This window comes from Micromonospora sp. NPDC092111 (assembly GCF_044755745.1).
GTDB lineage: Bacteria > Actinomycetota > Actinomycetes > Mycobacteriales > Micromonosporaceae > Micromonospora.
The window spans coordinates 1-55,174 of record NZ_JBIVRQ010000020.1 but is presented as its reverse complement, the minus strand read 5'-3'; the positions used below and the strand labels follow the sequence as shown (position 1 = coordinate 55,174).

Genomic DNA, 55,174 nt, shown 5'->3' with positions numbered 1-55,174 from the left:
GTCGCGGGTTCCGCCGCCGAATGACCCGGCTGGTCGTCTGGCGGCACGGCAACACCGACTGGAACGCCGCCAGCCGGGTCCAGGGGCAGACCGACGTCTCCCTCAACGACCTCGGCCGGGAACAGGCCCGGGCCGCCGCGCCGCTGCTCGCCGCGCTGCGCCCGGACGCCGTCGTCGCCTCCGACCTCAGCCGGGCCGCCGACACCGCCGCGGCGCTCGCCCAGCTCACCGGCCTGCCGGTGCGCACCGACCCACGGCTGCGCGAACGACACTTCGGCCAGTGGCAGGGGCTCGCCCTCACCGAGGCCGCCGAGCGGTTCCCCGCCGAGTACGCCCGCTGGCGGGCCGGCGACCCGGACCCGGGCGCGGGCATCGAGCCCCTCGACGACCTCGGCAAGCGGGTCGGCGAGGCGCTCCTGGCCGCCGCCGAGCTGGCCGACGGCGGCACCGTCGTGATCGCCACCCACGGCGGCGCGGCCCGGCAGGGCGTCGGTCACCTGCTCGACTGGGACCATTCCGTGCTGCGCAGCCTCGGCTCGCTGGCCAACTGCCACTGGACGGAGCTGCGCCGCAACGACCTCCGGGGCTGGCACCTGCGCGCCCACAACGTCGGCCTGACCACCCGGCCGGTCCTGCCCGACCCGGTCTGAGCCGTCCGGCCCGGGCGTCCGGTCCCGACATCGGCTAGCGTGCCGGGCATGCCCGTCGCGGTCGTCACCGACTCCACCGCCTACCTTCCACCCGAGCTGGTGCGGGCGCACCGGCTGACCGTGGTGCCGCTGACCGTCGTGCTCAACGGCGCGGAAGGGCTGGAGGGGGTGGAGACCTTCCCCGCCGACGCCACCCGGGCACTCGCCGGGCGGCGGGTCTCGGTGAGCACGTCCCGGCCGTCCCCCGAGCAGTTCGCCGAGACGTACCGGGGGCTGCTGGCGGCCGGCGCGCCGGGCGTGGTGTCGGTGCACCTGTCGGCGGAACTCTCCGGCACGGTGGAGGCCGCCCGGCTCGCCGCCGTCGAGGTCGGCGACCGGGTCGAGGTGGTCGACAGCCGGTCCACCGGCTTGGGGCTCGGCTTCCCGGTGCTCGCCGCCGCCGAGGCCGCCGAGGCCGGTGCCGACCTGGCCGGGGTCCGCGACGCGGCGCTGGCCGCCGTCGACCGGACCACCATCTTCTTCTACGTCGACACGCTGGAGTTCCTGCGCCGGGGTGGCCGGATCAACGCGGCCGAGGCGCTGTTCGGCACCGCCCTCTCGGTGAAGCCGATCATGCACATGCCGAACGGCGCGATCGTGGTGCGGGACAAGGTGCGCACCGCCAGCCGGGGAGTGGCCCGACTGGTCGACCTGGCCGTCGAGGCGGCCGGCGACGCCGACGTGGACCTCGGGGTGCACCACCTCGCCGCCCCGCAACGGGCGGCGCGGCTGGTCGAGGCGCTGACCGACCGGCTCGGCGACCGGCTGCACGACACGTACGTCTGCGAGGCCGGCGCGGTGGTCGCCGCCCACGCCGGACCGGGCCTGGCCAGCGTGGTGGTGCACCGCCGGCCAGGAGTGGACGACCGCCGGCCGTCGGCCGGACCGGGTGAGCCGACGGCGGCCGGCCAGCAGTGAGCGATCCGGCTGCCGTCGCCGGGGTGGGCGATCCGGCGGTGGCCGGAGGACGGGGGTGACCGGGTGTCCTACGTGGTGACCGGCGGCGGCCGGGGTGTCGGCCGGGCCGTGGTGGAACTGCTGGCCGAAGCCGGCGGGACCGTGGTCGTGGTGGAACGGGACCAGGACGCGCTGGCCTGGCTGCCGGGGCATCCCGCTGCGGACCGGCTGGTCCCGCTGGTCGGCGACGCGGCGGACGAACAGGTCGCCGACCGGGCGGCCGACCTCGCCGGGGACGCCGCGCCGCTGGCCGGCTGGGTCAACAACGCGGCGGTGTTCCAGGACGCCTCGGTGCATGCCACCCCGGTCGCGCAGGTGTGGGACCTGATCGGCGGCAACCTCCGGCCGGCCCTGGTCGGCGCGGCGACGGCGGTCCGCCGGTTCCTCGCCGCCGGCACCGGCGGCGCCATCGTCAACGTCTCCTCGCACCAGGCCGCCCGGCCGGTGCCCGGCTGCCTGCCGTACGCCACCGCCAAGGCGGCCGTCGAAGGGCTCACCCGGGCGCTGGCCGTCGAGTACGGCGCTCGGGGGATCCGCACCAACGCGGTCGCCCTCGGCTCGGTGGACACCGAGCGGCACGCGGTCTTCCTCGCCGGCCAGGAACCCGCCGAGGCGGAGCGTCGGCCGAGCTGACCCGGCTGCACCCGGTCGGCCGGATCGGCACCACCGGGGAGGTGGCGGCGGTCGTGGCGTTCCTGCTGTCGCCGCAGGCGGCCTTCGTCAACGGGGTGGTCCTGCCGGTCGACGGCGGGCGGGCGGTACTCGGCCTCGACCCGGAGTCGTCCTGACCGGGCGGCGCCCGCCGTAGCAGATCCCGCCATGATCAGGCGGTTGTCCACAGCCGGCCTCGCCGTCCACAGCCCGACGTCGGCCGGGCCGAGCCGGCCGCCCCGCCGTCCTAACCTCGCCCCGTGTCGGAGGACGAGGAGACCGTGGTACGGCGACGGCTGTTCCGCCTGGTGGGTTCGGTGTCGGCGGCGGTGCGCACGGGCGGGACGCCGGCCCCGTCCCGCCCCCGAGATCCGGCGGGTGGGCCACCGGCACCCCGTGCGCGGGCAGGTGACGGTGGCGACCACCACCCGGCGTCCGTCCCGCCCCGGCCCGGCCGTGTCGCGGAACCCCACGGGCCGGGGCGGGACGTCGACGTGGACGATCCGCTCCCCGTGGCCGGTGGGCGGCTGCCGGGGCCGGGCCCCTTCGACCCCGGCCGGCGCGGCGTCCGGGCGCTGGCCGTCGTCGCGGTGGTCGTGGTGCTCGGTGCCGGCCTGTGGGCCTGGCGGTCCCGCCCGCAGGCGGAACCGGTCCGCCCGGCCCCGGCGGCGGCCGGGCCGGAGTCGTCCGGCGACGCGCCCGACTCGGCCCCGGCCGCCGCCCCGACCGGTGAGCTGGTGGTCGCGGTGGCCGGCCGGGTCCGCCGTCCCGGCCTCGTCCGGGTGCCGGCCGGGGCGCGGGTCGCCGACGCGGTCGAGGCGGCCGGCGGGGCGTTGCCCGGGGTGGACGTGGCGCTGCTCAACCCGGCCCGCAAGGTCACCGACGGGGAACTGATCCTGGTCGGTGTCACCGCCCCGCCCGGCGCGGCCGACCCGGCGGCGGCCCCGGCCGGGCCGGCCGGCGCTCCGGCCGGGGGAGTCCCGGGCGGCCGGGTCAACCTCAACACCGCGACGCTGGCGCAGCTCGACGCGCTGCCCGGGGTCGGCCCGGTGCTCGCCCAACGCATCCTCACCCACCGCGACCAGCAGGGCGGCTTCCGCTCGGTGGGCGACCTGCGGCAGGTCGAGGGCATCGGCGACGCCCGGTACGAACAGCTCAAGGATCTGGTGACGGTGTGAGCGGCAGAGCCGTGCCGGACCGGGCCCGGCGAGCCACTGCCGGTGGCCCGGTGCCCGACCCGCGCGCCGGGGGTCCCGCCCGCGTCGACGGCGGTGAGCCGGCGGCCGGCCCGGCCCACGACGACGGCGCTGAGGCCGCCGCCGACCGGACGCCCGACCTGCGCCTGGCCGGGCTGGCGGTGGCGGCCTGGCTCACCGCGTTGACCGGCCTGCACCTCACCGCCCCGACGATGGCCCTGCTCGCCGGCTCCGCCGCCGTCCTCGCCGGCCTGCTCGCCGGGCACCTGCTCGGCGCCGTCGGTCGGCCGGTCCCCCCGGTCCGCCGGTACGGCTGGATCGCCGTCGCCGCGCTGCTCGGCGTGGTCTGTGGAGCCACCGCCACGGCGGCCCAGCTACACGTCCGCGACGCCGCCGCACTGCGCGTACTGGTCGACGAGCGGGTCCGGGTCACCGCCGAGTTGGTGCTCCGCGACGACCCCCGGCCGGTGCGCGGGGCACCCGGCCGCCCGGTCACCCTGCTCGTCGCGGCGGAGCTGGTGGTGCTCACCGACCCCGAGGGTGGCCGCCTGCGCACCCCGGTGCGCCTGCTCGTGCTCGCCACCGATCCGGCCTGGCGGGGCCTGCTGCCCGGGCAACGGCTCACCGCCCAGGGTCGGCTGGCCGCGCCCCGGGGCGGCGACCTCACCGCCGCGGTGCTGACCGTGACCGGCCCGCCGATCCGGCACGGGTCGCCGCCCTGGCTCCAACGTGCCGCCGGCACCCTCCGGGCCGGTCTGCACCGGGCCTGCGCGCCGCTCCCGCCGGAGCAGGGCGGTCTGCTGCCCGGTCTGGTGGTCGGCGACACCAGCCGGCTGCCGGCCACCGTGGAGGAGGACTTCCGGGCCACCGGGATGACCCACCTCAACGCCGTGTCCGGGTCGAACGTGGCGATCGTGGTGGGTGCGGTGCTGCTGCTGGCCCGCTGGGCCCGGGCCGGTCCCCGGACGGCTGCGGTGCTCTGCGGGTTCGCCCTGGTCGGCTTCGTCGTCCTGGTCCGCCCCTCGCCGAGCGTGGTGCGCGCGGCCACCATGGGCGCGATCGGGCTGGCCGCGTTGGCCGTCGGGCGTCCCCGGGCCGCGTTGCCGGCGCTGGCCGCGGCGGTGGCCGTCCTGGTGCTGGTCGACCCGGAGCTGGCCGGGGACGCCGGCTTCGCCCTGTCCGTCCTGGCCACCGCCGGGCTGCTGCTGCTCGCCCCCGGCTGGCGGGACGCGCTGCGCCGTCGGGGCGTACCGGTCGGGCTGGCCGAGGCGCTCGCCGTCCCGGCGGCGGCGCAGCTCGCCTGCGGGCCGGTGGTGGCGGGCATCTCCGGCACGGTGAGCCTGGTGGCGGTGCCGGCCAACCTGCTCGTCGTGCCGGCGATCGCGCCGGCCACGGTGCTGGGGGTGGCGGCGGCCGTCGTGTCGCCGGTCTGGCCGGCCGGGGCCGAGTTCGCCGCCTGGCTGGCGAGCTGGCCGGCCTGGTGGCTGGTCACCGTCGCCCGGGTCGGGGCGCGGCTGCCGGCGGGCACCCTGCCCTGGCCGGGTGGGGTGCCGGGCGCGCTGCTGCTGGCGGGTCTGACCCTGGGCCTGCTGGTGGCCACCCGACGGCCGCTGGTCCGCCGGTTGGTGGCGGTCGGCGCGGCGGCGGTGGTGCTGGGCACCCTCCCGGTCCGGCTGCTCGCCAGTGGCTGGCCGCCGGACGGCTGGGTGGTGGTGGCGTGCGCGGTCGGGCAGGGGGACGCGCTGGTCCTGCCGGTGGCGTCCGGGCGGGCGGTGGTGGTCGACGCCGGCCCGGAGCCGTCGGCGGTGGACGGTTGCCTGCGCCGGCTCGGCGTCCGGGAGGTGTCACTGCTGGTGGTGAGCCATTTCCACGCCGACCACGTGGGTGGCGTCGCCGGGGTGGCCCGGGGGCGGCGGGTGACCACCGTGCTCACCCCGGCCTGGTCCGAGCCGGTCGCCGGGCGGAGCCTGGTGACGGCCGCCGCCGGTGCCGCCCGGCGGGTGGTGCCGGCGGCCGGCTGGTCGTACCGGGTGGGTGGGGTCGAGCTGGTCGCCCTCGGCCCGCCCTACCCGATGCGGGGCACCCGGTCCGACCCGAACAACAACTCCCTGGTGCTGCGGGCCACCGTGGCCGGCGTGCGCATCCTGCTGCCCGGGGACGCGGAGACGGAGGAGCAGCGGGCGCTGCTGGACCGGGTGCCGCCGGGCGTGCTGCGGGCCGAGGTGCTCAAGGTGGCCCACCACGGCAGCGCCTACCAGGATCCGGCCTTCCTCGACGCGGTCCGGCCGGCCGTCGCGTTGGTGCCGGTCGGCGTCGACAACGACTACGGGCATCCGAGCCCGGTGATCCTGGACCGGCTCGCCCGGTCCGGGACGCGGGTGCTGCGCACCGACACCGACGGCGACGTGGCGGTGGTGCTCCGCTCCGGCGTGTTGGCGGTGGTGGGGCGCGGTCTGCCACCGGGGCGCCGGTGAGCAGCGGCGCGGCCACCGGTGGCATCGTCGCCGGGCGCGGCGGCCGGAGGGCGGAAATGGGGGCGGCCGGAGGGCGGAAACCGATGCGAGATCGAAGAGTATTGCCCCAATCGGTACGGCAATAAACGTAAATGTCTATATTTGCGCTGAGTGCGGGGTGCGCCGTCGCAGCCGTCGATGAGCAGGCACGATCCCCCGCCGGGCCGTGCCAAGATGGGCGACGTGACCGGCGTCGACCTCGCTCCCATTCTGCTCGTCCTCGGCGACGAGGAGCTGCTCGCCACGCGCGCGGTGGCCGAAGCCGTGGCGAAGGCCCGGGCGGTCGACCCGGACGTCGACGTCCGGGACTACCAGGCCGGGGCGCTCGCCGTCGGCGAGATCGCCGAGATGCTCAGCCCGTCACTGTTCGGCGGGCACCGGGTGCTCGTGCTCCGGTCCGGCCAGGATGCCCGCAAGGACCTGGTCACCGCCCTGCTCGGCTACGCGAAGAACCCCGACCCGGAGGTCCAGCTCGTCGTGCTGCACCTGGGCGGGGGCAAGGGCAAGCCGTTCGCCGACGGGCTGCGCGCCGCCGGCGCCACGGTCGTCCCGGCGGCCAAACTCAAGGGGCACCGGGAGCGGGTGGCGTTCGTCCGCGACGAGTTCCGACGGGCCGGCGGCAGGTGCACCGACGACGCGGCCGAGGCGCTGATCGCCGCCGTCGGCACCGACCTGCGGGAGTTGGCCGCCGCCTGCTCCCAGTTGATCGCCGACACCGACGGGCGGATCGGCGCGGACACGGTGGCCCGCTACTACCGGGGCCGGGTCGAGGTGAGCGGCTTCACGGTCGCCGACGCCACCATGGTCGGGGACGTCCCCGCCGCCCTGGAGGCGCTGCGCTGGGCGCTGCACGTCGGGGTCGACCCGGTGCCGATCGCCGACGCGCTCGCCGACGGGGTGCGGACGGTGGCCCGGGTCGCCGCCGCCGGCCGGGGTGACCCGTACCAGTTGGCCGGTACCCTCGGCATGCCCGCCTGGAAGATCAAGAACGCCCAGCAGCGGGCCCGGGGCTGGACCCCGGAGGGGCTGGTCGAGGCGATGCGGGCGGCTGCCGAGTGCAACGCGGCGGTCAAGGGCGGCGCCGACGACCGGGCGTACGCCCTGGAGAAGGCGGTCTTCTCGGTCGCCGCCGCCCGGCGGGGCGGGGTCCGGTGACCGGCGGCCCCACTCGGACGGCGTGGGCCACCCTGCCGGCGTACGAGGAGCGGTACCGGCCGCTCTACGCCCGGCTGCTCGGCCTGCGGTTCCTCAACCCGGGTGGGGTGCTCTGCTTCCTCTTCTTCGAGGGGGCGGTGGCGCTCGCCGTGCTGCTCGCCCTGGCCGAGCTGGTGAGCTGGTGGGCGGTGCCGGTGTTGCCGCTGGCGGTGGCCGTCATGGTGAAGCTCAACGACGTGGTGGCCGAGCGGGTGGTCCGCTCGGCGGCGCTGGTGCCCGAGCAGGAACGGGACCGGTTCCGTCGGCAGATGGAGCCGGTGGTCGGGCGGGTGCGGGTGCCCCACACGCTGCCCGGTGTGGTGGTCGCCACGGCGCCGCCGCAGTGGGAGGCGGCCGAACCGCCGCTCCCGCGAGCGGCCCGCCACTGACCCGCCACCGCCACTGACCCGCCACCGCCACTGACCCGCCACCGCCGGTGATCCGACGGGCCCGTTCCCCGTACACGGACAGCCGGAAGCCCCGGGGGAGTCACCCCCGGGGCTTCCGGTCAGGTCTAGGGTTGCTCGGTCAGGCCGAGAGCGAGCCGACGCGCTTCGCGATGGCCGACTTCCGGTTGGCCGCCTGGTTGGCGTGGATGACGCCCTTGCTGGCAGCCTTGTCCAGCTTACGGGCGGCGTCACGCATCAGGACGGTGGCCTTCTCGGCGTCACCGGCCTCCGCAGCCTCGTTGAACTTCCGGATGGCGGTCTTCAGCGACGACTTGACCGACTTGTTACGCAGCCGGCGCTTCTCGTTCTGCCGGTTGCGCTTGATCTGGGACTTGATGTTCGCCACGCGACAGCCTCGTCTTGATAGCTCGGTTTGGTCTGCTTCCGCACGCGACGAGCATGCGTCATCGCTGCGCGAAGAGCCAGGTTACCAGGTCGGCCACGACGAGCCAAAACGCCCCGTCCGCGACCCCGCCGACCGGCGGTGGTCGAGCCGGTTCAGTGCCAGTTCCGGCGGTCGGCCAGCCAGCCGAGCGCCTGCTCTCCGCTGAACCGCCGGTGTGCCCACAGCAGCGGGGAGACGTCCGGCGGCCGGTCCCGCCCGCCGTCCGCCGGACGTCCTCCGGGGTGACCGAGCCGGTCCACCCGCGCGGTGGCGGTCCAGGCGGGTGGCGGTGGGCCGGCGGCGGTGAGGTAGTAGCCGGAGAGCGCGGCCAGCGTCACGTCCAGGGCGTCCGGCGGGGCGTCGGCCGTCGCCGGATGGCCGGCGAAGAGCGCGTCGACGTCCACCCCGCCGGCGTACCCGGTGACCAGCAGACCGGCCAGGTCGAACCAGGCCGGGCCGTGGCAGAGCCAGTTCCAGTCGCAGAACCAGGCCCGCCCGGCCCGGTCCAGCAGCACGTTGTCCATCCGCAGGTCGCCGTGGACCAGGCCGGGCGCGGTCGCCGCGTACCCGGGCAGCCTGGACTCCAGCGCGACGAGTTCGGGCAGCCGGTCCCGGGCCGCCGGGGGCAGCGGGGGCGACGGCTCGCGCCCGGCGGCCACCTCGCCCCACCAGAGGATGTCCGTGCGGGCCAGGTCCGCCAGGTGGGGCAGACCGAGCGCGGTCAGGTCGGCCGGCGGGTCGGCCAGCGCGGCGGACACCTCGGCGTACCCGGCGAGGACGGCGGCCAGTTCGGTCGGCTCCCAGGGCAGCCGGGGGGTCCGCCCGTCGAGGGCGTCCAGACCGACCGCGTACCACCCGGCCGCGTCGAGCGCCCAGCGTGGGCGGGGGACCGGCAGGCCGGCCGGCAGCCGGGCCAGGACTGCGGCCTCCCGGGCGTACCAGTCGGTCAGGTGGCGCTGCCGGGCCAGGTCGGCGGCCTTGACGAAGACCCGCCCGGCCGCCGTCTCCAGCACGGCGGCGAAGCCGCCGGTGAAGCCGGCGGTGGCGGTCCGGGCCGCGACCACCGGGGCGCCGAGCCGGGCGGTGATCGCGTCCCGCAGGCCGTCGGGCAGGTCACGCCAGTCGGGCCGCACGGCGGTGGCGTGGTACGGCGGCGGGATCGCGGGCACGCCACCCATGGTGCCCGGTCGGCGTGGCGACCCGCCGGCTCGCCGGCCGATCTGTCGTACCGCGCTGGCAGCATTCCTGCCGTGCAGATGGACGAGTTCTGGGCGCTGGTCGAGGCGTCGGCGACCGCGACCGACACCCCCGACGAGCGGCTGGCCTGGCTCACCGACCGGCTCGCCGGGCGCCCCGCCGCCGACGCGGTGGACTTCGCCGTTCTGCTGGACGGGCTCCGGCGGCAGGTGGACACCTGGCGGCACTGGGCCGCCGCGCTGGTCGTCTGCGGCGGCCTCTGCTCCGACGACGGCTTCCACTACTTCCAGGCCTGGCTGGTCGGGCTCGGCCGGGACGCCTTCGCGCGGGTGGCCGCCGACCCCGACGCGCTCGCCGAGGTGCCGCAGGTGCGTCGGCTGGCCGGGCGTTCCCCGCGCGACTGGGCGGAGGACGAGTGGCCGGACTGGGAGGGCCTGGACTACGTCGCGGACGAGGCGTACGAGCGGATCACCGGTGTCGTCGACGGTCTCGACGAGGTCGTCGAGGCCGGCGGGATCGAGTTGAGCGCGTCCCCCGACCCGGTGGACGAGGAGTGGGACGTCCACGACCGGGCCGAGCTGGCCCGCCGCTACCCGCGACTCGCCGGGATGTTCCCGCTGCCCGCCAGGGGGCGGGAGTGGGTCTGGGAGACTGCCAGGCCATGAGGACCGACGACTTCTGGCAGTTGATCGACCAGGCCCGGGCCGGTGGCGGGGGAGAGTCCGACGCGGTGGCCGCCCGGGCGGTCGCCCTGCTCGCCGAGCGGTCCCCGGAGGACATCGTCGGGTACGCCCGGCACCAGCAGCGGGTGCTCGCCGCCTCCTACCGGGTCGACCTGTGGGGCGCGGCCTACCTGATCAACGGCGGTGCCTCGGACGACGGCTTCGAGTACTTCCGGGGCTGGCTGATGACCCAGGGGCGGTCGGTCTTCGCCGGTGCGGTCACCGATCCGGACTCGCTGGCCGCGCTGCCCCGGGTCCGTTCGGCCGCGCTCAGCGGCGAGGAGTTCGAGTGCGAGGACATGCTGGCGGTGCCGTGGGAGGCGTACCGGAAGGCGACCGCGACCGATCTGCCGGCGGAGCGCGACCCGGTGCCGGTGCCCGACCTCAACGACTTCTGGGACTTCGACGACGAGGAGGAGGCCCGGCGTCGGCTGCCGAAGCTCGCCGCCCTCTTCGTCGAGCCGCCCGAGGAGTGAGCCACGCCGACGCCGAGCGGGGCACGTCCGGTGCGCCGGCCGGGGGCGGCGGGCGGTCCGAGCGGCGCGGCCAGCGGGGGAGCGCACCGTCGCCGGAGTGCCCCGGCCCGGCGGTCGAGGGCCGGGCCCAGGAGTGATCGGACCGCGCCCGGAGCGACGTGGGATCATAGAGCGGGCCGGCGGCGCGCCGGCCCGCTCACGTCAGCCGATCAGAACGGACCGCTGTGCCACCGACGCTCGATCCCGGCGCGAACGCTCCTGGTGCCACCGACCCGGCGCGCATCCGGAACTTCTGCATCATCGCCCACATCGACCACGGGAAGTCGACCCTGGCCGACCGGATGTTGCAGCTCACCGGCGTGGTCGACCCCCGGCAGATGCGCGCGCAGTACCTCGACCGGATGGACATCGAGCGCGAGCGCGGCATCACCATCAAGAGCCAGGCCGTCCGGATGCCATGGACCATCCGCGAGGGTGACCGGGCCGGCGAGCAGGCCGTGCTCAACATGATCGACACCCCGGGCCACGTCGACTTCACCTACGAGGTGTCCCGCTCGCTGGCTGCCTGCGAGGGGGCGCTGCTGCTGGTCGACGCCGCCCAGGGCATCGAGGCGCAGACGCTGGCCAACCTCTACCTGGCGCTCGAGAACGACCTGCGGATCATCCCGGTGCTCAACAAGATCGACCTGCCGGCCGCCCAGCCGGAGAAGTACGCCGAGGAGCTGGCCCACCTGATCGGCGGCGATCCGGCCGACTGCATCCGGGTCTCCGGCAAGACCGGCGACGGGGTGCCGTACCTGCTCGACGAGATCGTCCGGCAGTTCGTCCCGCCGGTCGGCGACGCCGACGCGCCCGCCCGTGCGATGATCTTCGACTCGGTGTACGACGTCTACCGGGGCGTGGTCACCTACGTCCGGGTGATCGACGGCCGGATCAGCGCCCGGGACCGGATCAAGATGATGTCCACCGCCGCGGTGCACGAGCTGCTGGAGATCGGCGTCATCTCGCCGGAGATGGTCAAGGCCGACGCGCTCGGGGTCGGCGAGGTGGGCTACCTGATCACCGGCGTGAAGGACGTCCGGCAGTCCCGGGTCGGTGACACGATCACCATCAACACCCGGCCGGCGACCGAGGCCCTGGGTGGCTACAAGGACCCGAAGCCGATGGTCTACTCCGGCCTCTACCCGATCGACGGCTCGGACTACCCGAACCTGCGTGAGGCGCTGGACAAGCTCAAGCTCAACGACGCCGCCCTCGACTACGAGCCGGAGACCTCCGGGGCGCTCGGCTTCGGCTTCCGCTGCGGCTTCCTCGGCCTGCTCCACCTGGAGATCATCCGGGAGCGGCTGGAGCGGGAGTACAACCTCGACCTGATCTCCACCGCGCCGAACGTCGTCTACCGGGCCATCACCGAGGACGGCCTGGAGATCGTGGTGACCAACCCGAGCGAGTACCCCACCGGCAAGATCGCCGAGGTGTACGAGCCGGTCGTGCGGGCCAGCGTGCTCACCCCGAACGACTACGTCGGGGCGGTGATGGAGTTGTGCCAGGGCCGGCGCGGCAGCCTGCTCGGCATGGAGTACCTCTCCGCCGACCGGGTGGAGCTGCGCTACACCCTCCCGCTCGCCGAGATCATCTACGACTTCTTCGACCAGTTGAAGAGCCGTACCAAGGGCTACGCCTCGTTGGACTACGAGCCCTCCGACGAGCAGGCGTCCGACCTGGTCAAGGTCGACATCCTGCTGCACGGTGAGCCGGTGGACGCGTTCAGCGCGATCGTGCACAAGGACAAGGCGTACCACTACGGCACGTCGATCGCGGCGAAGCTGCGTACCCTGATCCCGCGGCAGCAGTTCGAGGTGCCGATCCAGGCCGCGATCGGGAGCCGGGTGATCGCCCGGGAGACCATCCGCGCCATCCGCAAGGACGTGCTCGCCAAGTGCTACGGCGGTGACATCAGCCGTAAGCGCAAGCTGCTGGAGAAGCAGAAGGAAGGCAAGAAGCGGATGAAGATGGTGGGCCGGGTGGAGGTCCCCCAGGAGGCCTTCATCGCCGCGCTCTCCTCCGACTCCGGCGACGCCAAGGCGGCCGGTAAGAAGTAGCCCCCGCGTATCCGGTCCACGGCGGCCGGCACCCCGCTCCGGCCGGGTGCCGGCCGCCGCCGTGTGCCCGCCCGCGATGTCGTACGGATGAGATTTCCGGTCTCCACCGGCACCACCGGACGGCCGGTTGCGACCACTGTGAGCTGCTCTGACATCGATCGGACGGCAACCGACGCACCGTCGTCGGATCGACGGGTGGCGACCGGTGTGGCGGTGGGTCGGTTTGGCTTTCCGGCGGGTCGGGCATCTAGCTGTCGCGACAGGAACCACACACACCGTGTGACACATCTTGAGGAGGAGGGCGACCGTGGAGCTCACCGTTTGGGGCATCGTCACCGCGCTCGTTGTTGGTCTCATCGTCGGCGCGCTGGGTCGCCTGGTCGTGCCGGGCCGTCAGAACATGCCGATCTGGCTGCACATGCTGATCGGTGTCGGTGCGGCCCTGCTGGGTACCGTGCTGGCGCGGGCGATGGGTATCGCGACGCAGACCGCCGGTATCGACTGGGCCGAGTTGCTGGTGCAGGTCGTGCTCGCCGCCATCGCCGTGGCCCTGGTGGCGGGGGTGGGTCGCCGGCGCAGCATCACCCACCGGTAGTCGGCGACACCGCAACGCTCAGCGGGCGCCCGTACCCCTTCCGGGGGCGGGCGCCCGCTCGCGTCGTGCCCCCTGGCCCCGGACCGTGGCCCCGGGCGATGCCGGGAGAACCGCCGGTGACGGGCGGTCTCGACCGGATCGTTACCGAAGACGGTTTGGAGAATCCCCGCTTCGGGAACTTATCGATCACGACAGGAACCACACAATCGTGTGACATACCTACAGAAGGAGGACGGTCGTGGAACTCACCGTCTGGGGCATCATCACCGCGCTCGTTGTCGGTCTCATCGTCGGCGCGCTGGGTCGCCTGGTCGTGCCGGGCCGTCAGAACATGCCGATCTGGCTGCACATGCTGATCGGTGTCGGTGCGGCCCTGCTGGGTACCGTGCTGGCGCGGGCGATGGGTATCGCGACGCAGACCGCCGGTATCGACTGGGCCGAGTTGCTGGTGCAGGTCGTGCTCGCCGCCATCGCCGTGGCCCTGGTGGCGGGGGTGGGTCGTCGCCGCAGCATCACCCACCGGTAATCCGCCCGCCGGTCACCGACCGGTCGGCCACGACACTCAGCGGACGCCCGCCCCGAGCCGTGGGGCGGGCGTCCGCTCGTGCGCGTACCGCCGCCGGTGGCGCGGCAGGCCGGCCGACGCCCCGACGATGTGGCGCGGCAGGCCGGGCCGGCGACCCGCCGACGGCCGCCGGCCGGGCGGGTCGCGGGGCTGCCTGGCGGGTCGTCGCCTGCGATACGGTCGCCTCGCCGCACGCCCCCCTGTCGTAAAGGAATTTTTCCTACTAGGGTGCGGCAGGGAAGGTTAGTGCCAGACGGCGTGAGGGAGAAGTGGCGTGAACAGGTGGAAGCGGCTGGCTCCGGTCACCGCCGTCGTGGCCTCGGCCGCGATGGTGCTCGCCGGCTGCGGTGGCTCCGGTGACGACGAGGCCGCCGACAACAGCAAGTTGACGGTGTGGATGATGGGCGAGGGGAGCGACGCCCAGACCAAGTTCCTCGACGGCGTCGAGACCGAGTTCCGGCAGCAGCACCCCGACACCGACGTGGTGGTCCAGTACATCCCCTGGCTGGAGGCGCCGAAGAAGTTCCAGGCGGCGCTCGCCGGCGGTGCGGGCCCGGACGTCACCGAGCTGGGCAACACCGAGACCCAGGGCTGGGCGGCACAGGAGGCGCTCGCCGACGTCACCGGCAGGTTCGGCGGCTGGGCCGACGGCAAGGACGTGCTGCCGGACCTGGTGCGGAACGCCCAGCTCGACGGCAAGCAGTACGGCGTCCCGTGGTACGCCGGCGTGCGCGCCATCTACTACCGCACCGACTGGTTCGCCGAGGCCGGCGTGCAGCCGCCGAAGACCTGGGAGGAGCTGGTCTCGGTCGCCAAGGCGGTGCAGGCCAAGAAGCCCGGCACCTACGGCATCGCCCTGCCGGGCAACTCCGAGCTGCCGTTCTACTCCTTCCTCTGGGGTGCCGGCGGTGAGATCGCCACTGACCAGGGCGGCACCTGGAAGTCCGGCTACACCAGCCCGGAGGCGCAGCGGGCGGTCACCTTCTGGACCGATCTGGTGACCGTGCACAAGGTCGCCCCGCCGGCCGCCGCCGGCTGGAACGAGATCGACGCCCGTACCCAGTTCGCCACCGGCAAGGCGGCGATGGCCTTCGCCGGTAGCTGGCAGGCCAACGCGATCAAGAAGGACAACCCCGACATCGAGCGGGTCTGGGGCACGTTCCCGATCCCCGGCCCGGACGGCAAGCCGGCCCCGGCCTTCGCCGGCGGCTCGGACATCGCCCTCTGGCAGGACAGCAAGAAGCAGGACCTGGCCTGGGACTACCTGACCGTCCTGCTGAACAAGAAGAACGCCCAGACCTTCGCCAGCAGCCTCGGCTTCTTCCCGGTCTACTCCGACCTGGTGCGGGGCGGCGACTACGCCAACGACAAGCTGATGGCGGCGTTCGCCACCACCATGCAGAGCACGCGGGTGACCCCGCTGACCCCGAAGTGGGTGGAGGTCAGCCGGACCAAGACGGTGACCCAGGCGATGAACAGCTCGGTCATCAAGGGGCAGAAGACGGTCGAGAAGGCCACCGCCGACGCGGCCGCCGAGATGGAAAGCATCCTCAACGCCAGGTGAGCACGCTGACCAAGCCCACCCGGCCGGCCGCCGCGCGGAAGACCTCCGCGCGGCGGCGGCCCCGGGTGGACCGCCTGCCGTACCTGCTCCTGCTGCCCTGTCTGGCGGTCATCGGGGTACTGCTGCTCTGGCCGCTGGGCCAGGTGGTGGCGATGTCCTTCTTCAAGCTGGACAGCGTCCGGCAGTTGCGCGGCGACCGCGAGTGGCCGTTCGTGGGGTTGGCCAACTACACCCAGATCCTCGGCGACCCGTTCTTCCGTACGGTGCTGCGCAACACGGTGCTCTTCGCCGCGACGAACGTGCTGCTGACGATGGTGCTGGGCACCCTGGTCGGGCTGCTGCTCAACCGGCTCGGCCGGAAGATGACCACCTTCGTGGCGAGCTGCGTGATGCTGGCCTGGGCCACCCCGGCGCTGACCGGCACCATCGTCTGGAAGTGGATCTTCGATGACACCTCCGGCCTGGTCACCTGGGCGTTCAATGCCCTGCCGGACGGGCTGTCGCAGGCCCTCTTCGGGCGTACCGACTGGTCCGGCTACGGCTGGTTCAACTCGCCGCTGCTCTTCTTCGCCATCCTGACCCTGGTGGTGGTCTGGCACTCGTTCCCGTTCATCGCGGTGAGCGTGCTCGCCGGGCTGAAAAGCGTACCGAGCGAGCTGCACGAGGCGGCCCGGGTCGACGGGGCCGGCCCGTGGAAGGTCTTCTGGAAGATCACCTTCCCGCTGCTGCGACCGGTCTTCGGGATCCTGGTGGTGCTCTCCACCATCTGGGACTTCAAGGTCTTCACCCAGCAGTTCGTGCTGGCCGGCGGCACCCAGGACCGGCCGACGTTCATGCTCTCCATCTACTCGTACGCCGAGGCGTTCTCGCCGCCGCCCAAGTACGGCGTGGGCTCGGCCATCGCGGTCATCCTCACGCTGATCCTGCTGGTGGTCACCGGCCTGTACGTCCGGATGGTGCTCAAGCAGGAGGACGAGTAGTGAAGAAGGTCGCCCTCAACGGCGCGGGCCTGCTGGTGGCGCTCTTCGCCGCGTTCCCGGTCTACTGGATGATCGCCACGTCGCTCAAGCCGAACCGGGAGATCTTCTCGACCACACCCCGGCCGGTGCCGGCCCACCCGACGCTGGAGCACTACCGGGAGATCCTGACCGGGAACCTGATCCCCGGGGTCACCTTCGTCGACTTCTTCCTCAACAGCGTGCTGGTGGCGGTGAGCACGGTCCTGCTCAGCGGCCTGGTCGCCCTGCTGGCCGCGACGGCGGTGGCCCGCTTCCGGTTCACGCTGCGGACCAGCTTCCTGATCCTGCTGCTGGTGGTGCAGATGATCCCGCTGGAGGCGCTGGTCATCCCGCTGTTCCTGATGATCCAGCGGTTGGGTCTCTACAACACGTTGCCCAGCCTGATCCTCACGTACCTGGGCTTCTCGCTGCCGTTCGCGGTCTGGATGCTGCGCGGCTTCGTGGCGGCGGTGCCGAAGGAGTTGGAGGAGGCCGCGGCGATAGACGGGGCGAGCCGGGCGCAGACCTTCCGCCGGATCCTCTTTCCGCTGGTCGCGCCGGGCCTGGTGGCGACCAGCATCTTCTCCTTCATCACCGCCTGGAACGAACTGATCTTCGCGTTGACCTTCGTCAACGACCAGGACAGGTACACCCTGCCGGTGGCGATGACCTTCTTCTTCGGCCGGGACGACACCGCCTGGGGTTCGGTGATGGCCGCCTCCACGCTCTTCACCCTGCCCGTGATCATCTTCTTCCTGCTGGTGCAGCGGCGGATGGTCTCCGGCCTGGTGGCCGGCGCGGTCAAGGGCTGAGCCCGGCGCGGTCAAGGGCTGAGCCCGGCGCGGACCCGACGGGGCCGATCGTGACCACCCCGGCCGCTAGGCTGGCCGCCATGACGGGCAGGGTGGCGGCGGTGAACCTCGGCGTGGTGACCGAGGCGGCGTGGGCGGGCGGCGCGAGCGGTCGCAGCGGCATCGACAAGCGGCCGGTCGACGGGCCGGTGCTGCTGCGGGCCGACGGCGTGGCCGGCGACTTCATCGGCGAACGGGCCCACCACGGCGGCCCCGACCAGGCGGTCTACGCCTACGCCGAGGAGGACGCCGGCTGGTGGTCGGCCGAGCTGGGTCGCGCCATCGGCCCCGGCGGGTTCGGCGAGAACCTCACCACCTGGGCGGTGGACGTGACCGGCGCGGTGATCGGCGAGCGCTGGGCGGTCGGCTCCGCGCTGCTCCAGGTCACCAAGCCGCGCACCCCGTGCACCACCTTCGCCGGCTTCTGGGGGGTGCCCGACCTGATCAAGCGGTTCACCGCCCGGGCCGCGCCCGGGGCGTACCTGCGGGTGCTGCGCGACGGCGAGGTGGGCACGGGCGACCCGGTCGAGGTGGTGGACCGGCCGGCGCACGGGGTCACGATCGGCGAGGTCTTCCGGGCCACCAGCCTGGAGCCGGAGCTGCTGCCCCGGCTGCTCACCGCCCCGGAGCTGCCGGAACCGCTGCTGGAGAAGGTACGCCGCCGGCTGGCCGGCAGCCGCTGACCCGGCTCAGCGTTCGGCGCGATCGGCGAAGACCTCGGCCAGCACCCGTGGCTCGGCCGGCCGGCCGTCGGAGACCTTCGCCCACCGGCCGTTGTCCGCGCTCCACTCCAGGCCGCCGTAGCGGACCCGCTTCACCCCGTGGTCGGGGGCGTGCGAGACCAGCCAGTGCGCGTACCGCCAGCCGTCGCGGGAGTCCGTCGCGGACACCGTCACGCCGGTCAGCTCGGCCACCGCGCCCGCGTCGGGCAACCCCCAGTCCAGGGTCAGGCCACGGGTCAGCTCCGCCACCGCGGCCTCACCCCGCATCACCGGGGTACGCCCCACCGTGCAGGCCACCGCACCGGTCGCGTCGCCGAGCAGGGCCCGGGTCAACACCTGCGACTCGTCCGCCCACTTCTGGTACGCCGTGGGGTACGCCGAGCGCTGCACCGCCTGGGCCGCCTCGGTGACCTCCATCTCCTCCCAGCCGCGTACCTTCTTCAACGCCGCGTAGAACCGGGTGGCCGCGTAGCGCTCGTCGCGGATCTGCTTCGCGGTGCCCCAGCCCTGGCTGGGGCGCTGCTGGAAGAGGCCGAGCGAGTCCCGGTCGCCGTGCGCCAGGTTGCGCAGGCCCGACTCCTGGTACGCGGTGGCCAGGGCGACCACCACGGCCCGTTCGGGCATCCGCCGCTGGATGCCGATCGCGGCGATGGTGGCCGCGTTGGCCATCTGGTCGGCGTCGAGCAGCACGGTGCCGTCGGCCTGGACCGTGCAGGTGCGGCTGGCGGTGGGCAGCCGGAGTTGCCCCCCGAGCTGACGGACTCCCCAGACTCCGAGCATGGCGAGCACCGCCACCACGACACCGGCTGCCACGAATGTCCGAGTTCGCACCCGCACCTCCTGTTTCAGGGTCCGCCAAGCGTACGTCTCCGAAAACCCGAACCAGGTCGGCCGACCGGTTCACCTTCCCGGAAGGTTGTGAAGAAAACCGTCCCAAGCACCACAGAGCCGGCCACCCCTCCCAGCCCGCCTCTCAGCCCGCCCTACCGCCCCGCCTCTCAGCCCGCCCGCTCTCCCTGACCGCCCTCGGCACCAACCACCCATCGAGCCAATCTCTTCTCCCGGAACGCCAGCACACCCTCCCGGCCCTCCTCGGACAGGAAGTAGCCGGTGGACAGGGCAGCGAGGTCGGCGACCTCGGCGCGCAGGTCGGTCGCCGCCGGCCGGCGCAGCAGTTCCTTCGTCCCGGCGAGCGCCTGCGGGGCACCCCGGACCAGCGACGCGCAGAACCGCGCCACCGCCGCGTCCAGCCCGTCCGCCGGCACGGCGGCGGTCACCAGGCCGACCTCGGCGGCCCGCCGGCCGTCGAAGGTGTCCCCGGTCAGGTACAGCTCGGCGGCGGCCCGGGGGTGCAGCCGGGGCAGCACTGTCGCCGAGATGACCGCCGGGACCACCCCGATCCGCACCTCGGTGAAGGCGAACGTCGCCTCCTCGGCGCAGACCGCCAGGTCGGCCGCCGCGATCAGGCCCAGCCCACCGGCCCGGGCCGGCCCGGCCACCTTCGCCAGCACCGGCTTCGGGCACTCCCGGACCGCCACCAGCACGTCCCCGAGCATCCCGGCCGGCACCGATCCGCTGGCGTACGCGGCGGCGGTCTCCTTCAGGTCCGCCCCGGAGCAGAAGACCGGACCGGTGTGGTCCAGCACGATCACCCGGACCGCGTCGTCGGCCACCGCCGTGGCGATCCCGGCCAGCAGCTCGGTCATCAGCGCGGTGGACAGCGCGTTGCGGTTGTGCGGGCTGTCCAGGGTGAGCGTGGTCACCCCACGGGCCGTGGCGACCCGTACGAGGCGGTCGGGAGAGGTCATGCCGGGCACACTAGTGGCCATGCCCGGCGTCCTTCCAGATGGCGAGACCGTCCCCGTCGACGGGTCGCTGCCCGCCACCGCCCTGCGCACGGTCGGCGCGCGCGGCTTCGGCGTGTACGTCCACGTGCCGTTCTGCGCCAGCCGCTGCGGCTACTGCGACTTCAACACGTACACCGCCGCCGAGTTGGGCGGTGGCGCCGACCGCGAGTCGTACGCCGACACCGTGCTGGCCGAGCTGGCGCTCGCCGCCCGGGCGCTCGGTGACAACCCGCCGCCCCGGGTCGACACCGTCTTCGTCGGCGGCGGCACCCCGACCCTGCTGCCCGCCGACGACCTGGCCCGGATCCTGGCGGGCATCGACCGCACCTGGGGGCTGGCCGCCGACGCCGAGGTGACCACCGAGGCCAACCCCGAATCGGTCACCCCGGAGTCGCTGAAGACGCTGCGGGCCGCCGGTTACACCCGGATCTCGCTGGGCATGCAGTCTGCCGCCCCCGGCGTGCTGGCGATCCTCGACCGCAAGCACCGACCCGGCCGGGCCGCCGACGCCGCGCGGGAGGCCCGCGACGCCGGGTTCGACCACGTCAACCTGGACCTGATCTACGGCACCCCGGGGGAGCGCGCCGAGGACTTCGCCGCCTCGCTGGACCAGGTGGTCGCCGCCGGGGTGGACCACGTCAGCGCGTACGCCCTGATCGTGGAGGACGGCACCCGGCTGGCCGCCCGGATGCGGCGCGGCGAGCTGCCGTACCCCTCCGACGACGTGGCGGCGGACCGTTACCTGGCCGCCGAGGCCGCCCTCGACGCGGCCGGCTTCTCCTGGTACGAGGTCTCCAACTGGGCCCGCGCCGAGGCGGCCCGGTGCCGGCACAACCTGCTCTACTGGACCGGCGCCGACTGGTGGGGCCTCGGCCCCGGCGCGCACAGCCACGTCGGCGGGGTGCGCTGGTGGAACGTCAAGCACCCCGCGACGTACGCGCAGCGGCTCGCCGCCGGGGAGTCGCCCGGGTTGGCCCGGGAGGTGCTCACCCCCGGCGAGGCGCACATGGAGGACGTCATGCTCCGGCTGCGGCTGGCCGCCGGGCTGCCGCTGGCCGCGCTGGACCCGGCGGGGCGGGCCGGCGCGGCCCGGGCGCTCGCCGACGGGCTGCTGGACCCGGCGGCGTACGCGGACGGGCAGGCCGTGCTCACCCTGCGCGGCCGGCTGCTGGCCGACGCGGTGGTCCGCGACCTGCTGCCCTGAGTGGTGCCCGGCCGGCCGGGGGAGCGGCCGGCCGGCGCTCACTTGATGAAGCTGGTGGACATCGGGTAGCGGTAGGGCTGCCCCTCGTTCGCCTTCATGCCGGCGATGATGCCGAACAGGATCTGGATCACGACGACCGCGATGCTGGGCAGGAAGAGCAGGCACCAGCTCACGAAGAGCAGGACGAACGCGATGATCGACCAGAGGATCTGGAAGTTCAGGGCGGCCAGCGCCTGCGCCCGGACGGCCGGCGACTGCTGACCGCGCACCAGGTACGCGATCAGCGGGGCGACGAAGCCGAGCGGGCCGAAGCTGATCAGCGCGCCGGCGGCCCCGCCGAAGTGCGCGACCAGCGTCCAGGTCTTGTCCTCGTTGTTGGCGTAGCCGCCGGTCGGGGCGCCGTACGCGCCGCCGGTCGGATAGCCGCCAGGCGGGGGGTAGCCGCCCGGCGGCGGGTAGCCGCCCGACGGGGGCTGGTCACCGGTGGGCGGGGGATAGCCGCCGGGCGGGGGATAGCCGCCCGCCCCGGGTGCCCCGGACAGTGGTGCGGTGGGAGGCTCGTATGGCGAGCCCGAGGGGGCGGTCGGGTCCGGCTGGGCGCCGGGGTCCCCCGCGCCGGGAGGGCGAGGTGGTTCAGTCATGCACGTCACGGTAGGGGCTGCCGGCAAGGGTGCACCAGAGCGACACTGGTGAGGTTGCCGTCGACGTTCGGTCAACGACCCGCCGGCGGGGACGTACCGGGGGTCCGACGTTGATCATCGCGGCGGCGGTGGTGCGGACGTAGACTGGCACTCGCTACAGTCGAGTGCCAGAGCGCTCGTCCGGGCGCGACAGGTGTCCCGGGCCGACGTGCGTCAGGAGGTGGGAGATGGGTCTCGACGACCGCAAGCTGGCCGTGCTGCGGGCGATCGTCGAGGACTACGTCGCCACGCAGGAGCCCGTCGGCAGCAAGGCGCTGGTCGAGCGGCACCAGCTCGGGGTGTCCCCGGCGACAGTCCGCAACGACATGGCCGTGCTGGAGGAGGAGGGCTACATCCGCCAGCCGCACACCAGCGCCGGCCGGGTGCCCACCGACCGTGGCTACCGCCTCTTCGTCGACCGGCTGTCCCGGGTCAAGCCGCTCAGCCCGGCCGAGCGCCGGGCCATCGAACGCTTCCTGGTCGGCGCCGTCGACCTGGACGACGTGGTGCACCGCACGGTCCGGCTGCTGGCGCAGCTCACCCGGCAGGTCGCCGTGGTGCAGTACCCCAGCCTGGCCCGCTCCTCGGTGCGCCACCTGGAGCTGGTGCCGATCTCCACCACCCGGCTGATGCTGGTGATGATCGCCGACACCGGCCGGGTCGAGCAGCGGCTGGTCGAACTGGCCGCGCCGGTGCCCGTCGAGGACGTCACCGACCTGCGCCGGCTGGTCAACGAGAAGCTGGTCGGCAGCCGGCTGTCGGAGACCCCGCCGCTGGTCCAGGCGCTGGTCGAGGAGTGCGCCCCGCACCTGCGCGGCGCGATGACCACCCTCTCCACCGTGCTGCTGGAGACCCTGGTCGAGCGGCACGAGGAGCGGATCGCGCTGGCCGGCACCGCCAACCTCACCCGGGGTGGCCTGCTCGACTTCCAGGGCTCGCTGCGCCCCATCCTGGAGGCGCTGGAGGAGGAGGTCGTCCTGCTCAAGCTGATCGGTGAGGCCGAGCCGAGCACCACCCGGGTGCTGATCGGCGACGAGAACGAGGTCGACAACCTCCGGGCCGCCTCGGTGGTCAGCACCGGGTACGGCCCGGGGGCGACCATCCTCGGCGGGATGGGCGTGCTCGGCCCCACCCGGATGGACTACCCCGGCACCATCGCCACGGTGCGGGCCGTGGCACGCTACGTGGGCGAGCTGCTGGCCCAGAACTGACCAGTCAGGGCCGACGGCCGGCTCCGGCCGCCGACCGGCGCAACGCGAGACGAACATGAGGACACGGAACGCAGTGGCCAGGGACTACTACGGCATTCTCGGCGTGAGCCGGGAGGCCTCCGACGACGAGATCAAGCGTGCCTACCGCAAGCTGGCGCGGCAGTTCCACCCGGACGTCAATCCGGACCCGGAGGCACAGGAGAAGTTCAAGGACATCAACGCCGCGTACGAGGTCCTGTCGGACGACCGGAAGCGGCAGATCGTCGACCTGGGCGGCGACCCGCTCGCCCCGGGCGGCGGGGGCGCGGGCGGCCCGGGTGGCCCCGGCGGCGCGGGTCCGTTCGTCGGCTTCCAGGACATCATGGACGCCTTCTTCGGCGGGGCGGCCGGCGGCGCGCGAGGTCCCCGACCCCGGACCAGGCCGGGCGCCGACGCCATCCTGCGGCTGGAACTCGACCTGCACGAGACCGCCTTCGGCGTCGAGGCCCCGATCACGGTCGACACCGCCGTACTCTGCACCACCTGCACCGGTGCGGGCACCGCCGCCGGCACCCACCTGGCCACCTGCGAGGCGTGCGGCGGCCGGGGCGAGGTGCAGTCGGTGCAGCGGACCTTCCTCGGCCAGGTGGTCTCCGCCCGGCCGTGCACCGTCTGCCAGGGTTACGGCACCACCATCCCGCACCCCTGCCCGACCTGCGCCGGCGACGGCCGGGTACGGACCCGCCGCTCGCTGACCGTCAAGATCCCGGCCGGGGTCGAGGACGGCATGCGGATCCGGCTGGCCCAGCAGGGCGAGGTGGGCCCGGGTGGCGGCACCGCCGGTGACCTCTACGTCGAGATCCACGAGCGCCCGCACGACGTCTACTCCCGCAAGGGCGACGACCTGCACTGCCGGGTCACCGTGCCGATGACCGCCGCCGCGCTGGGCACCCGGCTGACCATCAAGACCCTCGACAGCGAGGAGACGGTCGACGTCAAGGCGGGCACCCAGCCGGGCAGCACGCTGCGGCTGCGCGCCCGGGGCGTGCCGCACCTGCGCGGCACCGGCCGGGGTGACCTCTACGTCCACCTGGACGTGCGGACCCCGACCAAGCTCGACGCCGACCAGGAGAAGATGCTGCGGGACTTCGCCAAGACCCGGGGCGAGGAGGTCGCCGAGCTGTCCAAGCAGGGCGGCTTCTTCTCCCGGATGCGCGACGCCTTCAACGGGCACGCCTGATCCGGCCTGGCCGCCCCGGCGTCCGTCGGGGCGGCTAGCCTGATCGTCGTGTCCGCACCGCTGTTCCTGGTCGAGTCGCTGCCCACCGCCGACCAGCTCACCCTGGACGGCCCCGAGGGGCACCACGCCGCCACCGTGCAGCGGCTGCGGGTCGGCGAGGAACTGCTGCTCGCCGACGGCCGGGGCGGCACGGCCGGTGCCGTGGTCACCGCCGTCGGCCGGGGCACCCTCGATCTCACCGTCACCTCCCGTGGGTACGTCGACGCGGACGTCCCCCGCCTGGTGGTGGTGCAGGGCATCGCCAAGGGCGACCGGGGTGAGTTGGCCGTGCAGGCGATGACCGAGGTCGGGGTGGACGAGATCGTGCCCTGGGCGGCCTCCCGCTCGGTGACCCAGTGGCGCGGCGACCGGGGCGTACGGGCCCGGGACAAGTGGGTGGCGACCGCCCGGGAGGCGGCCAAGCAGGCCCGCCGGGCCTGGCTGCCGGTGGTGGCCGGGGCCCCGGACGAGTCCACCGCCACGGTGGCCCGCCGGATCGCCGGGGCGGGTGCGGCGTTCGTGCTGCACGAGGAGGCCGACGAGCGGCTGACCACCGCCGGGTTGCCCGCCACCGGCGAGATCGTCCTGGTGGTCGGCCCGGAGGGGGGCATCGCCCCGGCCGAGTTGACCGCCTTCACCGAGGCCGGCGCCCGTCCCGTCCGCCTCGGCCCGTCGGTCCTCCGCACCTCCACGGCCGGCGTCGCCGCCCTCACCGTCCTGGCCACCCGGCTGTCCCGCTGGTGACCCGCCCGCACCGTCCCGGGGTGGGGTGTCAGGTGCGGAGGTGGGAGGCGCCGTTGAGGTCGAGGACGGTGCCGGAGGTCCACTCCGCCTCCGGGCTCGCCAGCCAGTGGATGGCGGCGGCGATCTCCTCGGGGCGGGCGACCCGGTTGAAGGGGCTCTGCGCGCGGATCGCCGCGCCCTGCTCGCCGGTCAGGTACTCCGTGGTCATGTCGGTCTCGACGAAGCCGGGGGCGACCGTGGCGACGGTGATGCCGTACGGGGCGAGGGCGACCGCGAGGGACTGGCCGAGCGCGTTCAGCCCGGCCTTGCTGGCGCCGTACGCGGGCTGGTCCGGCTCGCCCCGGAACGCACCCCGGGAGGAGACGTTGACGATCCGGCCACCGCGTCCGCGCATGTGCTGGGCGGCGCACCAGGTGACGTTCCCGGCGCCGGTCAGGTTGGTCTCCAGGACCAGCCGCCACTGCTGCTGCCACTGGGCGTAGGAGGCGCCGAAGACCGGGTGCGGGGCGTCCCGTTCGCCGTACACGCCGGCGTTGTTGACCAGCACGTCCAGGCCACCGAGCCGGTCGGCCGCCTCGTCCACCATGGCCCGTACGGCCTCCGGGTCGGTGAGGTCGGCGCGGACCACCAGGTGGCCGTCGCCGGGCAGTTCGTCGCGGAGCGCCCGGGCCGCTGCCCCGGAGTCCCGGTGGTGGATCGCCACCCGGTCCCCGCCTGCCGCGAACATCCGCGCCACCGCCCGGCCGATGCCGCGCGAGGCCCCTGTCACCAGTACCGCCCGATCCGCCATGGCGGCCATCCTGCCGCAACGGTGTGCGGGGAGGTGAGCAAGGGTCGCTGCCGCCACCGGGCGCGGGCAGGTGAGCGAGGTCGTTCCGCTACCGGCGGCGGTTGCCGGGTGCGTTTCCTTACACTGCCCCGATGGGATCCGACTGCCTGTTCTGCCGCATCGTCGCCGGGGAGATCCCGGCCACCATCGTCCGGGAGACCGCCACCACCCTCGCCTTCCGCGACATCCAACCGAAGGCGCCGGTGCACGTGCTGGTGGTGCCGAAGGAGCACTACGCCGACGTGGCGACGCTCGCGCAGGGTGATCCGGCGCTGTCCGCCGAGGTGCTGGCCACGGCCGCCGCGGTGGCCGAGGACGAGGGGCTGACCGGCGACGGTTTCCGGTTGCTGTTCAACACCGGCGCGTACGGCGGGCAGGAGGTCTTCCACGTCCACGCGCACCTGCTCGGTGGCGCGCCGCTCGGCCCGATGCTGGCCCGGGACCTGGCGTGACGGTGGCGTCCGACCGGTTGGCGCGGATGGTCCGGCAGGTCCAGGAACGGGCCCGGGTACCGGCCCTGGCGGTGGCCCTGCACCGGGCCGACCGTCCGCTGTGGACCCTGGAGGTGGGCGGCACCGGCAACGACACCGTCCTCGGCCCCGGCACCCGGTTCCGGATCGGCTCGGTCACCAAGACCTTCACCTCCGTACTGGTGCTGCAGTGCCGCGACGACGGGCTGCTCGACCTGGACGACCCGCTGAGCCGGCACCTGGACCTGCCGGCGCACGGCGAGCTGACCGTGCGCCGGCTGCTCTCGCACACCGCCGGCCTGCAACGCGAGCCGTACGGGGACGTCTGGGACACGCTGCGCGCGCCGCAGGTGGACGAGCTGGTCGCCGACCTGGCCCGGGTGGAGCGGGTGCTGCCCGCCGGCCGCCGCTACCACTACTCCAACCTGGGCATGGCGTTGCTCGGCCGGCTGGTTGGCGCGCTGCGCGGCGGCACCTGGGCGGAGGTGCTCACCGAGCGGGTGCTCGACCCGCTGGGGCTGGCCGCCACCTCGGTCACCCCGGGACCGGCGGCGGCGACCGGGTTCCTGGTCGACGCGTACTCCGACGAGGCCCACCCCGAGCCGCCGACCGACTTCGGCGCGGTGGGCCCGGCCGCCCAGCTCTGGAGCACCGCCACGGACATGGCCCGCTGGGCGGCGTTCCTGGCCGACCCGGCGGCGCTGGACCCGGCCGGGGCGGTGCTGGCCCCGACCACGCTGGACGAGATGCGCTGGCCGGTGACCACCACCGACGAGACCGCCTGGACGGCCGGTTTCGGGCTCGGCCTGATCCTGGTGCCGTACCCGGACCGGGTGGTGCACGTGGGGCACGACGGCGCGATGCCCGGCTTCCTGGCCGGGGTCTACGGCCGCCGTGGCGGCGACGGCACGGCCGGCGCGATGGGCTGCGCGGTGCTCGCCTCGTCGGGGACGGCGGGGGAGGCGCTGGAGCTGCCGCACCGGCTGCTCGCCGCCGCCGCCGAGCACGACCCGGCGGACGTCGTGCCGTGGCGTCCCGGCCCGGGTGCGCCCGGCCCGCTGCGTGGCCTGCTGGGCCGCTGGTGGGGCGAGGGCTTCGAGTACGTCTTCTGCTGGCAGGAGGGGGCGCTGCGGGCCCGTGGCGCGGACGACCCGGCGGGGAAGCCACCGGCGGTCTTCGCGCCCGTGCCCGACTCCCCGGACGTGTTCCGCACCGTCTCCGGGCGGGAGGCCGGCGAACTGCTCCGGCTCACCCGGGACGCCGCCGGGACGGTGGTCGGGATGCACTGGGCGACCTACCGGTTCACCCGCCACCAGGAGACCTTCGACCGGTACGACTTCCGCGCCTGACCCGGTCCGGTCGGGCGGTGAGCGCGTCGGAGGTCATCCGTCCGTGCCGCCGCCCGCCCCCGGTCCGCCCGGACGGGCGACCCCCGGCACGGCCGCGCCGTTTCGGCGAGGTGGTGGTGTCGGCGTGCCCCGGACGCCACCGTGTCCCGCACCCGGCGGCGGGGCCGCAGGCGGCGGAAATGGGCGCGGTGCCGCCGCTGTTGAACCGATACGATGGGCGTATCGTCCGCACGCCGCGCCAGCAGGGCCGGCGCCGAGATGGAAGCAGGTGGCACAGGGCCCGACGGCCCGACCTATGACCGGCACCCCACCTCCCGGCCCGCCCCGGGTGCAGACCAGGATCACGGTTCCCGACTCCAAGATCATGGTCAACCTGCTCGGCGCGGGCGACGAGATCCTCCGGCTCGTCGAACGCTCGGTCAGCAGTGACGTGCACGTGCGCGGCAACGAGATCACCATCACCGGCGCGCCCGCGGACAACGCTCTCGCCGAGCGCCTCTTCAGCGAGCTGCTCGAACTGATCGAGAAAGGCGAGACCCTGACCACTGACGCTGTCCGGCGTACCGTCGGCATGCTCGAGCAGGGCGGTGCCGAGCGGCCCGCCGAGGTCCTCACCCTCAACATCCTCTCCCGGCGCGGGCGCACCATCCGCCCCAAGACGCTCGGCCAGAAGAAGTACGTCGACTCGATCGACGCGAACACCATCGTCTTCGGGATCGGCCCCGCCGGCACCGGCAAGACCTACCTGGCGATGGCGAAGGCCGTCCAGGCGCTCCAGGCCAAGCAGGTCAGCCGGATCATCCTCACCCGGCCGGCGGTCGAGGCGGGGGAACGGCTGGGCTTCCTGCCCGGCACCCTGAACGAGAAGATCGACCCCTACCTGCGCCCGCTCTACGACGCGCTGCACGACATGCTCGATCCGGAGACCATCCCGAAGCTGATGGCCGCCGGCACGATCGAGGTGGCGCCGCTGGCGTACATGCGGGGCCGCGCGCAGCCGTACGACGCAAAGGTGCTGACTCCGGAAGGTTTCCGGCCGTTCGGGTCGTTGCGGGTCGGTGACCTGGTCATCGGCTCGAACGGGACGCCCACGCCGGTGATCGGCATCTACCCGCAGGGCCCCAAGCAGGTCTACCGGGTCACCACCCAGGACGGCGCCTCCACCCTCTGCTGCGGTGAACACCTCTGGACCGTCGCCACCCCGGAGGACAAGCGGCGCGGCGGTCGGCGCACCGTCGAGACGCGCGAGATGATCGGAAAGGAGCGGCGGGGCCACCTCCGCCGGTACGAGCTTCCGGTCGTGGCGCCCGTGCGGCTTGAGTCGCAGGACGTTCCGCTCGACCCGTACGCCCTCGGTCTGCTGCTCGGCGGCGGCGCCATCTCGTCGCGGGCCACCCCGGCCTTCTGCACCGCCGACCCGGAGCTCGCCGACGCGCTTGAGGGAGCGCTCGCCGACATCCAGCTCGTGCGCAAGAGCGACGACGACCACGTGCTCCGGCACGTCAACGGTCACCGGGGCGGGGTGATCGTCGCCAACCCGGTGACGCTCGCCATCCGCGAACTGGGTCTCGCCGGTGCGAAGTCGGGGACCAGGTTCGTGCCCGACGTCTACAAGCAGAACAGCCTCGACGTCCGGCTGGCCGTCCTGCAGGGGCTGCTGGACGCCGACGGGGGGCCGGTCGTCCAGGCGGGGCGTACCTGTCGGGTGCAGTACTCGACGACGTCGGCCCGGTTGCGGGACGACGTCGTCCACCTGGTCCAGTCGCTCGGTGGGGTGGCGACCTGGCGGGTGCGGGAGGCTGAGGGACGCACGCCCGGTCTGGCCAACGGGCATCCGGTCCCGGATCGCGCCGACGCCTACGTCGTGGAGATCCGGCTACCGGCCGGTGTCCCGCCGTTCCGACTGGCCCGCAAGCGCCAGCGGTACGACGAGCACGGCGGCGGACGGCCGATGCGGTTCATCGACTCGATCATCCCGGCCGGGGTGCAGGAGACGATGTGCATCCAGGTCGCGGCCCAGGACTCGTTGTACGTGACCGACGACTTCCTGGTCACCCACAACACCCTCAACGACGCGTTCATCATCCTGGACGAGGCGCAGAACACCACGCCCGAGCAGATGAAGATGTTCCTCACCCGGCTCGGCTTCGGTTCCAAGATCGTGGTGACCGGTGACGTCACCCAGGTGGACCTCCCCGGCGGGACGACCAGCGGCCTGCGGGTCGTCCGGGAGATCCTGGAGAACGTCGAGGACGTGCACTTCGCCCAGCTCTCCAGCTCGGACGTGGTCCGGCACAAGCTGGTCGGGGAGATCGTCGACGCGTACGCCCGCTGGGACGAGCGGGAGAACCAGCAGGCGCAGGGCGTGCACGCTGTCCCGGGGCGGCCCGCCCAGGGCGGCCGGGCCGGCCGGCGCCGCTAACACCCAGAGGAAGACAACTTGTCCATCGAGATCGCCAACGAGTCCGGTGTCGAGGTCGACACCGACGCAGTGCTCGCCGTGGCCCGGCACGCCCTCGACGAGATGGGGGTCAACCCCCTCGCCGAGCTCTCCGTGCTGCTGGTCGACATCGGCTACATGACCGAGCTGAACCACCGCTGGATGGGCGGCGACGGCCCGACCGACGTGCTCGCCTTCCCCATGGACGAGGGCAGCGTCGACCACGGCCCGGGGGAGAGCGCGCCGGCCGGCGGTGAGCCGGCCCTGCTCGGCGACATCGTGCTCTGCCCGGAGGTGGCGGCCAAGCAGGCGGCCACCGCCGGGCACTCCGCCGCCGACGAGCTGCACCTGCTCACCGTGCACGGCGTGCTGCACCTGCTCGGCTACGACCACGCCGAGCCGGAGGAGGAGCGGGAGATGTTCGCGCTCCAGGCTCGGCTGCTGGCTAGCTGGCGGTCGACCCGGTCCCGGTGATGGACACCCTCGCGGCCGGTCCGACAGCCGGCCTTCCCGACCTTGAGCTGATCTTCTTCGCGGCCGGGCTGGTGGTGCTCGCCGGCCTGATCGCGATGACCGAGGCCGCGCTGGCCGCGGTCTCCCCGGCCCGGGCCGCCGAGCTGGCCCGGGACGGGGCGCGCGGCGCGCGTACCCTCCAGGCCGTCGCCGGTGACGTGGTACGCCACCTCAACCTGCTGCTCCTGCTCCGGCTGCTCGCCGAGCTGACCGCCACCACCCTGGTGGCCCTGGTCGCGGTGGACAGCTTCGGGGCCGGCTGGCGGGCGGCGCTGATCACCGCCGGGGCGATGACCGTGGTCAGCTTCGTGGTGGTCGGCGTGGCCCCGCGCACCCTGGGCCGGCAGCACGCGTACGCGGTGGGTCGGGCGGTGGCGCCGTTGGTCCGCTGGCTGGGCCGGGCGCTCAACCCGCTCGCCTCGCTGCTGATCCTGATCGGCAACGCGGTCACCCCGGGGCGCGGCTTCCGGGAGGGGCCGTTCGCCACCCAGGTGGAGCTGCGTGAGCTGGTCGACCTGGCCGAGCAGCGTGGCGTGGTGGAGCACGGCGAACGCCAGATGATCCACTCGGTCTTCGCCCTCGGCGACACCATCGCCCGCGAGGTGATGGTGCCGCGTACCGAGATGGTGTGGATCGAGGAGGGCAAGTTCCTCGGCCAGGCGCTGACGCTCTTCCTGCGCTCCGGATTCTCCCGGATCCCGGTGATCGGGGAGAGCGTCGACGACGTGCTCGGCGTGCTCTACCTCAAGGACCTCATCCGGCGTACCCGGGGCGGCGACCCGCGCTCGCACCAGACCCCGGTCGCCGAGCTGATGCGTCCGGCCACCTTCGTGCCGGAGTCCAAGCCGGTCGACGACCTGCTGTCGGAGATGCAGGCCGCCCGCAACCACCTGGTCATCGTCGTCGACGAGTACGGCGGCACCGGCGGCCTGGTCACCATCGAGGACATCCTGGAGGAGATCGTCGGCGAGATCACCGACGAGTACGATGTCGAACGCCCGCCGGTCGAGCACCTGGAGGACGGCGCGGTGCGGGTCACCGCCCGGCTCCCGGTGGAGAACCTGGGCGAGCTGTTCGACACCGACCTGCCCACCGACGAGGTGGAGACGGTCGGTGGGCTGCTGGCCCAGGCCCTGGGCCGGGTGCCGATCCCCGGTGCCCACGCCGAGGTGGCCGGGCTGAAGCTGCTCGCCGAGGGCACCACGGGCCGGCGCAACCGGATAGACACCGTGCTGGTCAGCCGGGTGCCGTCGAACGGCGAGCCGGAGTCCCGCGACAACCAGAACAAATCCGAGGAGAGGCAACCCGCCGATGCCTGAGACACCCGCCGTGCCGGCCGCCCGGCCCACCCCGTCCGACCCGGCCGAGTTGAGCGCCGAGGACGGCAAGCTGGTCGTGCTGGCCCGGGGAGCCCGGGGTCGGGTGGGTGCGGTCGAGGGCGCGGCCGTCCGTGACCAGGACGGCCGGACGTACGCGGCGGCGAGTGTGGTGCTGCCGTCGCTGACCCTCACCGCGCTCCAGTTGGCCGTCGCCTCCGCGGTGGCGGCCGGGGCGAGCCGGCTGGAGGCGGCCGTGGTGGTGACCGAGGCGTCGACGCTGGACGGCGCCGGGCACGCCGCGGTGCGTGACCTGGCCGTCGACGCGCCGATCCACGTCGCCGCGCCGGACGGGACCGTCCTCGGCACGGTGGTCGAGTGACCGGCGTCGAGCAGCGGCCGTACCGGGCGGGTTTCGCCTGTTTCGTCGGACGGCCGAACGCCGGCAAGTCGACGTTGACCAACGCGATCGTCGGCACCAAGATCGCGATCACCTCGAACAAGCCGCAGACCACCCGGCACATCATCCGGGCCGTGCTGCACCGGCCGGACTCGCAGCTCGTCCTGGTCGACACCCCCGGCCTGCACCGGCCCCGGACGCTGCTCGGCGAGCGCCTCAACGACCTGGTCCGCACCACCTGGAGCGAGGTCGACGTGATCGGCCTCTGCATCCCGGCGGACGAGCCGGTCGGCCGGGGCGACCGGTTCATCAGCGGCGAGCTGGCCGAGCTGAAGGCCACCGTGCTCGCCGTGGTCACCAAGACCGACCTGGTCGCCAAGAAGCGGCTGGCCGAGCAGTTGCTGGCGGTCAGTGAGCTGGGTGAGTTCGCCGCCGTGGTGCCGGTCAGCGCGGTCTCCGGGCACCAGGTGGACACCCTGGTCGACGTGATGACCGGCTACCTGCCGCCGTCGCCGCAGCTCTACCCGGACGACATGCTCACCGACGACCCGGAGCAGGTGCTGGTCGCCGAGCTGATCCGGGAGGCGGCCCTGGAGGGCGTCCGCGACGAGCTGCCGCACTCCATCGCCGTGGTGGTGGAGGAGATGATCCCCGAGGGCAAGCTCATGAAGATCTACGCCGACCTCTACGTCGAGCGGTCCAGCCAGAAGGCGATCGTGATCGGCCACCGGGCCAGCCGGCTCAAGGAGGTCGGCACCACCGCCCGGCGGCAGATCGAGGAGCTGCTCGGCACCCGGGTCTACCTGGACCTGCACGTCCGGGTGGCGAAGGACTGGCAGCGCGACCCGAAGCAGTTGCGCAAGCTGGGGTTCTGAATCCGGCTGGCCGGCCGGCGATCAACCCACTGATTCGGCCGGTCCGGCCGCCGAATCCGGTCGAGCTCGTGGGAAGTTTCACATTCTGCCCGGTTTGCCAGCGGTTTCACAGGCTGGGGTCGGAGGGTAGGGGGCGTTTGTCCCCCCGCCCCCGACATAGATGCAGCCTCATGCGTAACCGATACCTTGACCTGCTCCGCTTCCTGGCCATCGTCCGGGTCGTGGTCTACCACGTCACCGGGTTGGCCACGCTGACCCTGATCTTCCCGGCAATGTCGATCATGTTCGCGCTCGCCGGGTCGTTGATGGCGGCGTCGCTGGACCGGTCCGGCGTGCCCGCCGTGGGGCGCCGGCTGCGCCGCCTGCTGCCCTCGCTCTGGGTGGTGGCGGCGGTCTTCGTACCGGCCATGCTGCTGACCGGGCTGGCGTTCACCCCGAGGGTGGTGCTCTGGCTCTTCCCGATCGCCGACCCACCGGCCAACTACTGGGGCGCGCTCGCGCTGAGCCCGATCTGGTACCTGCGGGACTATCTCTGGTTCGTCCTCGCCTCGCCGGTGGCGCTCTGGCTGTTCCGGCGGGCCCCGCTGCCCACCCTGGCCGCGCCGTACGCCCTGCTGGCGGCGATCGAGGTGGGCATCCTGCCGACGACCTCGCCGGTGCTGCGCGACTTCGGTCTCTACTTCGGCGCCTGGCTGCTCGGCTTCGCCCACCACGACGGCCTGCTGCGCCGCCTCGCCAACCGGGTGCTGGTGCCGGTGGCGCTGCTGCTCGCCGGGGCCGGCGCGGCGTGGATCCTCAGCCACCCCGGCCCGCGCGGGTACGACCTGAACGACATCCCGCTGGGCAACGCCCTGTGGTCCGCGGCGTTCATCCTGGTGGTCATCGGCCGTGCCCCGACCGCCGCCTGGGTGGACCGCAACCGGACCTTCGGCCGGCTGGTGACGATGGTGAACCGGCGGGCCCTGACCGTCTACCTCTGGCACATGTCCTTCGTGGTGGCGCTCACCCCGCTGGTCGGTCTGGTCGGCTGGTCCCCCCGGGACCCGTGGGGGCTGGCGATCCGGGTGGTGCTGGTCTTCGTCCTGGTCGGCGTGGTCACCCTGCTGGTCGGCTGGGTGGAGGACGTGGCGGCCCGGCGCCGCCCCGAGCTGGTCCCCGGCCGTCGCCCGGCCGCGCCCCGGCCCACCGGCGTGCCGACCAGCCCGGCACCGGCCGGCGTGCCGACCAGCCCGGCACCGGCGGGTACCGCGCCCTGGCCGGGCGCCGGCCCGGCGGAGGACCGGCCGGGAGCCGCCCTGCCGGTCGGGGCCACCGGCCGGGCGCGCGCCCCGGCACCGCGCACGCCGGAAGCCGGCACCGCCGAGGTCAAGGCCCGCTGAGGTACGCCGGGCGGCGGTCACCGCTGGGCGACGGTCACGTTCCCGCTGCCGGTGCTCAGGTCGAGCAGCAGCGGCGCGGCCGGGTCGTCGGTGACGCCGATCCGCGCGTCCCCCGAGCCGGTGTTCGACTTCACCCGGTACCGGCCGGCGGGCACTACCAGCTCGACGTCGCCGCTGGCGGCGTGCGCCCGGACCGAGACCGCCGTGTCCAGGGCGAGCGTGACGTTGCCGGAGCTGGTCTCGGCCGAGACCTGGTCGCCGAGCCTGGTCCCGGTGACGTCGCCCGAGGACGCGCGCAGGTCGACCGGGCCGGTGACGCCCAGCACCTCGATGTTGCCCGAGCCGGTCTCCGCCCGTACCGGGCCGCTGGCGTCGGCGACCCGGATGTTGCCCGAGCCGAGCGTGAAGTCGACCGGACCGACCTTGGTCAGCTCCACGTCGCCGGACCCGGTCTCGCCCTGCACCCGGACGCCGGCCGGGGCGGTCACGTCGTACGACACCGAGCAGCGGGGGCCGCAGTCGGCGTCCAGCACCAGCTCGTCACCGGTGATCCGGTAGGTGATGTCGGGCTGGCCGCCCTGGTAGCGGACCACCCGCCTGATCTGCACCCCGGTGGCCGGACCGGTGGCCCGGATCACGATGTCTCCCGCGCCGGGCCGTACCGTGATCCGGGCGATCCTCGCCGCCTCGGTGGTGTCGAAGTCCAGCCGCCGGAACGACAGGGTGTCGCACCCGGCGGTGAGGATGAGGGCGGTGGTCGCGGCCAGGACGACCGCGGTACGGGGGAGAGCCATGCCCAGCAACCTACGGCCGGTGCCGGGCCCGGCACATCGGGGTCGGCCCGCCGGTCCACCCCGAGCCGACCCTGATTTCCCACCCCGAGGGAGAATGGCCCGATGGCCGGGTACCGCCGACAGCTCTACCGCGACGACGCGGTGGTGCTGCGCGTGCAGAAGCTGGGCGAGTCCGACCGGATCATCACACTGCTGACCCGCCGGCACGGCCGGCTGCGCGCGGTGGCCCGGGGGGTGCGCCGCACCACCAGCAAGTTCGGCGCCCGGCTGGAGCCGTTCGGGCACGTCGACGTCCAGCTCGCCGGCGACCCCAAGGGCAACCAGGGCAGCTCGCTGCACACCGTCAGCCAGGTCGAGGGGATCGACCTGTACGGCAAGCGCTTCCTCGGCGACTACCCCCGCTACACGGCGGCCAGCGCGATCGCGGAGACCGCCGAACGGCTCACCCCGGTCGAGCGGGAGCCGTCGCTGCGGCTGTTCCAGCTCACCCTCGGCGCGCTGAAGGCGCTGTCCCGGGGCGAGCACGCCACCACGCTGGTGCTCGACGCGTACCTGCTGCGGGGGATGGCCCTGGCGGGCTGGGCCCCGGCGCTGACCGCCTGCGCGGTGTGCGGCACCCCGGGGCGGCACCGGGCGTTCTCCGTACCGGCCGGCGGCGCGGTCTGCCCGGACTGCCGGCCGCCCGGCGCGGCCCACCCCGCCCCGGCGACCATCGACCTGATGTCCGCGCTGACCAGCGGCGACTGGGTGGTCGCCGACGCCACCGAGACCGGGGTACGCCGGGAGTGCAGCGGCCTGGTCGCGGCGCACCTGCAGTGGCACCTGGAGCGCGCGCTACGCTCGCTGCCGTTGGTCGACCGGGGGACCCCGGGGGCCGGTGCGGCCGGGCCGCCGGGGGGCGGCGGGCCCGGTCCGGTGCCGCCACCACGGGCCGGCGGGCAGGGTGTGGACAGGGAGATGACCGAGTGATCCGATCGATGAGGGCCGGCCGACGTGAGCCGATGCCGCCGACACCGCACCCGTCGGGCGCCCGGCCGCCGGCGTTGCCCACCGAGGCGCTGCCGAAACACGTCGCCGTGGTGATGGACGGCAACGGCCGCTGGGCCAAGGAGCGCGGCCTGCCCCGCACCAAGGGCCACGAGCAGGGCGAGTTCAGCCTCTTCGACACCATCGAGGGCGCGATCGAGCTGGGCGTGCCCTACCTGTCGGCGTACGCCTTCTCCACCGAGAACTGGCGGCGCTCGCCGGACGAGGTCCGGTTCCTGATGGGGTTCAACCGGGACGTCATCCGCCGTCGCCGTGACCAGCTCGTCGACCTGGGCGTCCGGGTGGTCTGGTCGGGGCGGGCCGGGCGGCTGTGGAAGAGCGTCATCGCCGAGTTGCAGACCGCCGAGGAGATGTCCCGGGGCAACTCGACGCTGACCCTCCAGTTCTGCGTCAACTACGGCGGCCAGGCGGAGATCGCCGACGCCGCCGCCGCGATCGCCCGGGACGTGGCGGCCGGCCGGCTCGACCCGGCCAAGGTCACCGAGAAGACCGTGGCGAAGTACCTCTACCACCCGGAGATCCCCGAGGTGGACCTCTTCCTCCGCCCGTCCGGCGAGGAGCGGATCTCCAACTTCCTGCTCTGGCAGACGGCGTACGCGGAGTTGGTGTTCCTGGACACCCTCTGGCCGGACTTCGACCGCCGGCACCTCTGGTACGCCTGCGAGCTGTACGCGCAGCGCGACCGCCGGTTCGGCGGGGCGCTGCCCAACCCGGTCGCCCCGCCGGCACCGGGCCGGCCGGGGAACTGACCCGGCCGACCCGGTGGGGCCGTCAGCGCGGTCCGGCCGTCACGCCTCCACTTCGGCGCGGTCGCCCGCCCAGCGGGTGTGGAACGCGCCCTCCCGGTCGACCCGGTGGTAGGTGTGCGCACCGAAGTTGTCCCGTAGACCCTGGATCAGCGCCGCCGGCAGCCGCTCGGCCCGCAGCGCGTCGAAGTACGCCAGCGACGAGGAGAACGCCGGGGTGGGCACGCCGGCCCGGGCCGCGTCGGCCACCACCCGCCGCCAGCTCGGCACCCCGTCCCCGACCGTGTCGGCGAACCAGGGCGCCACCAGCAGCGTCGGCAGCTCCGGCTGGGCGTCGTACGCCTCGCGGATGCGGTCCAGGAAGCGGGCCCGGATGATGCAGCCGCCCCGCCAGATGGTGGCGGTGCCGCCGAGGTCGATGTTCCAGTCGTACTCGCCGCTGCCGGCCCGGATCTGGTCGAAGCCCTGCGCGTACGCGACGATCTTGCTGGCCAGCAGCGCGCGCCGGACGTCCTCGACGAAGGTGTCCCGGTCGTCGACCTGCCACTTCCCGCCCGCGTCGGGGAAGGCCCGACGGGCGGCCTCCCGCTGGCCGGCGTGGCCGGACAGCGACCGGGCGAAGGTCGCCTCGGCGATGCCGGTGATCGGGATGCCCAGGTCGAGCGCGATCTGCACGGTCCAGCGGCCGGTGCCCTTCTGCTCGGCCTGGTCGAGCACCACGTCGACGAAGGGCTTGCCGGTCGCCGCGTCGGCGTGGGCCAGCACGTCGGCGGTGATCTCGATGAGGAACGACTCCAGCTCGCCGCTGTTCCACTCCCGGAAGATCTCCGCGATCTCCGCCGGGCTCGCCCCCAGCCCGGCCCGCAGCAGGTCGTACGCCTCGGCGATGAGCTGCATGTCGGCGTACTCGATGCCGTTGTGCACCATCTTGACGAAGTGCCCGGCGCCGTCGGGGCCGATGTGCCGGCAGCACGGCACGCCGTCCACCTGCGCGGCGATCTTCTCGAACATCGGCCCGAGCTTCTGGTAGGACTCCGCCGAGCCGCCCGGCATGATGCTCGGGCCGCGCAGCGCGCCCTCCTCGCCGCCGGAGACACCGGTGCCGACGAAGTGCAGCCCGTGCCCGCGCAGCGTCTCCTCCCGACGGCGGGTGTCGGCGAAGTGCGCGTTGCCGGCGTCGACGACGATGTCGCCCTCCTCCAGCAGCGGCACCAGCTCGTCGATCACCGCGTCGGTGGGGCCGCCGGCCTTGACCATCACGATCACCGCGCGGGGCCGCTCCAGCGAGCCGACGAAGTCCGCCAGGGACTCCGACGGCACGAAGGTGCCCTCGTCGCCGTGCTCGGCGACCAGGCTGCGGGTGCGTTCCGGGGAACGGTTGTGCACCGCCACGGTGAACCCGTTCCGGGCCAGGTTCCGGGCCAGGTTCCGGCCCATCACCGCCAGCCCCGTCACCCCGATCTGCGCCGTCGCCTGTTGCGTCATTCGTACCCGCCACCTTTCGCGTCGCCTGTGTGCTGCGACGGTATCGCGCGTGACGGGCGGCCGGGAGTCGACGTCGACGCCGTGTCACAGGGTGGTCGCGTCCGCCCCGCGCCGCTGGTCGGAACGGGTGCCGGCGGGGGCTCGGGTGTGTCCTCGGTGGTGGCTGGAAATCGGATGCGCCGGCCCCGGCGGTCGGTTAGCCTGTTGGCATGCGCATCTGACGCCCTTCATCGAGAGCCGACCCGCCGCCGTCGCCGCGGGTCCGCGTGCTCGGGCGTCCCGCGTTCCCATCCTCCTTCGAGGTGTCTCCGCGTGGCCGGTCGCCCGGGTCGTGCCCTGTCCGACCGGCCGCCCGCCCCGTCTGGCGCGCGGTCCTTCCGTTCCACCGAAGGAGGCAGCGTATGCCCGCCAAGCGCAGTCCGAAGAAGTCCCGCCGTCCGGAACCGTCCCCGGTGGAGGTGGACCCCACGGCGCTCGCGGCGCTCACCGTGACGCCCGCGCACCCGGTCACCCTCGCCGCCGACACGGCGCAACCGGACGTCGCCGCCCGGTCGACCCCGACCCCGCCGTCGTCGCGGTCGGGCGGGTCGGTGCGCGGCGGCTCCACCGCCGCCCGGGGGCAGAGCCGCCGGTACGCCTTCCGGCGTAGCTGACCGGCCCGGCGGCCCGCCCGGGTGGCGGGTCGGGCCGGCGGCCCGGCTCCCGGTGGTGATCCCGCCGGGGGCCGGGCCGGTCAGCCGATCAGCGGGCGGAAGGTGCCCAGCGCGACGCTGACCGCCAGCGCCCCGGCGGCGAGCACCGCCGCACCGCCGACGAGCAGCCAGTCCGCCGGTCGGAACACCTGCCGCCGGGCCACCGTACGCGGGGTGCCGGCGTCGAAGCCCCGGGCGTCCATCGCCACCGCGAGCCGGGTGCCGTGCCGGATCGCCCCCACCAGCAGCGCGAACGCCGTCGAGGCGAAGAGTCGCAGTTTCGCCAGCGGGTCGCGGCCGGCGTCCACGCCCCGGGCCCGGCGGGCCATGGTGAGTAGCTGCCACTCCTGCCCGAGCAGCGGCACCAGCCGGAACGCGGCCAGCGCGCCGACGGCGAACCGGGCCGGTGCCTTCGCGTTCTGGATCAGCGCGTCGGCCAGGTCGGTCGGGTCGGTGGTGGCGAAGACGATCACCCCGGGCAGGGCGACCGCGAACATCCGCAGCACCAGCCCGAGCGCGGTGACCAGCACCCCCGGGGTGACCAGCAGCGGCCCGGCGTCCAGCAGCACCTCGCCGGTCCGGTCGGCGGCGAAGAACACCAGCGTGACCACGATGCCGGCGGCACCGGCCAGCAGCGGCAGGGCCCGCCGGGCGAGCACCCGGTAGCGGACGCCGAACAGCGGCAGCAGCGCCAGCTCGGTGGCGATCGCGACCGCCGGAGCGACCGGGTCCAGGGTGGCCACCAGGACGAACGAGAAGACCAGCGCCGCCGCCAGCTTCGCCACCGGGTTGCGCCGGGCCAGCGGCGCGCCCGGCACGGCGACGGGTTCCAGGTCGATCACGGCCGCGCCTCGGCCCGGTGCAGGGTGACCGTCCGGTCGGCCAGCGCGGTGACGAAGTCCGCGTCGTGGGTGACGGTGACGATGCCGTGCCCGTCGTCGCGGAGGTCGGCGAGGAGGTCGACCAGTTCCCGCCAGGTCCGCCGGTCCTGGCCGAAGGTGGGCTCGTCGCAGATCAGCAGGCGGGGCGCGGTGGCCAGGGCGGTCGCCACGCTGAGCCGCCGGGCCTCCCCACCGGAGAGGGTGTACGGGTTGGCCCTGGCCAGCGTGGCCAGCCGCAGCCGGTCCAGCAGCGTGTCCACGGTGGCCCGGACGGCCGGCTCGGGCTGGCCGGTGCGGCGCGGCCCGAGGGCCAGCTCGTCGAAGACGGTGCCGGTGACGAACTGGTGCTCCGGGTGCTGGAAGACCGAGCCGATCCGGCGGGCCAGCGCCGGGGCCCGCCAGCGGTGCGGGGGAGTGCGGGCGTCCCGGCCGGCCAGCGCGGCGGTGGCCGCCACCCGGCCGGCGCCGGGGCGCAGCAGCCCGCCGAGCAGCAGGGCGAGGGTCGACTTGCCGGTGCCGTTGGGGCCGAGTACGGCGAGCGCCTCGCCGGCGCGTACCGCCAGGTCGGTGGGGGCCAGCCGGGGTGGCAGGCCGAGCCGGTCGGCGGCGAGCAGCGGCACGCCGGCCGGGGCGGCGGCGGGCCGGGCCGGCGTGCGGTGGCCGGGCACCCAGACACCCTCGGTGGCGAGGGCGTCGCCGTGTGCGGCGAAGACCGCCGCCGGCGGGCCGTCGGCGCGGACGCCGCCGCCGGGCTCCAGCACCACCACCCGGTCGACCAGCGGCAGCGCCTCGGCGACCCGGTGTTCGACCAGGACCAGGGTGGTGTCGTCGGCCAGCGCGCCGGCCACCGCCCGGCGGACCAGTTCGGCACCGGCCGGGTCGAGGTTGGCGGTGGGCTCGTCGAGCAGGAGCAGCCCGGGTCGCAGCGCCAGGGCGCCGGCCAGGGCGAGCCGTTGCTGTTCGCCGCCGGACAGCGCCGCGGTGGGCCGGTCCCGGTGGTACGGGAAACCGACCCGCCGCAGCGCCTCGTCGACCCGGGGCCAGATCTCCTCGGTGGGCACCCCCCGGTTCTCCAGCCCGAACGCGACGTCGTCGCCGCTGCGGGCCATCACGAGCTGCGACTGCGGGTCCTGGAAGACCACGCCGACCCGCTCGCGTCCCTCGCGCGGGTCCAGCCCGTCGACCTCGACGGTGCCCTCCTGCTCGCCGGAGTCGTCCGGCAGCAGCCCGGCCAGCGCCGCCAGCAGCGTGCTCTTGCCGGCGCCCGAGGCACCCAGCAGCAGCACCCGCTCCCCGGCGCCGATCCGCAGGTCCACCCCGCGTACCGCCCAGGCTTTCCGGCCGGCGTGCCGCCACCCGAACCCCCGCAGGGTCACACCCCCCACGCGCACCTCCTCGGCCGCCGCCCCGCCCCGGTGACGACGGGGTCGGCGGCGGTGTCCGAGATCCGGATCGCCGGCAACGCCATCATCGGCACGAGGGTGGGGTGGTCAGACGGCGGCGCGGTCGCGGCCGGCGGGGAAGCGGTCCAGCACGCCGGTGCCGGCCAGGGCGCGGGTCAGGTACCACGCGCCGAGGCCGGCGATGACGGCCGCGCTGAGCACGGTCAGCGCGGCGTACGGGAGCCGGTAGCTGGTCAGCGCGTAGTCGACGTTCCAGACGAAGAAGTCGAACAGGGCGGCGCTCAGCCCGGTGAGCGCGCCGGCGAGCACCGCCACCGGCAGCCGGAACGAGCGGTAGCGGAACGCCGCGAAGGCCAGCTCCGCGCCGAGCCCCTGGATCAGCCCCTGGACGATGGTGATCCCGCCCCACTCGGAACCCAGCAGCGCGGAGACGGTCGCGGCGACGGCCTCGCAGAACAGGGCCGCGCCGGGCTTGCGGATCACCAGGCCGCCGAGCACCGCCGGGACCAGCCAGACGCCGTACATCACCGCCTGGGCGGCCGGGGCGGCGGCGAACGCCGGGTCGGCGGCCTTCCAGACCAGGCCCCAGGCCCAGAAGATGACGCCGAAGGCCACGGCGATCACGGCGGCGACCACGATGTCGATCGTGCGCCACCGGTTGTTGTCGATGCGGTTCATGCGATGCTCCCAGTCCAGCGATCGAACCAGGAGAAGACGCACGCCGCGCCCGGTTGCTGCCGGACGGCGGCGCGGCTGAAGGTCGACCGAACTCCCTGCGCTGGCATTACCCAGATCAGGTTCGAGGGTCTGCGGGCGGTGCCCGCACTCTCAGCGCTGTGCGCTCCCCTGTCGGATGTGAAGTTGTCTCGGCAGACGCTAGCACCGACCTGCGCGAAGGACCCAGCGGGCCACGGTCGGCGACCGTCCGGGGGCCCGGTGCGCCGCCCCGGGCTGGGTAGGCTGCCGCTCATGCGGGTCGAGGCGCGAGGGTTGACGTTCGACGTACGGGCCGGCGGCCCGGAGGGCGGCGACGCCGTCCTGCTCCTGCACGGCTTCCCCCAGCACGGCGGGGAGTGGGACGACGTGGTGCCCGCCCTGCACGCCGCCGGGCTGCGCACGTACGCCCCGGACCAGCGGGGCTACTCGCCCGGTGCCCGGCCCGCCGAGCCGGTGGCGTACCGGCTGCCGGAGCTGGTCGCCGACGCGGTGGGGGTGCTGGACGCGCTGGGTGTCGACGCCGGGCACGTGGTGGGGCACGACTGGGGTGCGGTGGTCGGCTGGGCGTTGGCCGCCCGGCACCCCGAGCGGGTCCGCACCCTGACCGCGGTCTCCGTGCCGCACCCGGCCGCCTTCGGGTACGCGCTGGCCAACGACCGGCGGCAGCAAGCGCGCTCGTCGTACATGATGCTGTTCCGCAAGCCGGGCAAGGCGGAGAAGGTACTGCTGGCCTGGCGGGCGGCGGCCCTGCGCCGGCTGCTCTCCGGCGTCGGCGACGCCGGCCGGGTGGCCCGGTACGCCGAGCCGATGCGGCAGCCGGGCGCGTTGACCGGCGCGCTCAACTGGTACCGGGCGATGTCGGGCCGCGACCTGAAGGCGGTCGGCCCGGTACGGGTGCCGACCACCTACGTGTGGAGCGAGAACGACGTCGCCATCGGCCGGACCGCCGCCGAGGCGTGCGCCGGCCATGTCGACGGCGACTACCGCTTCGTGGCGCTGCCCGGCGTCACCCACTGGATCCCCGACGAGGCGCCGGCGCCGCTGGCCGAGGCGATCCTGGCCCGGGTGCGCGGCGTGGCCTGACCGTCGTCCGGGGCCGTACCAGCCGACCAGCGGGACCGACGAGCGGACGGAGTAAGCATGACGGTGAGCGCCGAGGGCTACCTGGCGGTGGTGACCGAGACGATCGGCCGGGTGGCCGCGAGCCAGCGGGAGGCGGTGGGTCGGGCGGCCGACCTGATCGCCGGGGCGCTGCGCGCCGACGGGGTGGTGCACGCCTTCGGCACCGGCCACTCCGAGGCGCTCGCCATGGAGATCGCCGGTCGGGCCGGTGGGCTGGTGCCGACCAACCGGATCGCGCTGCGCGACCTGGTGCTGCTCGGCGGTGAGCCGGCGAGCATCCTCGGGCCGCACCTGGAGCGCGACCCGGCGGTGGCGCACCGGCTCTACGAGCTGGCCCCGGTCCGCCCGCCGGACGTCTTCGTGCTCGCCTCCAACTCCGGGGTCAACGGCGCGATGGTGGAGTTCGCCTCGGTGGTACGGCAGCGGGGGCACCGGCTGGTCGTGATCACCTCGATCGCGCACTCCGGCCGGATGACCTCGCGGCACCCGTCCGGGCGCAAGCTCGCCGACTTCGCCGACGTGGTGCTCGACAACGGCGCCCCGTACGGCGACGCCACGCTGCCGCTGCCCGACGGCGGCGCGGTCGGCGCGGTCTCCTCGATCACGGCGGCGCTGCTGGCCCAGCAGATCGTGGCCGAGACGGTGGCCCGGCTGGTGGCGGCGGGGGAGCGTCCGCCGGTCTACCTGTCGGCGAACATCCCCGGCGGGGACGCGCACAACGCCGCCCTGGAGGCCCGGTACGCCGGCCGGATCCGCCGGGGTTCGTGAGACGGTTTCACGCGGCCCCGGGGTGGGCACAGTCGTCGCTGCCGGTGGGGTGGACCCCGCCGGCAGTACCGTCTGAGCCGGAGGTAGCGCGTGTCGAAGGAATCCGAGAAGCAGCGCTGGCAGCGCAACTTCGCCGATCTGCTCCAGGAGCTGCGGGTCGCCCAGACGGGCGTGCAGATCCTCTTCGCCTTCCTGCTGACCCTGCCGTTCAGCAACGGCTTCACCCGGACCAGCGACTTCCAGAAGGACATCTACATCCTCGCGCTGCTGTCCGCCGCCGCCGCCACCGCGATGATCATTTCGCCGGTCGCCTTCCACCGGGCGCTGTTCCGCCAGGGCCGCAAGCCGGAGCTGGTCCGCTTCGCGCACCGGATGGCCACCGGCGGCCTGGCCTTCATGCTGATCGCGATGGTGAGCGCGGTCCTGCTGATCACCGACTTCGTGCTCGACACCGGCATCGCCGTCGTGCTCAGCGTGATCACCGGCCTGTGGTTCCTGACCTTCTGGGTGGCCCTGCCGTTCGCCCGGCGCAACTGGGGTGACGACGACATCGACGACGACGATGACGAGCCGGTGACGCTGGCCGCCGACTGACCCTCGTCCACCGGCCGGAAAATCGGACGTTGCGCCGACGCTACCCCTGGGTAACAACCGGGGGTAGCGTGCTTCCTGTCGAGCACGTGGACGCAGCCGGACCGAGGTTCGAGGGGGCAGCCGTGACCGCGACGCACCACCACCCAGGAGACCAGGACGCCGTCGGGCCGCTGCCCGCCGAGGCCGGTCAGGTGTCCGAGAAGGAGGCCCGGCAGGTCGCCGAGGCGGCCCGGGAGGCCGCCTGGGACCGGCCCAGCTTCGGCAGGGAACTCTTCCTCGGCCGGTTCCGGCTGGACCTGATCGACCCGTGGCCCCGTACCGACCCGGACGACGCCGAGCGGGCCGAGGCGTTCCTCGCCGACCTCGACGCCTACCTGCGCGCCGAGGTGGACGGCGCCGCCATCGAGCGGGACGCCCGGATCCCCGACGAGGTCTTCCACGGCCTGGCCCGGCTCGGCGCGTTCGGCATGAAGATCGACCGGAGGTACGGCGGGCTGGGCCTGAGCAACCTGCACTACTGCCGGGCCCTGATGCTGGTCGGCTCGGTCAGCCCGGCGATCGGCGCGTTGCTCTCCGCCCACCAGTCGATCGGGGTGCCGCAGCCGCTGAAGATGTTCGGCACCGACGCGCAGAAGGAGCGCTTCCTGCCCCGGCTGGCCGCCGGTGAGGTCTCCGCGTTCCTGCTCACCGAGCCGGACGTCGGCTCCGACCCGGCCCGGCTGGCCACCACCGCCGAGCCCACCGCCGACGGCACCGGCTACCGGCTCAACGGGGTCAAGCTCTGGGCCACCAACGGCACGGTCGCCACCCTGCTGGTGGTGATGGCGCGGGTGCCGGCCGCCGAGGGCCGGCGCGGCGGGATCACCGCGTTCGTGGTGGACGGCGACAGCGCGGGCCTCACCGTCGAGCGACGCAACTCGTTCATCGGGCTGCGCGGCCTGGAGAACAGCGTCACCCGCTTCCACGACGTCTTCGTGCCGAACGAGAACGTCGTCGGCGGCGAGGGCAAGGGCCTCAAGATCGCGCTGAGCACCCTGAACACCGGCCGGCTCTCGCTGCCCGCGATGTGCGTCGGCGCGGGCAAGTGGGCGCTGAACGTGGCCCGGGAGTGGGCCGCCGACCGGGTCCAGTGGGGTCGGCCGGTCGGCGGGCACGAGGCGGTCGCGCAAAAGCTGGCCTTCGTCGCCGCCACCACCTACGGCATGGAGACCATGCTCGACCTGTGCTGCCTGCTCGCCGACGACGACCGCAACGACATCCGGATCGAGGCGGCGCTGGTCAAGCTCTACGCCAGCGAGATGGCCTGGAAGATCGGCGACGAGCTGGTCCAGATCCGGGGCGGACGCGGCTACGAGACGGCCGACTCCCTCGCGGCCCGGGGCGAACGTCCGGCCGCGGTCGAGCAGTTGCTGCGGGACCTGCGGATCAACCGGATCTTCGAGGGGTCCACCGAGATCATGCACCTGCTGATCGCCCGGGAGGCGGTCGACGCCCACCTCTCGGTGGCCGGCGACATCATCGACCCGGACGCCGGGCTCGGCCGCAAGGCGAAGGCCGGGGCGCGGGCCGGCGCGTTCTACGCGAAGTGGCTGCCCACCCTCGCCGTCGGTCGGGGCCAGCAGCCCAACGGGTACGGGGAGTACGGCCCGCTCGCCGGCCACCTGCGTCAGGTCGAGCGGTACAGCCGCAAGCTGGCCCGGTCCACCTTCTACGCGATGTCCCGCTGGCAGGGCAAGCTGGAACGCCGGCAGGCGTTCCTCGGTCGGGTGGTGGACATCGGCGCGGAGCTGTTCGCGATGGCGGCGGTCTGCGTCCGGGCGTACGCGGAGAAGGACACCCGCCCGGAGAACGTCGAGCTGGCCGACCTGTTCTGCCGGCAGGCGCGGATCCGGGTCGAGCAGCTCTTCACCGCGCTCTGGGAGAACACCGACTCGGTCGACGTGGCCGCCGCGAAGCGGATCCTCGCCGGCCGGTACGCCGGGCTGGAGGAGGGCGTGGTCACCCCGCCGGCCGACGTCCCCTGGGTGGCGCACTGGTCGCCCGGCCCGTCGACCGCCGAGGACGTCCGTCGCCGTATCCCGCCCGTCGAGTGATGCCGGCCGGGGTGCGGCGGGCGGGTCAGCGGGCGACCGCCCAGGCCAGCACCCCGGCCAGGATCAGCCCGTTGAGGGCCGCGAGCACCAGGTACGCGGCCGGTGGGATCTTGCGCCCCTTGCGGACGAAGCTCACCAGGACGGCGGCGTACCCGAGCAGCAGCACCGCGATGACGATCAGGAACCAGAGCACCGGTACAGCCTAACGGCCGCCCCGCAGGCCGAGCCGGCGCAGCTCCAGCGCGGCGAGCGCGTCGACGGTGGCGTCGTCGCCCCGTCGCCACGCCTCGGCCACGTCCGGATCGATCTTCGTCAGCTTGCGCAGTGGCTGGCCGGTCAGCGCGCGCAGGGCCAGCAGGTCCCGACCGGCCGGCCCGGCGGCGAGGGCCTTGGCCGAGGCGGCCCGGCGCATCCAGCGCAGCCGCAGCGGCAGCCAGCCGAGGAGCACCAGGCCGAGCGGGAAGACCAGCACGGCGATGCTCAGCGCCAGGGCGAGCTGGCCGACCAGCTCCTGCTGGTCGCGGCCGGCTTCGGCCAGCGCCCGGGCGGCGTCGGCGGCCTTGGTGAACGGGCCGGTCAGCTCGTCGCCGACCAGCGGCACCCGGCCGACCTTGCCGCCGGCCTCGGCCAGGTTGTCGGCGAGGCCACCGCCGGCCCCCTCCAGCTTCTGCCCGGGTACGGCGAGCTTCTGCACCAGGTCGTACAGCCATCGGGCGAAGCGGACCGCCGCGTAGACCCAGGCGACGACGAACAGGTCGGTGAGGAGCTGCCGGAGGGCGACCGGAAAACGGTCAGCGTAGATCTTCACGCCGGACAGCGTGCCACGGCGGCGGCCGTCCGGGCACCCCCGCGCGAGCTGCCATCGACTCGGCCTGCCCGCTGCCGGGCGATCGTCAGCGGGCGCACTCCGGGCAGGTGCCGAAGATCTCCAGGGTGTGGCTGACGTCGGCGTAGCCGTGCTGGGCGGCCACCCGTTCGGCCCAGGTCTCCACCGCCGGCCCGGCCACCTCGACGGTGCGCCCGCAGGCCCGGCAGACCAGGTGATGGTGGTGCCCCTCGCTGCACCGGCGGTAGAGGTGTTCCCCGCCGGGCGGGCGCATCACGTCGATGTCACCGGCGTCGGCCAGGCCCTGCAGGGTGCGGTAGACGGTGGTCAGGCCGACCCGTTCGCCCCGGGCGCGCAGCATGGCGTGCAGGTCCTGCGCGCTGTGGAAGCCCTCCAGCTCGGCGAGCAGGGCGCTCACGGCGGAGCGCTGGCGGGTGTTCCGCACCGTTCCGTCGGTCATGACGGCCCCTCCCCGGCGTGGCTGACCGCGTCCGCCACGATGTGTGCGACGTGCTCGTCGACCAGCGCGTACGCGATCTCGCGGCCCCGCCGGGAACCCCGCACCACCCCGGCGCCGCGCAGCACCCGCAGGTGCTGGGAGACCAGCGGCTGCGGGGCGCCGAGCTGCTCCACCAACTCGTGCACGCACCGCTCACCCTGCGCCAGCTCGCTCACGATCGCCAGCCGGATCGGCGCGGAGAGGGCGCGGAGCAGGTCGCCCGCGCCCTCGAAGGCGTCGTAGCCGTGGGTGCCGGTCACCCCGTAACGGTAACCAATACCGGTGACCGCCCACCGATCGGCGTCACCGGAGCACCACCTCGTGCGGCTCCTGGGCGGTCGCGGCGGCCGTGGCGACCGGGGTGGCCCGGCGCCGCAGCAGCCGCCAGCCGGCGGCGGCGAGCGACACCACCAGGAAGGAGGCGATGGCCAGCAGCACCACCGAGGCACCCGGGGCGGTGTCGGCGGTGGCGGCCACCCAGACCCCGGCCCCGGCGGCGAACAGGCCGAGCGCCATGGCCGCCGTCATCGTGCTGCGGAACCCCCGGGTGACCTGCTGCGCGGTGGCCACCGGCACCACCATCAGGGCGCTGATCAGCAGCACGCCGACGGCCCGCATGGCGATGGTGACGGTGACCGCGGTGGCGACGGCCAGCAGCATGTTCAGCGCCCGGACGGGCAGCCCGGCGACCCGGGCGTACTCCTCGTCGTGGCAGACCGCGAAGAGCGCCGGGCGCAGCGCCAGCATGAGCACCCCGATCGCCGCGCCGAGCACCGCGATGGTGGTCAGGTCGGCCGGGGAGGTGGTGGTGAGCGATCCGAAGAGGTACGCGTTGAGGTTGGCGCTGCTGGCGTCGGAGAGGCCGACCAGCATCACGCCCCCGGCGATGCCGCCGTAGAAGAGCAGCGCCAGCGCCAGGTCGCCGGAGGTGCGGCCCCGGGCCCGGACCAGCTCGATGGTGATCGCGCCGAGGGTGGCCGCGATCACCGCCACCAGCACCGGGGAACGGTTGAGCAGCAGGCCGGCGCCGACGCCGGTGAGCGCCACGTGGCCGATCCCGTCGCCGATCAGGGCCAGCCGCCGCTGTACCAGGTAGATGCCGAGCGCCGGGGCGGCCAGCCCGATCACCAGGGCGCCGACCAGCGCCCGCTGCATGAAGTCGTACTGGAAGAGGTCCATTGCTAGCTGCTCCACAGCCCGGCGGGCTCCTCGGGACCGTGCGGGTGCACGTGGTCGTGGTCGGGCTCGGCGTGGTGGCCGGCCGGTTCCGGCACCGCGCCGTCGTGGCAGACGCCGCCCTGGTGCACGACGACGGCCCGGCTGATCAGCGGGCGCAGCGGCCCCAGTTCGTGGGCGACCAGCAGCACGGTGCCGCCGGTGCCGACGAACTCGCCCAGCGCCCCGGCGAACGCCTCCTGGCTGGCCGCGTCGACCCCGGCGGTCGGCTCGTCGAGCACCAGCAGCTCAGGCTGGCCGGCCAGGGCCCGGGCGATCAGGGTGCGTTGCTGCTGGCCGCCGGAGAGGGTGGCCACCGGGTCACCGGCCCGGTCGGCGAGCCCGACCGCACGCAGCGCCGCGTCGACCGCCACCCGGTCGGCGCGGCCCGGCGGGCGCAGCACGCCCCGGCGGGCCAGCCGGCCGGAGGCCACCACCTCGCGTACGGTGGCCGGCACGCCGCTGCCCGCGCCCAGCCGCTGCGGGACGTACCCGACGCGGTGCCACTGCCGGAAGCGGCGCTGCGGGACGCCGAACAGCTCGACCGACCCGGCGCCGAGCGGGACCAGCCCGAGCACCGCCCGGATCAGGGTGGACTTGCCGGAGCCGTTGGCCCCGAGGACGGCCACCACCTCGCCGGCGGTCACGGTCAGTGAGACGTCCCGCAGCACCGGCCGGCCGTCGTAGCCGGCGGCGGCGTGCGTGACCTGGATCACGGGGGTGGTCACGAGCAGCCCAGGGCGGTACGCAGGGTGGTCAGGTTGGCGCGCATCACCGAAAGGTAGTCGCCGCCCCCGTCGGCCGAGAGCCCTTCGATCGGGTCGAGCACGGCGGTCTTCGCACCGACCTCGGCGGCGATGGTCTCGGCGACCTTCGGGCTGACCAGCGTCTCGAAGAAGATCGTGGTGGCGCCGTGCTCGCGGGCCTCCCGGGCCACCTCGGCCAGCCGCTTCGGGGAGGGCTCGGTGTCCGGGGTGAGGCCGGTGATGCCGACCTGCTCCAGCCGGTAGCGCGCGGCGAGGTAGCCGAAGGCGGTGTGGCTGACCACGATCTCCCGGCGCTGGCAGGTGGTCAGCCCGGTGGTGTACTCGGCGTCCAGCTTCTCCAGGTCGGCGCGGAGCGTCCTGGCCCGGGCGGCGTAGTCGGCGGCCCGGTCCGGGTCGACCGTGCCGAGCCGGTCGGCGAGCCGGTCGGCGACGGTGGCCAGCCGGGTCGGGTCGAGCCAGAGGTGCGGGTCCCGGCCGCCGTTCCCCTCCTCGGCGTGACCGGCCGCACCCTGGTGCTGGTGCCCGCCGGCCGCCGCGTCGAGCAGCGGCGCGACGGTGGTCACGTCGAAGGCCCGGGGCGCGGCGTTCTGGTCGACGGCCTCGTCCACCGCCGGCTGGAAGCCCTTGAGGTAGAAGACCAGTTCGGCGTCGCTGAGCTGGCCGACCTGGCGGGGGTTGAGTTCCAGGTCGTGCGGCTCGGCGCCCGGCTTGGCGAGGTTGGTGACCGTGACCGCGTCCCCGCCGACCCGCTCGGCGACGAACTGGAGCGGGTAGAAGGCGGCGACCACGTCCACCCGGTCCGGGTCGGCGCCGGCGCCGGCCGACGAGCAGGCGGTGGCGGCGGCCAGGGTGAGCAGGGCGGCGGTCAGTACGCGGGGCAGGGCGCGGGCGGTCATGCCCCCAACTGTCCGTGGCAACGACAATGATTGTCAAAAACGCATGATTGCATGTCAGAGCAGCTTGACCAGGGCCACCGTGACCAGCAGCGTCAGCATCACCAGCCGGATCAGCCGGGTCTGCGGGGCCTGCACCGACCAGGTCGTGGCCAGCAGGAAGACCAGCCCGGCGGCCAGCGCCAGCAGCAGCACCCCGCCGACCGGCGCGGGCGCGAAGAACGCCACCAGCACCAGGACCAGCGTGGCGAGGAACACCGACGTGGGGTTCGCCCGGGCCAACCGGGCCAGCAGGGGGCGCTGCGTAGGCTGCATCCCACAGACTCTACGAGGAGGAACCCGGTGCTGGTCACCAACCGGTTCGTGGTCGACGTCGAGGTCGCCGACGACTTCACCGCGCGGGCGCACGCCGCGCTGGCCGCGCTCGCCGCCCGCCCCGGCTACCTGCGCGGCGAACTCCTCCGCGCGCTCGACGACCCCCGGCACTGGTGCCTGCTCACCGAGTGGGAGTCGGTCGGCACCTACCGGCGGGCGCTGGGCGGGTTCGACGTCAAGATCACCGCCGTGCCGCTGCTCGCCGAGTCGCTCGACGAGCCCTCCGCGTACGAGGCGCTGGCCAGCGCCGCGCCGGACGGCGAAGTGGTGCCGGCCGACAGTGATCGGGCCGCGCGACCGCACCGTTGAGCCGGCGGGCACTACCCTGCTCCTATGACCGCTCCCGGCCCGGCAGCCCCACCGCCGTACCCCGCGACACCCGGCCCGGACGGCAGCCCACCGCCGGCCGCGCCGGGTGAGCCGGGCGTGCCCGCCCCGCCGCCGGGGCCCGGGGTGGCCCCGCCCTTCGCCGCGCCGCCCACCGAGGGCGGCCGGAAGCGGCTCTGGCTGGGGCTCGGTGTCGGCGCGCTCGCCCTGCTGATCTGCTGCGGGGGTGGCGGCGCGGCGGCGGTCGGCCTGGTCGTCAGCAACGTCCAGGCGATCGAGGAGCAGGGGCACGCGGTCACCGACGACTACTACCGCGCGCTGGTGGAGAAGGACTACGGCAAGGCGTACGACACCCTGTGCGACGACGCGCGGCGGCGCGAGTCGCGGGGGGAGTTCGCCCGCCGGGTCGCCGAGGAGCCCGCCGTCGCCGCCTACCGGGTGGGCGCGGTCGACCCGCAGACGCTGACCGTGCCGGTCGACGTGACCTTCAGCGGCGGCTCCCGGGGCACCCAGCAGGTCACCCTCGCCGCCGACCAGCAGACCGGCGGCATGGAGGTCTGCGGGGTCGGCTGAGGCGTCCCCGGTAATCTGATGGGCCCGGGACCCCGCTGGTCGTACCGTTGTCCCGAACTGTTCCGTCCCATCCACATCACGTCCCCGCCGACCGCCAGCCGGCGTAGGAGGAAACATGCCAGCCGACCGTATCGACGCCGTCGTCAGCCTCGCCAAGCGCCGAGGCTTCGTCTTCCCCTCCAGCGAGATCTACGGAGGCACCCGGTCGGCGTGGGACTACGGCCCGCTCGGCGTGGAGCTCAAGGAGAACGTCCGCCGGCAGTGGTGGAAGACCATGGTCCAGCAGCGCGACGACGTCGTCGGCCTGGACTCCGCGGTCATCCTGGCCCGCAAGGTCTGGGAGGCCAGCGGCCACATCGCCGAGTTCGTCGACCCGCTGACCGAGTGCCAGTCCTGCCACAAGCGGTTCCGCGCCGACCACCTGGAGGAGGCGTACGCCGAGAAGCACGGCAAGCCGCTGACCTCGCTGTCGGAGCTGAACTGCCCGAACTGCGGCAACAAGGGCACCTTCACCGAGCCGAAGATGTTCAACGGCCTGATGAAGACCTACCTCGGCCCGGTGGAGAGCGACGAGGGCCTGCACTACCTGCGTCCGGAGACCGCCCAGGGCATCTTCGTCAACTACAACAACGTGGCGACCGCCGCGCGCAAGAAGCCGCCGTTCGGCATCGCGCAGACCGGCAAGTCGTTCCGCAACGAGATCACCCCGGGCAACTTCATCTTCCGTACCCGCGAGTTCGAGCAGATGGAGATGGAGTTCTTCGTCGAGCCCGGCTCCGACGAGCAGTGGCACGAGTACTGGTTGCAGGAGCGCTGGAACTGGTACCTCGACCTGGGGCTCTCCGAGGAGAACCTGCGCTTCTACGAGCACCCCAAGGAGAAGCTCTCCCACTACTCGAAGCGCACCGTCGACATCGAGTACCGGTTCCAGTTCGGCGGCAGCGAGTTCGCCGAGTTGGAGGGCATCGCCAACCGCACCGACTTCGACCTCGCCACGCACGGCAAGCACTCCGGCGTCGACCTGTCGTACTTCGACCAGACGAAGAACGAGCGCTGGATCCCGTACGTCATCGAGCCGGCCGCCGGCCTCACCCGCGCGGTGCTGGCGTTCCTGCTGGAGGCGTACGACGAGGACGAGGCCCCGAACACCAAGGGCGGCGTCGACAAGCGCACCGTGATGCGCTTCGACCCCCGGCTGGCCCCGGTCAAGGTGGCGGTGCTGCCGCTGTCCCGCAACGAGGCGCTCTCGCCGAAGGCCAAGGGGCTCGCCGCCCAGCTCCGCAAGCGCTGGGTGGTGGAGTTCGACGACTCGCAGGCGATCGGCCGCCGCTACCGCCGGCAGGACGAGATCGGCACCCCGTTCTGCGTCACCGTCGACTTCGACACCCTCGACGACGACGCGGTGACCGTCCGGAACCGGGACACCATGGCCCAGGAGCGGGTCGCCCTGGACCAGGTCGAGCGCTACCTGATCGAGCGGCTGCCCGGCTGCTGACCGACCGCCGTCCGACGGCCCCGCCCCGCTGTCCGGGGGCGGGGCCGTCGCGCGTCCCGGCACCGGCGGACGGCGGGTCGGGGCCGGCGTGGGATTCTTGGGTACGTGACCAGTCCCGTTCCCTCCGTCGTGCCCGGCCCGCTCACCCTCGGGCGGCACCAGGTGTGGCCGCCGGTGGTGCTCGCCCCGATGGCCGGCATCACCAACGTCGGCTTCCGGCAGCTCTGCCGGGAGCAGGGTGGCGGCATCTACGTCTGCGAGATGATCACCACGGTCGCGCTGGTCGAGCGGAACCCGAAGACCCTCCGCATGATCGCGTTCGGCGCCGAGGAGCAGCCGCGCAGCCTCCAGCTCTACGGCACCGACCCGGAGGTGACGGCCGCGGCGGTGCGGATCGTGGTGGAGCGGAACCTGGCCGACCACATCGACCTCAACTTCGGCTGCCCGGTGCCGAAGGTGACCCGCCGGGGTGGCGGCTCGGCCCTGCCCTGGCGGCGTCGGCTCTTCGCCCGGCTGGTGCGGGCCGCGGTGGCCGCCGCGTCACCCGCCGGGGTGCCGGTCACCGTGAAGATGCGCAAGGGCATCGACGACGACCACCTGACGTACGTCGAGGCGGGGCTCGCCGCCCAGGACGCCGGCGTCGCGGCGGTCGCCCTGCACGGGCGGACGGCCGCACAGCGCTACTCGGGCACGGCCGACTGGGACGCCATCGCCACCCTCAAGCAGAACCTGGACGTGCCGGTGCTCGGCAACGGCGACATCTGGGAGGCCGCCGACGCGCTGCGGATGGTGGCCCACACCGGGGTGGACGGGGTGGTGATCGGGCGCGGCTGCCTGGGCCGGCCGTGGCTCTTCGCCGACCTGGAGGCCGCGTTCAACGGCCGCCCGGAGCGCCGGCTGCCCACCCTCGGTGAGGTCGCCGCGACCATGCGGCGGCACGCCGAACTGCTGGTCGACCAGTTCACCGCCGGCTCGCGCACCCCGTCCCGGGGCGAGCGGGACGGCTGCACCGACTTCCGCAAGCACGTCGCCTGGTACCTGAAGGGCTTCCCGGTCGGCAGCGAGCTGCGTCGCGAACTAGCCATGATCGAGAGCCTGGCCCAGTTGGACGACCTGCTCGGCAAGCTCGACCCGACCGAACCGTTCCCGGTGGCCACCCTCGGCCAGCCGCGCGGCCGGACGAACTCCCCGGGCAAGGTCTTCCTGCCCGAGGGCTGGCTGGCCAGCCGGGACGACGACACCGTCCCCGAGGGCGCCGAACTCGACGACTCCGGCGGGTGAGGTCGTCCCCAGTCCCGGTGTACGTCGACAGGGCCGGCCCCGGTGGGGGTCGGCCCTGTCGTGGTGTGGTGGTCAGGAGGTGTAGCCGCGGGTGGCGATCCAGTCGGCGAGGTTGTCCACGCTGATGCGGTAGGAGGCCTGGTCCGGGTTGGCGGAGTCGGCGATGGTGACGATCTTTCCGTCGTTGTGGTAGCCGACGACGCTGATGTAGTGGCCGCCTTCGAAGGAGTGGGTGGTGCC

General features: G+C 74.0%; 59 protein-coding genes, 4 pseudogenes and 1 riboswitch (1 of these 64 cut by a window edge). Of the genes and pseudogenes, 43 read left to right on the top strand and 20 right to left on the bottom strand.

All coding sequences use genetic code 11. From position 1 onward, the window contains the following. From rsfS to ACIQG9_RS26875, 9 genes are all read left to right on the top strand, one after another. Window positions 1-24: the 3' end of a ribosome silencing factor gene (gene rsfS, locus ACIQG9_RS26915; protein WP_400407651.1), read on the top strand. It extends 381 nt beyond the left edge of the window; only the last 24 of its 405 coding nucleotides appear in the window; the start codon falls outside the window, past its left edge; the stop codon is at window positions 22-24. Continuing rightward, window positions 21-650, top strand: coding sequence for a histidine phosphatase family protein (locus ACIQG9_RS26910; protein WP_400407649.1), 630 nt, complete (start codon window positions 21-23; stop codon window positions 648-650). Before rsfS ends, ACIQG9_RS26910 begins: the two co-directional genes overlap by 4 nt. Window positions 651-698: 48 nt before the next feature. After that, complete coding sequence (locus ACIQG9_RS26905) at window positions 699-1,607, top strand: DegV family protein (RefSeq protein WP_400407647.1); 909 nt, start codon at window positions 699-701, stop codon at window positions 1,605-1,607. 63 nt (window positions 1,608-1,670) lie between these two features. Beyond that, window positions 1,671-2,279: an SDR family NAD(P)-dependent oxidoreductase gene (locus tag ACIQG9_RS26900; RefSeq protein WP_400407644.1), complete on the top strand. Its 609-nt coding sequence runs from the start codon at window positions 1,671-1,673 to the stop codon at window positions 2,277-2,279. 41 nt (window positions 2,280-2,320) lie between these two features. Beyond that, on the top strand, window positions 2,321-2,434 hold the full coding sequence (locus tag ACIQG9_RS26895) for a hypothetical protein (RefSeq protein WP_400407642.1): 114 nt from the start codon (window positions 2,321-2,323) through the stop codon (window positions 2,432-2,434). 123 nt (window positions 2,435-2,557) lie between these two features. Continuing rightward, window positions 2,558-3,475, top strand: a complete 918-nt coding sequence (locus ACIQG9_RS26890) for a helix-hairpin-helix domain-containing protein (protein ID WP_400407640.1) — start codon at window positions 2,558-2,560, stop codon at window positions 3,473-3,475. A gap of 50 nt (window positions 3,476-3,525) precedes the next feature. Then, complete coding sequence (locus ACIQG9_RS26885) at window positions 3,526-5,967, top strand: ComEC/Rec2 family competence protein (RefSeq protein ID WP_400407711.1); 2,442 nt, start codon at window positions 3,526-3,528, stop codon at window positions 5,965-5,967. A gap of 213 nt (window positions 5,968-6,180) precedes the next feature. Further along, complete coding sequence (holA, locus tag ACIQG9_RS26880) at window positions 6,181-7,161, top strand: DNA polymerase III subunit delta (RefSeq protein WP_400407709.1); 981 nt, start codon at window positions 6,181-6,183, stop codon at window positions 7,159-7,161. After that, complete coding sequence (locus ACIQG9_RS26875) at window positions 7,158-7,589, top strand: hypothetical protein (protein ID WP_400407638.1); 432 nt, start codon at window positions 7,158-7,160, stop codon at window positions 7,587-7,589. The genes holA and ACIQG9_RS26875 overlap by 4 nt, the downstream gene beginning before the upstream one ends. A 139-nt stretch (window positions 7,590-7,728) precedes the next feature. On the opposite strand, the gene rpsT is transcribed toward ACIQG9_RS26875, so the two are convergent. Together rpsT and ACIQG9_RS26865 are read right to left on the bottom strand one after the other, a co-directional pair. After that, the gene (gene rpsT, locus ACIQG9_RS26870; protein ID WP_357608900.1) at window positions 7,729-7,995 is read right to left on the bottom strand and encodes a 30S ribosomal protein S20; all 267 of its coding nucleotides are present in this window, start codon (window positions 7,993-7,995) and stop codon (window positions 7,729-7,731) included. A 152-nt stretch (window positions 7,996-8,147) separates the two neighbouring features. Further along, on the bottom strand, window positions 8,148-9,212 hold the full coding sequence (locus ACIQG9_RS26865; RefSeq protein ID WP_400407636.1) for a phosphotransferase family protein: 1,065 nt from the start codon (window positions 9,210-9,212) through the stop codon (window positions 8,148-8,150). A 78-nt stretch (window positions 9,213-9,290) separates the two neighbouring features. Here ACIQG9_RS26865 and ACIQG9_RS26860 point away from each other — a divergent pair, with 78 nt between their 5' ends. The 9 genes from ACIQG9_RS26860 to ACIQG9_RS26820 all read left to right on the top strand — a co-directional run bounded on the left by ACIQG9_RS26860 (window position 9,291) and on the right by ACIQG9_RS26820 (window position 17,787). Further along, window positions 9,291-9,896, top strand: coding sequence for a DUF4240 domain-containing protein (locus ACIQG9_RS26860; protein WP_400407707.1), 606 nt, complete (start codon window positions 9,291-9,293; stop codon window positions 9,894-9,896). After that, window positions 9,893-10,429 (top strand): DUF4240 domain-containing protein, encoded by a 537-nt coding sequence (locus tag ACIQG9_RS26855; protein ID WP_400407634.1) that lies wholly within the window; start codon window positions 9,893-9,895, stop codon window positions 10,427-10,429. Before ACIQG9_RS26860 ends, ACIQG9_RS26855 begins: the two co-directional genes overlap by 4 nt. Before the next feature lie 224 nt (window positions 10,430-10,653). Then, complete coding sequence (lepA, locus tag ACIQG9_RS26850; RefSeq protein ID WP_400407632.1) at window positions 10,654-12,531, top strand: translation elongation factor 4; 1,878 nt, start codon at window positions 10,654-10,656, stop codon at window positions 12,529-12,531. A 307-nt stretch (window positions 12,532-12,838) separates the two neighbouring features. Further along, window positions 12,839-13,126 carry a GlsB/YeaQ/YmgE family stress response membrane protein gene (locus tag ACIQG9_RS26845; RefSeq protein ID WP_400407630.1) on the top strand — a complete coding sequence of 96 codons (288 nt, stop codon included), beginning with the start codon at window positions 12,839-12,841 and terminating at the stop codon, window positions 13,124-13,126. 238 nt (window positions 13,127-13,364) lie between these two features. After that, complete coding sequence (locus ACIQG9_RS26840) at window positions 13,365-13,652, top strand: GlsB/YeaQ/YmgE family stress response membrane protein (RefSeq protein WP_400407628.1); 288 nt, start codon at window positions 13,365-13,367, stop codon at window positions 13,650-13,652. A 313-nt stretch (window positions 13,653-13,965) separates the two neighbouring features. Beyond that, window positions 13,966-15,255 (top strand): sugar ABC transporter substrate-binding protein, encoded by a 1,290-nt coding sequence (locus ACIQG9_RS26835; RefSeq protein WP_400407626.1) that lies wholly within the window; start codon window positions 13,966-13,968, stop codon window positions 15,253-15,255. Next, complete coding sequence (locus ACIQG9_RS26830) at window positions 15,252-16,235, top strand: carbohydrate ABC transporter permease (protein WP_400407624.1); 984 nt, start codon at window positions 15,252-15,254, stop codon at window positions 16,233-16,235. The genes ACIQG9_RS26835 and ACIQG9_RS26830 overlap by 4 nt, the downstream gene beginning before the upstream one ends. Next, window positions 16,235-17,065: a carbohydrate ABC transporter permease gene (locus ACIQG9_RS26825; protein ID WP_400407622.1), complete on the top strand. Its 831-nt coding sequence runs from the start codon at window positions 16,235-16,237 to the stop codon at window positions 17,063-17,065. Before ACIQG9_RS26830 ends, ACIQG9_RS26825 begins: the two co-directional genes overlap by 1 nt. A gap of 80 nt (window positions 17,066-17,145) precedes the next feature. Further along, complete coding sequence (locus ACIQG9_RS26820) at window positions 17,146-17,787, top strand: MOSC domain-containing protein (protein ID WP_400407620.1); 642 nt, start codon at window positions 17,146-17,148, stop codon at window positions 17,785-17,787. A gap of 6 nt (window positions 17,788-17,793) precedes the next feature. Here ACIQG9_RS26820 and ACIQG9_RS26815 read toward each other — a convergent pair whose 3' ends face one another. Both ACIQG9_RS26815 and ACIQG9_RS26810 read right to left on the bottom strand, forming a co-directional pair. Continuing rightward, window positions 17,794-18,663, bottom strand: a complete 870-nt coding sequence (locus tag ACIQG9_RS26815; protein WP_400407618.1) for a hypothetical protein — start codon at window positions 18,661-18,663, stop codon at window positions 17,794-17,796. Between the two features lie 161 nt (window positions 18,664-18,824). Further along, complete coding sequence (locus ACIQG9_RS26810; protein WP_400407616.1) at window positions 18,825-19,634, bottom strand: enoyl-CoA hydratase-related protein; 810 nt, start codon at window positions 19,632-19,634, stop codon at window positions 18,825-18,827. A gap of 19 nt (window positions 19,635-19,653) precedes the next feature. On the opposite strand from ACIQG9_RS26810, the gene hemW reads away from it, so the two are divergent. Continuing rightward, window positions 19,654-20,877: a radical SAM family heme chaperone HemW gene (gene hemW / locus ACIQG9_RS26805; RefSeq protein WP_400407615.1), complete on the top strand. Its 1,224-nt coding sequence runs from the start codon at window positions 19,654-19,656 to the stop codon at window positions 20,875-20,877. 38 nt (window positions 20,878-20,915) lie between these two features. Here the strand turns inward: hemW and ACIQG9_RS26800 are convergent, their stop codons facing one another. After that, a complete protein-coding gene (locus ACIQG9_RS26800; RefSeq protein WP_400407613.1) occupies window positions 20,916-21,518 on the bottom strand; it encodes a DUF4870 domain-containing protein in 603 nt (200 codons plus the stop codon). 227 nt (window positions 21,519-21,745) lie between these two features. Here ACIQG9_RS26800 and hrcA point away from each other — a divergent pair, with 227 nt between their 5' ends. The 3 genes from hrcA to ACIQG9_RS26785 all read left to right on the top strand — a co-directional run bounded on the left by hrcA (window position 21,746) and on the right by ACIQG9_RS26785 (window position 24,770). Continuing rightward, complete coding sequence (gene hrcA / locus ACIQG9_RS26795; RefSeq protein ID WP_400407611.1) at window positions 21,746-22,768, top strand: heat-inducible transcriptional repressor HrcA; 1,023 nt, start codon at window positions 21,746-21,748, stop codon at window positions 22,766-22,768. Between the two features lie 73 nt (window positions 22,769-22,841). Continuing rightward, complete coding sequence (gene dnaJ, locus ACIQG9_RS26790; protein WP_400407705.1) at window positions 22,842-23,987, top strand: molecular chaperone DnaJ; 1,146 nt, start codon at window positions 22,842-22,844, stop codon at window positions 23,985-23,987. Between the two features lie 48 nt (window positions 23,988-24,035). Further along, window positions 24,036-24,770, top strand: coding sequence for a 16S rRNA (uracil(1498)-N(3))-methyltransferase (locus ACIQG9_RS26785; protein ID WP_400407609.1), 735 nt, complete (start codon window positions 24,036-24,038; stop codon window positions 24,768-24,770). A 28-nt stretch (window positions 24,771-24,798) separates the two neighbouring features. Here the strand turns inward: ACIQG9_RS26785 and ACIQG9_RS26780 are convergent, their stop codons facing one another. Then, complete coding sequence (locus ACIQG9_RS26780) at window positions 24,799-25,560, bottom strand: SDR family NAD(P)-dependent oxidoreductase (protein WP_400407607.1); 762 nt, start codon at window positions 25,558-25,560, stop codon at window positions 24,799-24,801. Between the two features lie 131 nt (window positions 25,561-25,691). Here ACIQG9_RS26780 and ACIQG9_RS26775 point away from each other — a divergent pair, with 131 nt between their 5' ends. From ACIQG9_RS26775 to ACIQG9_RS26730, 10 genes and pseudogenes are all read left to right on the top strand, one after another. Continuing rightward, complete coding sequence (locus ACIQG9_RS26775; RefSeq protein WP_400407605.1) at window positions 25,692-26,051, top strand: histidine triad nucleotide-binding protein; 360 nt, start codon at window positions 25,692-25,694, stop codon at window positions 26,049-26,051. Beyond that, complete coding sequence (locus ACIQG9_RS26770) at window positions 26,048-27,418, top strand: serine hydrolase domain-containing protein (protein ID WP_400407603.1); 1,371 nt, start codon at window positions 26,048-26,050, stop codon at window positions 27,416-27,418. Before ACIQG9_RS26775 ends, ACIQG9_RS26770 begins: the two co-directional genes overlap by 4 nt. Window positions 27,419-27,713: 295 nt before the next feature. Further along, window positions 27,714-28,409, top strand: a pseudogene (locus tag ACIQG9_RS26765) (PhoH family protein); the annotation flags it as partial. Further along, window positions 28,398-29,213 (top strand): annotated as a pseudogene (locus tag ACIQG9_RS26760) (LAGLIDADG family homing endonuclease); the annotation flags it as partial. The pseudogenes ACIQG9_RS26765 and ACIQG9_RS26760, both read left to right, overlap by 12 nt. A gap of 267 nt (window positions 29,214-29,480) precedes the next feature. Beyond that, window positions 29,481-29,840, top strand: a pseudogene (locus tag ACIQG9_RS26755) (PhoH family protein); the annotation flags it as partial. A gap of 18 nt (window positions 29,841-29,858) precedes the next feature. After that, window positions 29,859-30,332 (top strand): rRNA maturation RNase YbeY, encoded by a 474-nt coding sequence (ybeY, locus tag ACIQG9_RS26750; protein WP_400407601.1) that lies wholly within the window; start codon window positions 29,859-29,861, stop codon window positions 30,330-30,332. After that, entirely contained in the window at window positions 30,308-31,690 is a 1,383-nt protein-coding gene (locus ACIQG9_RS26745) for a hemolysin family protein (RefSeq protein ID WP_400407703.1), read from the top strand. Before ybeY ends, ACIQG9_RS26745 begins: the two co-directional genes overlap by 25 nt. Next, window positions 31,683-32,069, top strand: a complete 387-nt coding sequence (locus ACIQG9_RS26740) for a cytidine deaminase (protein WP_400407599.1) — start codon at window positions 31,683-31,685, stop codon at window positions 32,067-32,069. The genes ACIQG9_RS26745 and ACIQG9_RS26740 overlap by 8 nt, the downstream gene beginning before the upstream one ends. Next, on the top strand, window positions 32,066-32,962 hold the full coding sequence (gene era / locus ACIQG9_RS26735; protein WP_400407597.1) for a GTPase Era: 897 nt from the start codon (window positions 32,066-32,068) through the stop codon (window positions 32,960-32,962). Before ACIQG9_RS26740 ends, era begins: the two co-directional genes overlap by 4 nt. Before the next feature lie 170 nt (window positions 32,963-33,132). After that, a complete protein-coding gene (locus ACIQG9_RS26730) occupies window positions 33,133-34,341 on the top strand; it encodes an acyltransferase family protein (protein WP_400407595.1) in 1,209 nt (402 codons plus the stop codon). Window positions 34,342-34,358: 17 nt separating this feature from the next. Here ACIQG9_RS26730 and ACIQG9_RS26725 read toward each other — a convergent pair whose 3' ends face one another. Next, window positions 34,359-35,135, bottom strand: coding sequence for a DUF4097 family beta strand repeat-containing protein (locus ACIQG9_RS26725; RefSeq protein ID WP_400407593.1), 777 nt, complete (start codon window positions 35,133-35,135; stop codon window positions 34,359-34,361). A gap of 102 nt (window positions 35,136-35,237) precedes the next feature. On the opposite strand from ACIQG9_RS26725, the gene recO reads away from it, so the two are divergent. Continuing rightward, entirely contained in the window at window positions 35,238-36,104 is an 867-nt protein-coding gene (gene recO / locus ACIQG9_RS26720; RefSeq protein ID WP_400407591.1) for a DNA repair protein RecO, read from the top strand. Window positions 36,105-36,136: 32 nt separating this feature from the next. Further along, window positions 36,137-36,931: an isoprenyl transferase gene (locus tag ACIQG9_RS26715; protein WP_400407589.1), complete on the top strand. Its 795-nt coding sequence runs from the start codon at window positions 36,137-36,139 to the stop codon at window positions 36,929-36,931. Window positions 36,932-36,970: 39 nt separating this feature from the next. Here ACIQG9_RS26715 and gndA read toward each other — a convergent pair whose 3' ends face one another. Then, entirely contained in the window at window positions 36,971-38,413 is a 1,443-nt protein-coding gene (gndA, locus tag ACIQG9_RS26710; RefSeq protein ID WP_400407587.1) for an NADP-dependent phosphogluconate dehydrogenase, read from the bottom strand. A gap of 401 nt (window positions 38,414-38,814) precedes the next feature. Here gndA and ACIQG9_RS26705 point away from each other — a divergent pair, with 401 nt between their 5' ends. Beyond that, on the top strand, window positions 38,815-39,066 hold the full coding sequence (locus ACIQG9_RS26705) for a hypothetical protein (protein ID WP_400407585.1): 252 nt from the start codon (window positions 38,815-38,817) through the stop codon (window positions 39,064-39,066). Between the two features lie 80 nt (window positions 39,067-39,146). Here the strand turns inward: ACIQG9_RS26705 and ACIQG9_RS26700 are convergent, their stop codons facing one another. From ACIQG9_RS26700 to ACIQG9_RS26690, 3 genes are all read right to left on the bottom strand, one after another. Further along, complete coding sequence (locus ACIQG9_RS26700; protein ID WP_400407583.1) at window positions 39,147-39,947, bottom strand: energy-coupling factor transporter transmembrane component T family protein; 801 nt, start codon at window positions 39,945-39,947, stop codon at window positions 39,147-39,149. Beyond that, window positions 39,944-41,371, bottom strand: a complete 1,428-nt coding sequence (locus tag ACIQG9_RS26695) for an ABC transporter ATP-binding protein (RefSeq protein ID WP_400407581.1) — start codon at window positions 41,369-41,371, stop codon at window positions 39,944-39,946. Before ACIQG9_RS26695 ends, ACIQG9_RS26700 begins: the two co-directional genes overlap by 4 nt. A 105-nt stretch (window positions 41,372-41,476) precedes the next feature. Next, window positions 41,477-42,067, bottom strand: coding sequence for an ECF transporter S component (locus ACIQG9_RS26690; RefSeq protein WP_400407579.1), 591 nt, complete (start codon window positions 42,065-42,067; stop codon window positions 41,477-41,479). Window positions 42,068-42,141: 74 nt separating this feature from the next. Beyond that, a riboswitch (TPP riboswitch) is annotated at window positions 42,142-42,247 on the bottom strand. 111 nt (window positions 42,248-42,358) lie between these two features. Here ACIQG9_RS26690 and ACIQG9_RS26685 point away from each other — a divergent pair. The 4 genes from ACIQG9_RS26685 (at window position 42,359) to ACIQG9_RS26670 (ending at window position 46,683) form a co-directional block, all read left to right on the top strand. Beyond that, entirely contained in the window at window positions 42,359-43,189 is an 831-nt protein-coding gene (locus ACIQG9_RS26685) for an alpha/beta fold hydrolase (protein WP_400407577.1), read from the top strand. 57 nt (window positions 43,190-43,246) lie between these two features. Next, window positions 43,247-43,996: a sugar isomerase domain-containing protein gene (locus tag ACIQG9_RS26680; RefSeq protein ID WP_400407575.1), complete on the top strand. Its 750-nt coding sequence runs from the start codon at window positions 43,247-43,249 to the stop codon at window positions 43,994-43,996. 90 nt (window positions 43,997-44,086) lie between these two features. After that, on the top strand, window positions 44,087-44,590 hold the full coding sequence (locus ACIQG9_RS26675) for a DUF6328 family protein (RefSeq protein WP_400407573.1): 504 nt from the start codon (window positions 44,087-44,089) through the stop codon (window positions 44,588-44,590). A gap of 122 nt (window positions 44,591-44,712) precedes the next feature. After that, window positions 44,713-46,683, top strand: coding sequence for an acyl-CoA dehydrogenase family protein (locus ACIQG9_RS26670; protein ID WP_400407571.1), 1,971 nt, complete (start codon window positions 44,713-44,715; stop codon window positions 46,681-46,683). 25 nt (window positions 46,684-46,708) lie between these two features. Here the strand turns inward: ACIQG9_RS26670 and ACIQG9_RS26665 are convergent, their stop codons facing one another. The 8 genes from ACIQG9_RS26665 to ACIQG9_RS26630 form a co-directional block, all read right to left on the bottom strand. Further along, on the bottom strand, window positions 46,709-46,876 hold the full coding sequence (locus ACIQG9_RS26665) for a hypothetical protein (RefSeq protein ID WP_400407569.1): 168 nt from the start codon (window positions 46,874-46,876) through the stop codon (window positions 46,709-46,711). Window positions 46,877-46,885: 9 nt separating this feature from the next. After that, a complete protein-coding gene (locus ACIQG9_RS26660; RefSeq protein ID WP_400407567.1) occupies window positions 46,886-47,491 on the bottom strand; it encodes a hypothetical protein in 606 nt (201 codons plus the stop codon). 85 nt (window positions 47,492-47,576) lie between these two features. Then, window positions 47,577-47,969, bottom strand: coding sequence for a Fur family transcriptional regulator (locus tag ACIQG9_RS26655; RefSeq protein WP_400407566.1), 393 nt, complete (start codon window positions 47,967-47,969; stop codon window positions 47,577-47,579). Beyond that, window positions 47,966-48,268, bottom strand: a complete 303-nt coding sequence (locus tag ACIQG9_RS26650; protein WP_400407564.1) for an ArsR/SmtB family transcription factor — start codon at window positions 48,266-48,268, stop codon at window positions 47,966-47,968. The genes ACIQG9_RS26655 and ACIQG9_RS26650 overlap by 4 nt, the downstream gene beginning before the upstream one ends. 43 nt (window positions 48,269-48,311) lie before the next feature. Continuing rightward, entirely contained in the window at window positions 48,312-49,187 is an 876-nt protein-coding gene (locus ACIQG9_RS26645; RefSeq protein WP_400407701.1) for a metal ABC transporter permease, read from the bottom strand. Between the two features lie 2 nt (window positions 49,188-49,189). After that, on the bottom strand, window positions 49,190-49,951 hold the full coding sequence (locus tag ACIQG9_RS26640) for a metal ABC transporter ATP-binding protein (RefSeq protein WP_400407562.1): 762 nt from the start codon (window positions 49,949-49,951) through the stop codon (window positions 49,190-49,192). Next, a complete protein-coding gene (locus ACIQG9_RS26635) occupies window positions 49,948-50,886 on the bottom strand; it encodes a metal ABC transporter substrate-binding protein (protein ID WP_400407560.1) in 939 nt (312 codons plus the stop codon). The genes ACIQG9_RS26640 and ACIQG9_RS26635 overlap by 4 nt, the downstream gene beginning before the upstream one ends. 54 nt (window positions 50,887-50,940) lie before the next feature. After that, complete coding sequence (locus tag ACIQG9_RS26630; RefSeq protein WP_400407558.1) at window positions 50,941-51,198, bottom strand: hypothetical protein; 258 nt, start codon at window positions 51,196-51,198, stop codon at window positions 50,941-50,943. A 27-nt stretch (window positions 51,199-51,225) separates the two neighbouring features. On the opposite strand from ACIQG9_RS26630, the gene ACIQG9_RS26625 reads away from it, so the two are divergent. The 4 genes from ACIQG9_RS26625 (at window position 51,226) to dusB (ending at window position 54,934) form a co-directional block, all read left to right on the top strand. Beyond that, window positions 51,226-51,567 (top strand): antibiotic biosynthesis monooxygenase family protein, encoded by a 342-nt coding sequence (locus tag ACIQG9_RS26625; RefSeq protein ID WP_400407556.1) that lies wholly within the window; start codon window positions 51,226-51,228, stop codon window positions 51,565-51,567. A gap of 117 nt (window positions 51,568-51,684) precedes the next feature. Beyond that, window positions 51,685-52,158 carry a hypothetical protein gene (locus ACIQG9_RS26620; RefSeq protein WP_400407699.1) on the top strand — a complete coding sequence of 158 codons (474 nt, stop codon included), beginning with the start codon at window positions 51,685-51,687 and terminating at the stop codon, window positions 52,156-52,158. A gap of 115 nt (window positions 52,159-52,273) precedes the next feature. Continuing rightward, window positions 52,274-53,653, top strand: coding sequence for a glycine--tRNA ligase (locus tag ACIQG9_RS26615; RefSeq protein WP_400407554.1), 1,380 nt, complete (start codon window positions 52,274-52,276; stop codon window positions 53,651-53,653). 105 nt (window positions 53,654-53,758) lie between these two features. Then, window positions 53,759-54,934, top strand: coding sequence for a tRNA dihydrouridine synthase DusB (gene dusB / locus ACIQG9_RS26610; protein WP_400407552.1), 1,176 nt, complete (start codon window positions 53,759-53,761; stop codon window positions 54,932-54,934). Between the two features lie 72 nt (window positions 54,935-55,006). Here dusB and ACIQG9_RS26605 read toward each other — a convergent pair. Further along, window positions 55,007-55,174: pseudogene (locus ACIQG9_RS26605) on the bottom strand (phytochelatin synthase); the annotation flags it as partial.

Bases quoted from the DNA above. Each gene is read 5' to 3' on its own strand.
- ACIQG9_RS26910 (WP_400407649.1), top strand. From the start codon at position 21: ATGACCCGGCTGGTCGTCTGGCGGCACGGCAACACCGACTGGAACGCC.
- ACIQG9_RS26905 (WP_400407647.1), top strand. From the start codon at position 699: ATGCCCGTCGCGGTCGTCACCGACTCCACCGCCTACCTTCCACCCGAG.
- holA (WP_400407709.1), top strand. From the start codon at position 6,181: ATGGGCGACGTGACCGGCGTCGACCTCGCTCCCATTCTGCTCGTCCTC.
- ACIQG9_RS26865 (WP_400407636.1), bottom strand. From the start codon at position 9,212: ATGGGTGGCGTGCCCGCGATCCCGCCGCCGTACCACGCCACCGCCGTG.
- ACIQG9_RS26860 (WP_400407707.1), top strand. From the start codon at position 9,291: ATGGACGAGTTCTGGGCGCTGGTCGAGGCGTCGGCGACCGCGACCGAC.
- ACIQG9_RS26855 (WP_400407634.1), top strand. From the start codon at position 9,893: ATGAGGACCGACGACTTCTGGCAGTTGATCGACCAGGCCCGGGCCGGT.
- ACIQG9_RS26820 (WP_400407620.1), top strand. From the start codon at position 17,146: ATGACGGGCAGGGTGGCGGCGGTGAACCTCGGCGTGGTGACCGAGGCG.
- ACIQG9_RS26810 (WP_400407616.1), bottom strand. From the start codon at position 19,634: ATGACCTCTCCCGACCGCCTCGTACGGGTCGCCACGGCCCGTGGGGTG.
- hemW (WP_400407615.1), top strand. From the start codon at position 19,654: ATGCCCGGCGTCCTTCCAGATGGCGAGACCGTCCCCGTCGACGGGTCG.
- ACIQG9_RS26800 (WP_400407613.1), bottom strand. From the start codon at position 21,518: ATGACTGAACCACCTCGCCCTCCCGGCGCGGGGGACCCCGGCGCCCAG.
- hrcA (WP_400407611.1), top strand. From the start codon at position 21,746: ATGGGTCTCGACGACCGCAAGCTGGCCGTGCTGCGGGCGATCGTCGAG.
- ACIQG9_RS26780 (WP_400407607.1), bottom strand. From the start codon at position 25,560: ATGGCGGATCGGGCGGTACTGGTGACAGGGGCCTCGCGCGGCATCGGC.
- ACIQG9_RS26775 (WP_400407605.1), top strand. From the start codon at position 25,692: ATGGGATCCGACTGCCTGTTCTGCCGCATCGTCGCCGGGGAGATCCCG.
- ACIQG9_RS26740 (WP_400407599.1), top strand. From the start codon at position 31,683: ATGCCTGAGACACCCGCCGTGCCGGCCGCCCGGCCCACCCCGTCCGAC.
- ACIQG9_RS26730 (WP_400407595.1), top strand. From the start codon at position 33,133: ATGCGTAACCGATACCTTGACCTGCTCCGCTTCCTGGCCATCGTCCGG.
- ACIQG9_RS26725 (WP_400407593.1), bottom strand. From the start codon at position 35,135: ATGGCTCTCCCCCGTACCGCGGTCGTCCTGGCCGCGACCACCGCCCTC.
- recO (WP_400407591.1), top strand. From the start codon at position 35,238: ATGGCCGGGTACCGCCGACAGCTCTACCGCGACGACGCGGTGGTGCTG.
- ACIQG9_RS26715 (WP_400407589.1), top strand. From the start codon at position 36,137: ATGCCGCCGACACCGCACCCGTCGGGCGCCCGGCCGCCGGCGTTGCCC.
- gndA (WP_400407587.1), bottom strand. From the start codon at position 38,413: ATGACGCAACAGGCGACGGCGCAGATCGGGGTGACGGGGCTGGCGGTG.
- ACIQG9_RS26705 (WP_400407585.1), top strand. From the start codon at position 38,815: ATGCCCGCCAAGCGCAGTCCGAAGAAGTCCCGCCGTCCGGAACCGTCC.
- ACIQG9_RS26690 (WP_400407579.1), bottom strand. From the start codon at position 42,067: ATGAACCGCATCGACAACAACCGGTGGCGCACGATCGACATCGTGGTC.
- ACIQG9_RS26685 (WP_400407577.1), top strand. From the start codon at position 42,359: ATGCGGGTCGAGGCGCGAGGGTTGACGTTCGACGTACGGGCCGGCGGC.
- ACIQG9_RS26680 (WP_400407575.1), top strand. From the start codon at position 43,247: ATGACGGTGAGCGCCGAGGGCTACCTGGCGGTGGTGACCGAGACGATC.
- ACIQG9_RS26655 (WP_400407566.1), bottom strand. From the start codon at position 47,969: ATGACCGACGGAACGGTGCGGAACACCCGCCAGCGCTCCGCCGTGAGC.
- ACIQG9_RS26645 (WP_400407701.1), bottom strand. From the start codon at position 49,187: ATGGACCTCTTCCAGTACGACTTCATGCAGCGGGCGCTGGTCGGCGCC.
- ACIQG9_RS26635 (WP_400407560.1), bottom strand. From the start codon at position 50,886: ATGACCGCCCGCGCCCTGCCCCGCGTACTGACCGCCGCCCTGCTCACC.
- ACIQG9_RS26630 (WP_400407558.1), bottom strand. From the start codon at position 51,198: ATGCAGCCTACGCAGCGCCCCCTGCTGGCCCGGTTGGCCCGGGCGAAC.
- ACIQG9_RS26615 (WP_400407554.1), top strand. From the start codon at position 52,274: ATGCCAGCCGACCGTATCGACGCCGTCGTCAGCCTCGCCAAGCGCCGA.